This is a genomic window from Coriobacteriia bacterium (assembly GCA_034370385.1).
In the GTDB taxonomy this organism is placed as follows: Bacteria; Actinomycetota; Coriobacteriia; order Anaerosomatales; family PHET01; genus JAXMKZ01.
Window position 1 is genome coordinate 1 of record JAXMKZ010000041.1, and the last position, 56,610, is coordinate 56,610.

55 protein-coding genes, 2 tRNA genes and 1 riboswitch (1 of these 58 only partly in view) are annotated in these 56,610 nt (G+C 66.3%); of the genes, 34 read left to right on the forward strand and 23 right to left on the reverse strand.

Annotated elements, in window-relative coordinates:
• Window positions 1–220: 220 nt before the first annotated feature.
• Window positions 221–310, reverse strand: a tRNA-Ser gene (locus U1E26_08210).
• Between the two features lie 139 nt (window positions 311–449).
• On the opposite strand from U1E26_08210, the gene U1E26_08215 reads away from it, so the two are divergent.
• The 6 genes from U1E26_08215 (at window position 450) to U1E26_08240 (ending at window position 5,090) form a co-directional block, all read left to right on the forward strand.
• The gene (locus U1E26_08215) at window positions 450–902 is read left to right on the forward strand and encodes a MarR family transcriptional regulator (GenBank protein MDZ4169625.1); all 453 of its coding nucleotides are present in this window, start codon (window positions 450–452) and stop codon (window positions 900–902) included.
• Window positions 899–1,780 (forward strand): SDR family oxidoreductase, encoded by an 882-nt coding sequence (locus U1E26_08220; protein ID MDZ4169626.1) that lies wholly within the window; start codon window positions 899–901, stop codon window positions 1,778–1,780. Before U1E26_08215 ends, U1E26_08220 begins: the two co-directional genes overlap by 4 nt.
• A gap of 53 nt (window positions 1,781–1,833) precedes the next feature.
• The gene (gene tadA / locus U1E26_08225) at window positions 1,834–2,316 is read left to right on the forward strand and encodes a tRNA adenosine(34) deaminase TadA (GenBank protein ID MDZ4169627.1); all 483 of its coding nucleotides are present in this window, start codon (window positions 1,834–1,836) and stop codon (window positions 2,314–2,316) included.
• On the forward strand, window positions 2,313–4,181 hold the full coding sequence (locus U1E26_08230; GenBank protein MDZ4169628.1) for a DUF2207 domain-containing protein: 1,869 nt from the start codon (window positions 2,313–2,315) through the stop codon (window positions 4,179–4,181). Before tadA ends, U1E26_08230 begins: the two co-directional genes overlap by 4 nt.
• 191 nt (window positions 4,182–4,372) lie before the next feature.
• Entirely contained in the window at window positions 4,373–4,867 is a 495-nt protein-coding gene (locus tag U1E26_08235; GenBank protein MDZ4169629.1) for a hypothetical protein, read from the forward strand.
• Complete coding sequence (locus U1E26_08240) at window positions 4,860–5,090, forward strand: hypothetical protein (GenBank protein ID MDZ4169630.1); 231 nt, start codon at window positions 4,860–4,862, stop codon at window positions 5,088–5,090. The genes U1E26_08235 and U1E26_08240 overlap by 8 nt, the downstream gene beginning before the upstream one ends.
• A gap of 27 nt (window positions 5,091–5,117) precedes the next feature.
• On the opposite strand, the gene ligD is transcribed toward U1E26_08240, so the two are convergent.
• The 3 genes from ligD to U1E26_08255 are packed head-to-tail and all read right to left on the reverse strand — an operon-like array spanning window position 5,118 to window position 8,920.
• Window positions 5,118–7,634: a DNA ligase D gene (ligD, locus tag U1E26_08245; GenBank protein MDZ4169631.1), complete on the reverse strand. Its 2,517-nt coding sequence runs from the start codon at window positions 7,632–7,634 to the stop codon at window positions 5,118–5,120.
• Window positions 7,635–7,669: 35 nt separating this feature from the next.
• Window positions 7,670–8,482 (reverse strand): Ku protein, encoded by an 813-nt coding sequence (locus tag U1E26_08250; protein MDZ4169632.1) that lies wholly within the window; start codon window positions 8,480–8,482, stop codon window positions 7,670–7,672.
• Between the two features lie 9 nt (window positions 8,483–8,491).
• Window positions 8,492–8,920 (reverse strand): DUF2177 family protein, encoded by a 429-nt coding sequence (locus tag U1E26_08255; GenBank protein MDZ4169633.1) that lies wholly within the window; start codon window positions 8,918–8,920, stop codon window positions 8,492–8,494.
• 117 nt (window positions 8,921–9,037) lie between these two features.
• On the opposite strand from U1E26_08255, the gene U1E26_08260 reads away from it, so the two are divergent.
• The 5 genes from U1E26_08260 to U1E26_08280 all read left to right on the forward strand — a co-directional run bounded on the left by U1E26_08260 (window position 9,038) and on the right by U1E26_08280 (window position 15,420).
• A complete protein-coding gene (locus tag U1E26_08260; protein MDZ4169634.1) occupies window positions 9,038–11,023 on the forward strand; it encodes a methyl-accepting chemotaxis protein in 1,986 nt (661 codons plus the stop codon).
• A gap of 3 nt (window positions 11,024–11,026) precedes the next feature.
• Window positions 11,027–12,451 carry a histidine kinase gene (locus tag U1E26_08265; GenBank protein ID MDZ4169635.1) on the forward strand — a complete coding sequence of 475 codons (1,425 nt, stop codon included), beginning with the start codon at window positions 11,027–11,029 and terminating at the stop codon, window positions 12,449–12,451.
• A 206-nt stretch (window positions 12,452–12,657) separates the two neighbouring features.
• A complete protein-coding gene (locus U1E26_08270; protein MDZ4169636.1) occupies window positions 12,658–13,152 on the forward strand; it encodes a universal stress protein in 495 nt (164 codons plus the stop codon).
• Window positions 13,153–13,174: 22 nt separating this feature from the next.
• Complete coding sequence (locus U1E26_08275; protein MDZ4169637.1) at window positions 13,175–13,561, forward strand: DUF485 domain-containing protein; 387 nt, start codon at window positions 13,175–13,177, stop codon at window positions 13,559–13,561.
• A 2-nt stretch (window positions 13,562–13,563) separates the two neighbouring features.
• Window positions 13,564–15,420: a cation acetate symporter gene (locus U1E26_08280; GenBank protein ID MDZ4169638.1), complete on the forward strand. Its 1,857-nt coding sequence runs from the start codon at window positions 13,564–13,566 to the stop codon at window positions 15,418–15,420.
• Between the two features lie 125 nt (window positions 15,421–15,545).
• On the opposite strand, the gene U1E26_08285 is transcribed toward U1E26_08280, so the two are convergent.
• Entirely contained in the window at window positions 15,546–17,876 is a 2,331-nt protein-coding gene (locus tag U1E26_08285; GenBank protein ID MDZ4169639.1) for a winged helix DNA-binding domain-containing protein, read from the reverse strand.
• 208 nt (window positions 17,877–18,084) lie between these two features.
• On the opposite strand from U1E26_08285, the gene U1E26_08290 reads away from it, so the two are divergent.
• The 3 genes from U1E26_08290 (at window position 18,085) to U1E26_08300 (ending at window position 19,538) form a co-directional block, all read left to right on the forward strand.
• Complete coding sequence (locus U1E26_08290) at window positions 18,085–18,597, forward strand: LemA family protein (protein ID MDZ4169640.1); 513 nt, start codon at window positions 18,085–18,087, stop codon at window positions 18,595–18,597.
• A gap of 9 nt (window positions 18,598–18,606) precedes the next feature.
• Window positions 18,607–19,359, forward strand: a complete 753-nt coding sequence (locus U1E26_08295) for a TPM domain-containing protein (protein MDZ4169641.1) — start codon at window positions 18,607–18,609, stop codon at window positions 19,357–19,359.
• A gap of 86 nt (window positions 19,360–19,445) precedes the next feature.
• Window positions 19,446–19,538: transfer RNA gene (locus tag U1E26_08300), tRNA-Ser, on the forward strand.
• 74 nt (window positions 19,539–19,612) lie between these two features.
• On the opposite strand, the gene U1E26_08305 is transcribed toward U1E26_08300, so the two are convergent.
• From U1E26_08305 to U1E26_08315, 3 genes are read right to left on the reverse strand one after another with little or no spacing between them, the layout of a single operon-like run.
• Complete coding sequence (locus U1E26_08305) at window positions 19,613–20,053, reverse strand: DUF2149 domain-containing protein (protein MDZ4169642.1); 441 nt, start codon at window positions 20,051–20,053, stop codon at window positions 19,613–19,615.
• On the reverse strand, window positions 20,050–20,697 hold the full coding sequence (locus tag U1E26_08310) for a MotA/TolQ/ExbB proton channel family protein (GenBank protein ID MDZ4169643.1): 648 nt from the start codon (window positions 20,695–20,697) through the stop codon (window positions 20,050–20,052). The genes U1E26_08305 and U1E26_08310 overlap by 4 nt, the downstream gene beginning before the upstream one ends.
• Window positions 20,690–22,414 (reverse strand): PQQ-binding-like beta-propeller repeat protein, encoded by a 1,725-nt coding sequence (locus U1E26_08315; GenBank protein ID MDZ4169644.1) that lies wholly within the window; start codon window positions 22,412–22,414, stop codon window positions 20,690–20,692. Before U1E26_08315 ends, U1E26_08310 begins: the two co-directional genes overlap by 8 nt.
• Window positions 22,415–22,543: 129 nt before the next feature.
• Here U1E26_08315 and U1E26_08320 point away from each other — a divergent pair, with 129 nt between their 5' ends.
• The 4 genes from U1E26_08320 to U1E26_08335 all read left to right on the forward strand — a co-directional run bounded on the left by U1E26_08320 (window position 22,544) and on the right by U1E26_08335 (window position 26,396).
• The gene (locus U1E26_08320) at window positions 22,544–23,125 is read left to right on the forward strand and encodes a hypothetical protein (GenBank protein ID MDZ4169645.1); all 582 of its coding nucleotides are present in this window, start codon (window positions 22,544–22,546) and stop codon (window positions 23,123–23,125) included.
• Window positions 23,126–23,156: 31 nt separating this feature from the next.
• A riboswitch (molybdenum cofactor riboswitch) is annotated at window positions 23,157–23,287 on the forward strand.
• Complete coding sequence (locus tag U1E26_08325) at window positions 23,274–24,500, forward strand: substrate-binding domain-containing protein (protein MDZ4169646.1); 1,227 nt, start codon at window positions 23,274–23,276, stop codon at window positions 24,498–24,500. Its footprint overlaps the riboswitch before it by 14 nt.
• An 85-nt stretch (window positions 24,501–24,585) precedes the next feature.
• Window positions 24,586–25,290 (forward strand): ABC transporter permease, encoded by a 705-nt coding sequence (locus tag U1E26_08330; GenBank protein MDZ4169647.1) that lies wholly within the window; start codon window positions 24,586–24,588, stop codon window positions 25,288–25,290.
• A gap of 2 nt (window positions 25,291–25,292) precedes the next feature.
• Window positions 25,293–26,396: an ABC transporter ATP-binding protein gene (locus U1E26_08335; protein MDZ4169648.1), complete on the forward strand. Its 1,104-nt coding sequence runs from the start codon at window positions 25,293–25,295 to the stop codon at window positions 26,394–26,396.
• 68 nt (window positions 26,397–26,464) lie between these two features.
• On the opposite strand, the gene U1E26_08340 is transcribed toward U1E26_08335, so the two are convergent.
• From U1E26_08340 to U1E26_08390, 11 genes are all read right to left on the reverse strand, one after another.
• Window positions 26,465–26,761: a nitrogen fixation protein NifQ gene (locus U1E26_08340; GenBank protein MDZ4169649.1), complete on the reverse strand. Its 297-nt coding sequence runs from the start codon at window positions 26,759–26,761 to the stop codon at window positions 26,465–26,467.
• 67 nt (window positions 26,762–26,828) lie between these two features.
• Window positions 26,829–27,035, reverse strand: a complete 207-nt coding sequence (locus tag U1E26_08345; GenBank protein MDZ4169650.1) for a TOBE domain-containing protein — start codon at window positions 27,033–27,035, stop codon at window positions 26,829–26,831.
• A gap of 71 nt (window positions 27,036–27,106) precedes the next feature.
• Window positions 27,107–27,859, reverse strand: a complete 753-nt coding sequence (locus tag U1E26_08350) for a hypothetical protein (protein MDZ4169651.1) — start codon at window positions 27,857–27,859, stop codon at window positions 27,107–27,109.
• Between the two features lie 11 nt (window positions 27,860–27,870).
• Window positions 27,871–28,149, reverse strand: a complete 279-nt coding sequence (locus tag U1E26_08355; protein MDZ4169652.1) for a DUF2149 domain-containing protein — start codon at window positions 28,147–28,149, stop codon at window positions 27,871–27,873.
• 76 nt (window positions 28,150–28,225) lie between these two features.
• Entirely contained in the window at window positions 28,226–28,870 is a 645-nt protein-coding gene (locus tag U1E26_08360; protein MDZ4169653.1) for a MotA/TolQ/ExbB proton channel family protein, read from the reverse strand.
• Window positions 28,867–30,705, reverse strand: coding sequence for a hypothetical protein (locus tag U1E26_08365; GenBank protein ID MDZ4169654.1), 1,839 nt, complete (start codon window positions 30,703–30,705; stop codon window positions 28,867–28,869). Before U1E26_08365 ends, U1E26_08360 begins: the two co-directional genes overlap by 4 nt.
• 5 nt (window positions 30,706–30,710) lie before the next feature.
• Window positions 30,711–31,292, reverse strand: a complete 582-nt coding sequence (locus U1E26_08370; GenBank protein ID MDZ4169655.1) for a cobalt ABC transporter permease — start codon at window positions 31,290–31,292, stop codon at window positions 30,711–30,713.
• Window positions 31,289–31,735, reverse strand: a complete 447-nt coding sequence (locus U1E26_08375; GenBank protein MDZ4169656.1) for a hypothetical protein — start codon at window positions 31,733–31,735, stop codon at window positions 31,289–31,291. The genes U1E26_08370 and U1E26_08375 overlap by 4 nt, the downstream gene beginning before the upstream one ends.
• A gap of 8 nt (window positions 31,736–31,743) precedes the next feature.
• Window positions 31,744–33,759, reverse strand: a complete 2,016-nt coding sequence (locus U1E26_08380; GenBank protein ID MDZ4169657.1) for a fibronectin type III domain-containing protein — start codon at window positions 33,757–33,759, stop codon at window positions 31,744–31,746.
• Between the two features lie 21 nt (window positions 33,760–33,780).
• Entirely contained in the window at window positions 33,781–36,522 is a 2,742-nt protein-coding gene (locus U1E26_08385; GenBank protein ID MDZ4169658.1) for a hypothetical protein, read from the reverse strand.
• A 34-nt stretch (window positions 36,523–36,556) separates the two neighbouring features.
• A complete protein-coding gene (locus U1E26_08390) occupies window positions 36,557–37,549 on the reverse strand; it encodes a substrate-binding domain-containing protein (GenBank protein MDZ4169659.1) in 993 nt (330 codons plus the stop codon).
• Window positions 37,550–37,830: 281 nt separating this feature from the next.
• Here U1E26_08390 and U1E26_08395 point away from each other — a divergent pair, with 281 nt between their 5' ends.
• From U1E26_08395 to U1E26_08410, 4 genes are all read left to right on the forward strand, one after another.
• Entirely contained in the window at window positions 37,831–39,030 is a 1,200-nt protein-coding gene (locus U1E26_08395; protein MDZ4169660.1) for a 4Fe-4S binding protein, read from the forward strand.
• Window positions 39,031–39,139: 109 nt separating this feature from the next.
• Window positions 39,140–39,733 carry a hypothetical protein gene (locus tag U1E26_08400; protein ID MDZ4169661.1) on the forward strand — a complete coding sequence of 198 codons (594 nt, stop codon included), beginning with the start codon at window positions 39,140–39,142 and terminating at the stop codon, window positions 39,731–39,733.
• Window positions 39,734–39,856: 123 nt separating this feature from the next.
• Window positions 39,857–40,546: a response regulator transcription factor gene (locus tag U1E26_08405; GenBank protein MDZ4169662.1), complete on the forward strand. Its 690-nt coding sequence runs from the start codon at window positions 39,857–39,859 to the stop codon at window positions 40,544–40,546.
• Between the two features lie 5 nt (window positions 40,547–40,551).
• Window positions 40,552–41,670, forward strand: coding sequence for an ATP-binding protein (locus U1E26_08410; protein ID MDZ4169663.1), 1,119 nt, complete (start codon window positions 40,552–40,554; stop codon window positions 41,668–41,670).
• 18 nt (window positions 41,671–41,688) lie between these two features.
• Here the strand turns inward: U1E26_08410 and U1E26_08415 are convergent, their stop codons facing one another.
• Window positions 41,689–42,639, reverse strand: coding sequence for a calcium/sodium antiporter (locus U1E26_08415; protein ID MDZ4169664.1), 951 nt, complete (start codon window positions 42,637–42,639; stop codon window positions 41,689–41,691).
• Between the two features lie 83 nt (window positions 42,640–42,722).
• Here U1E26_08415 and U1E26_08420 point away from each other — a divergent pair, with 83 nt between their 5' ends.
• The 3 genes from U1E26_08420 (at window position 42,723) to U1E26_08430 (ending at window position 44,681) form a co-directional block, all read left to right on the forward strand.
• Window positions 42,723–43,487, forward strand: a complete 765-nt coding sequence (locus U1E26_08420) for a hypothetical protein (protein MDZ4169665.1) — start codon at window positions 42,723–42,725, stop codon at window positions 43,485–43,487.
• Window positions 43,484–43,954 carry a hypothetical protein gene (locus tag U1E26_08425; GenBank protein MDZ4169666.1) on the forward strand — a complete coding sequence of 157 codons (471 nt, stop codon included), beginning with the start codon at window positions 43,484–43,486 and terminating at the stop codon, window positions 43,952–43,954. Before U1E26_08420 ends, U1E26_08425 begins: the two co-directional genes overlap by 4 nt.
• A gap of 64 nt (window positions 43,955–44,018) precedes the next feature.
• On the forward strand, window positions 44,019–44,681 hold the full coding sequence (locus U1E26_08430) for a hypothetical protein (GenBank protein MDZ4169667.1): 663 nt from the start codon (window positions 44,019–44,021) through the stop codon (window positions 44,679–44,681).
• 7 nt (window positions 44,682–44,688) lie between these two features.
• On the opposite strand, the gene U1E26_08435 is transcribed toward U1E26_08430, so the two are convergent.
• A complete protein-coding gene (locus U1E26_08435; GenBank protein MDZ4169668.1) occupies window positions 44,689–45,186 on the reverse strand; it encodes an Lrp/AsnC family transcriptional regulator in 498 nt (165 codons plus the stop codon).
• A gap of 114 nt (window positions 45,187–45,300) precedes the next feature.
• Between U1E26_08435 and U1E26_08440 the strand changes: the two genes are divergently transcribed.
• The 3 genes from U1E26_08440 (at window position 45,301) to rarD (ending at window position 49,437) form a co-directional block, all read left to right on the forward strand.
• Window positions 45,301–46,134, forward strand: a complete 834-nt coding sequence (locus U1E26_08440) for a DUF2817 domain-containing protein (protein MDZ4169669.1) — start codon at window positions 45,301–45,303, stop codon at window positions 46,132–46,134.
• Window positions 46,135–46,230: 96 nt separating this feature from the next.
• Window positions 46,231–48,510, forward strand: coding sequence for a YCF48-related protein (locus tag U1E26_08445; protein ID MDZ4169670.1), 2,280 nt, complete (start codon window positions 46,231–46,233; stop codon window positions 48,508–48,510).
• Window positions 48,511–48,546: 36 nt separating this feature from the next.
• Entirely contained in the window at window positions 48,547–49,437 is an 891-nt protein-coding gene (rarD, locus tag U1E26_08450; protein MDZ4169671.1) for an EamA family transporter RarD, read from the forward strand.
• Between the two features lie 55 nt (window positions 49,438–49,492).
• Here rarD and U1E26_08455 read toward each other — a convergent pair whose 3' ends face one another.
• The gene (locus U1E26_08455) at window positions 49,493–50,446 is read right to left on the reverse strand and encodes a hypothetical protein (protein MDZ4169672.1); all 954 of its coding nucleotides are present in this window, start codon (window positions 50,444–50,446) and stop codon (window positions 49,493–49,495) included.
• A gap of 141 nt (window positions 50,447–50,587) precedes the next feature.
• On the opposite strand from U1E26_08455, the gene U1E26_08460 reads away from it, so the two are divergent.
• The 5 genes from U1E26_08460 to U1E26_08480 all read left to right on the forward strand — a co-directional run bounded on the left by U1E26_08460 (window position 50,588) and on the right by U1E26_08480 (window position 54,672).
• Window positions 50,588–51,100 carry a nitroreductase family protein gene (locus tag U1E26_08460; GenBank protein ID MDZ4169673.1) on the forward strand — a complete coding sequence of 171 codons (513 nt, stop codon included), beginning with the start codon at window positions 50,588–50,590 and terminating at the stop codon, window positions 51,098–51,100.
• A gap of 61 nt (window positions 51,101–51,161) precedes the next feature.
• Window positions 51,162–51,809, forward strand: coding sequence for a hypothetical protein (locus tag U1E26_08465; protein MDZ4169674.1), 648 nt, complete (start codon window positions 51,162–51,164; stop codon window positions 51,807–51,809).
• A 267-nt stretch (window positions 51,810–52,076) separates the two neighbouring features.
• On the forward strand, window positions 52,077–52,901 hold the full coding sequence (locus tag U1E26_08470; GenBank protein MDZ4169675.1) for a phosphocholine cytidylyltransferase family protein: 825 nt from the start codon (window positions 52,077–52,079) through the stop codon (window positions 52,899–52,901).
• A complete protein-coding gene (locus U1E26_08475) occupies window positions 52,898–54,019 on the forward strand; it encodes an aminotransferase class I/II-fold pyridoxal phosphate-dependent enzyme (GenBank protein ID MDZ4169676.1) in 1,122 nt (373 codons plus the stop codon). Before U1E26_08470 ends, U1E26_08475 begins: the two co-directional genes overlap by 4 nt.
• A complete protein-coding gene (locus U1E26_08480) occupies window positions 54,016–54,672 on the forward strand; it encodes a CDP-alcohol phosphatidyltransferase family protein (GenBank protein MDZ4169677.1) in 657 nt (218 codons plus the stop codon). The genes U1E26_08475 and U1E26_08480 overlap by 4 nt, the downstream gene beginning before the upstream one ends.
• 152 nt (window positions 54,673–54,824) lie before the next feature.
• Here the strand turns inward: U1E26_08480 and U1E26_08485 are convergent, their stop codons facing one another.
• Window positions 54,825–55,373, reverse strand: a complete 549-nt coding sequence (locus tag U1E26_08485; GenBank protein MDZ4169678.1) for a fused MFS/spermidine synthase — start codon at window positions 55,371–55,373, stop codon at window positions 54,825–54,827.
• Between the two features lie 56 nt (window positions 55,374–55,429).
• Between U1E26_08485 and U1E26_08490 the strand changes: the two genes are divergently transcribed.
• Window positions 55,430–56,610 carry the 5' portion of a hypothetical protein gene (locus U1E26_08490; GenBank protein MDZ4169679.1) on the forward strand. It continues 670 nt past the right edge of the window, so 1,181 of the gene's 1,851 nt are visible here — the first part of the coding sequence; the start codon lies at window positions 55,430–55,432; its stop codon lies beyond the right edge, outside the window.

The following is a 56,610-nucleotide window of genomic DNA, read 5'->3' on the forward strand; positions in this document are numbered from 1 at the left end:
TCGCGCTCACCTGAGGGCCGAAAGGGGCCTCTCCGCCGAAGCGCTGCGCCCGCGAATTGCCCGCAACCTCCTCGATTCCGCCCCAGAAGACCGCAAACCCCCGTCGACCCGGAGACCGACGGGGGTTTGTCAGCAGTCTGAAGCCCCCGCTGAGGAGCGGGGGCTTCGTCGTGTCATGGCATCGGGAATCGCCCGCGAGTAGGTCGGCAGCTGGCCCGCGTGGCGGAGGGGGTGGGATTCGAACCCACGAGACCCTTGCGGGCCTACTGGTTTTCAAGACCAGGGCATTCAACCACTCTGCCACCCCTCCGTGCTCGCGCGGCGAGGGCAGGATATCACGCGCATCAGGCTTCGGTGCACCAGAGGGTTGCGACCCCCAAGAAAAGTTAGTACACTAACTACATGTCGGGTCCGATGAGGGCCCCGATGGATGACACCGGGAGTTGATCGTGCGACCTGAACCCACCGACGTCGGCTACCTCGCCAACCGCTTCGCTCGACTCATGCGTGCGCGCATGGCCGACAACCTGAGTCCCACCGGACTCACGCCGCAGCAGGCCGCCGTTCTGCTGTCGGTGGTCCATGCGCCAGGAGTGTCCACGCCCAGCGCGGTGGCGGGACGCCTCGGGATGGATCGGCCCACCATGACCGGGCTCGTTCGTCGGCTGGAGCGCGACGCGTGGCTCGAAGTCACGCCGAACCCGGGGGACAGCCGTTCTCACCTGCTCGCCCCGAGTCCACGCGCGACTGCGGCGCTGGCCGATATCGAAGATGCTGCCGCTCGGGTGACGTGCGCGCTGGTTGGCGTGGTCGGCGCCCAGCGCGTGAGCGAGCTGGCCGCACTCCTGGCCGAGGCAGGCGATGCCCTCGAGGCGTCGCCCGAGATGAAGGGTGTCCGATGAACGGAATCGTGCTGGTCACCGGAGCCAGTGGGAACGTGGGTAACGAGGTCGTGAAGCAGCTCGTCGCGCGCGGCCAGCGCGTACGGGCCGCCACGCGGACGGCATCGTCGCTGCCGTTTGCAGCTCACGGCATCGACACGTGCGCATTCGACTTCACTGATCCCGCGACGTTTGGGCCCGCACTTGCGGGTGTCGACCGGGTCTTTCTCGTCCGTCCGCCGCACATGGCCAAGGCTGCGGCGTTCGAGCCGTTCCTGTCAGCGATGCATGAAGCGCGCGTCGGGCACGTCGTGTTCTTGTCGTTGTTGGGAGTGGAGCGCAACCCCATCGTGCCGCACCATGGAATAGAGAAGCGACTCAAAGGAAGCGGGCTCGGCTGGACGATGATCCGACCCGGCTTCTACATGCAGAACCTCTCGACGACCCACTTGGCCGACATCCGCGACCACGGTGTCATCAGCGTGCCTGCCGGCAACGGCAGAACCAGTCTGATCGACGTGCGCGACATCGCCGAGGCCGTGGCCGTTGTGTTGAGCGAGAATGGCCACCTTAACCGGGGCTACGCGGTCACCGGGCGAGAGGCCATCACCTACCAGGACGCCGCGCGCATCTTGAGCCAGGTCACGGGCCGCGAGATCCGCTACACGGCGCCGAGCGGGGCCCAGTTCGCTCGCCACATGGCGGCAGCCGGCCACCCCCGAGACTTCATCACCGTCATGCGCGGCATCTACCTCGTCGCCAAGCTCGGGATGGCCGGGACCGTCACGCAGGAGCTGCCCCGCCTCATCGGTCGTCCGGCCATCACATTCGAGCAGTTCGCCCGGGACAACGCGGCACTGTTCGGTTCGCCGGCAAGCGCGGTCCCGGCAAGCGCATAGCCCCGGAGCTGTGGGCGCGCTAGACTCGAACCCGAGGGCGAGGATCGAGGGCGATGGCACGGGGGCCAAGCGTGGAGAACTCCGACAAGACCTACATGGCCATGGCGCTTGAGCAGGCGCGCGCGGCCGAGGCCATCGGCGAGGTGCCGATCGGCGCGGTCGTCGTGTGCGACGGTGCCGTCGTGGCCGGGGCGTGCAACCGGCGCGAGATCGACCATGACCCCGCCGGGCACGCGGAGCTCCTCGCCATCCGCGAGGCAGCGTCGAAACTCGGCCGCTGGCGCTTGTCGGACTGCACCGTCTACGTGACCCTTGAGCCGTGCCCGATGTGTGCGGGGCTCATGCATCAGGCGCGCATCGCTCGCTGCGTGTACGCGGCACCCGACCCGAAGGCCGGTGCCCTCGGCACGCTGTACGATCTACACGATGATACGCGGCTGAACCATCGGTTCGAGGTGACTACGGGTGTCCTCGAGGCGGAGTCGGCCGAGATGCTGCGCGCGTTCTTCAGGCGGCTGAGGGAGGAGAAGTCGTGATATTGCGAACGAGAATCGCGCTCGTAGGAGTGGTGCTTGGCCTCATCGTGGGCATCGGCGCTCTCGGCCCAGCCGCCGCGCTGGCCAAGGACTACTCGGTCGACACCGTCAACATCGCTGCGCAGGTGCTCGACAACGGCGACCTGCGCGTCGTGGAGCGCCGGGCGATGACGTTCAACGGCGACTACTCGCGCGTGTACTGGATCTTGGGCACCGGGGGCTCGAGCGGCATCGAGGTCGTCTCAGTGGGAGACGCGGCCGGCGCATACTCGCCCACGGGCGATTCCGCGGGCATCGACGACCGCACGCTGCGGGTGCCGGGCACGTACCTGGTGCGTGACACCGGCAGCGCGGTCGAAGTGCACGTCTTCCACGATGCGGCTGACTCGACGCGGGAGTTCGTGCTCGAGTACGTCGCCAAGGGGGCCGCGAAGCGGTGGACCGATACCGGCGAGCTGTACTGGCAGTTCCTAGGCGACGGGTGGGAGGTTCCCGCCGGTAGCTTCGAGGCGGCGATCACGCCGCCCGCGCCGCTGACGAAGGATCAGGTCAAGGCCTGGGCGCACGGCCCGCTCACGGGCGTGGTGGCTATCGGAGACGACGGCACGGTGACGTTGCAGGTTGACGACGTGCCCGCGACCACGTTCGTGGAAGCGCGCGTGCTCTATCCGGTTGAGGCTCTGCCCGCGGCGCCCCTCATCGAGGAGCCGCGACTTCAGCAGGTGCTCGACGAAGAGGGCTCGCGGGCTGATGAGGCCAACAGCGCGCGCGTCGCCGCTCGCGTCCAGACGTGGGGGTGCTCAGGATTTGCAGCGATTTTCGGCATAGGGGTGCTCGCCTTCTTCGTCGTTCAGTTCAACCGGCATGGCCGAGAGCATCCGTCTGACTTCCAGGGTGACTATTTCCGCGAGGACCCGGCGCCGCACCTGCACCCGGCGGTGATCGGGGCGCTGTGGCGGTTTGGCACCGTGAAAGATGAGGACATCGCCGCGACGCTCATGAATCTGGCGGACCGGGGCATCATCCAGATGGCCCCGATCACCGTCGACAAGACCGGGCTCGCGGGCGTGTTCGGGGGCAAGGAGGACACGTTCCTGCTCACGAGGGTGCCCGAGAAGGCGGTCGGGCTCGATGCCATCGACGTGGGGGCGCTGTGGCTGATCTTCGATGTCGTAGGCAGCGGGCGCACACAGGTGGCGCTCACAGAGCTCAAGACCTACGCCAAGGCCAAACCGGAGACCTTCACGAACCAAGTGAAGGAGTGGAAGGCATCAGCCTCGGGAGCGGCCACGGCGGCGGGGTACTTCGACGCCGACGCAGCCGGCTGGCAGATTGGTACCTGGGTGGCGATTGCCATCGTCGGCGCCGTAGCCGTCGCAGCGGCCGTGGTCTCCGGCGCTTGGTGGGCACTGCTCGTGCCCGCGGTATGTGCCATCGCGATGGTTCCGCTCGCCGTGAAGATGAATCGCCGGACCACGGAGGGCAACGACCTCTACCGCCGATACGAGGGTGTCCGCAACTACCTGCGCGACTTCTCCCGGCTCTCCGAGGCTCCGCCACAGTCGGTGGTTCTTTGGAACCGGTTTCTCGTGCTTGCGGTCGTGTTTGGCATCGCCGAGCAGGTCATCGAGCAGCTGCGCGTGAAGCTGCCTGAGGTCGTGCGCGACCCCGGCTTCCAGACGACGTACTGGTGGGCCTACTCGGCCGGTGGCTACGGCCACTCTCCGGTGGGCTCTATCTCGTCGTCGTTTGTGAGTGCTTCGCAGGTGGCCTCCAGTGAGATGTCCTCGTCATCCGGAGGCGGCGGCGGGTTCTCCGGAGGCGGCGGCGGAGGCGGCGGCGGGGGTGGCGGTGGCGCCGACTGAGCGCGCTGTCCCTCGACCCGTGTGTGACCCAGGTCACTCCGGTGCAATCTCGGCCCCACGGCAGCTCGTGCGGGGTATCATGTCATTCGGATTCGAACGAAACACATGCTTGAGCTATGTGCGGGGGCACATCACGAAGCAACGGGCTCGTTGCCCCACGACCACGGCCGTGCGCGAAGGAGGTACTCACGATGAGCCGGGCGCCGAGATGGCTCCTTGTAGCCGCGTTCGCTGCGCTCCTGGCGCCGGCCCCCGCGTACGCCGTGGAGTCCCTGCCGACGTCCGTCGACTCGCTCATTCGCCTTGGCATCAGCCTGGTCGGGCTGCTCATCGCGGCGCTGCTCCTGCTTGAGGCGAGAAAGCTGGGAAAGGCGGCGGCTGGCGGGGCAATCGCCGAGAAACTCAGGTATGTGGTGCTGGCGACGCTGTGTCTGGCCTCATCGGCGTTGGCTGAGTGGGTGCTGAACTTCGTTCCGATGGTGACTATGGCGCAGGTTCAGCTCGCCTCCGAAGTACTCGTCATCGTGGCCATGGCGCTACTGGCGCTCTACTTTGCCAGCGTGCGGCACGGACTCACCAGCTTCATGAAGGCGATGACCGGTTCTCAACTGCTTGACCGAGAAGTGACCGGCACCGCGACCGAGGAGTCACCAGCGGATAGTGACGGGGACGTGGGGCGTGGCTAACCTGCTCGCACAGCGCATAGAGGAAACGCTTCGTCCGGTCATCGGCACCGTTCTGGCCACGGTGTCGGTAGACGTGGAGAGCAAGCGCCTGGGCAAGTCGCCCGATACCATCGAGCGTTCCGATCTCGAACCCATCGCCGACAACCTCATCAACGCGTTGCGTCTGGTGGTCGGTCAGGACATGGCGACGGCCGCCGCACAGAAGGTCCGCCAGCTCGCGTAGTCACGAGGGCCCATCCGGCCGCTGGTGCTACCCGCTCAGCTCGGCCTCAGCAGCTTTGAGCACGCGCGCACCGACCGCCGCATCCCGAAGGCCGCGCCACGGGTCGATGCCCTCCTCCATCCGCGCGAGCACCACCTCCGGCGTGAAGGCCCGGATGTCGAGCGCGGGTTCGTCGAGTTCCTCCCACGCCAACGGCACCGCCACGCTCGGCCCTGCCAGGAACCGCGTCGAGTACGGCGCCACCACACTCGCACCTTCTGAGTTGCGCAGGTAGTCGACGAAGATCCGCCCGTCGCGTCTGTTCTTGGCCATCTTCGGGGTGAGGCGGTCGGGGTCGAGCGCACAGACGCGCTCGGCGAAGGCCCGCGCGAAGGCGCGGATGCGCACGAACTCCCACACCGGCTCAATCGGCAACACGATGTGGAGCCCCTTGCTACCGGTGGACTTCACATGGGGTTCGAAGCCCAGGGCCGCTGCGTGCTCGCGGAACAGCCGGGCGGCATCCGCGATGGCGGGCCAGGTCACCCCGGGGCCCGGGTCGAGGTCCAAGACGATGATGTCGGGCCGGGAAGGGGTGTCGACCGATGACAGCCACGTGTGGACCTCGGCAACGCCCATCTGGGCCAGTGATACGAGGCCCGCGGCATCGCGGACAACGAGCCACTCCTCATCGTCGTCGTGCTCCGCCAGCGCGTGCGTGAAGCGCCCGACTGCTGCGGGCAGCCCCTTGTCCGGATGGCGCTGGTAGAAGCACTTGGAGCCGTCGCCCACCGGGCAGCGGACCAGCGTGAGGGGGCGTTCCGCCGTCTCGGTGAGCATGAGCGGCGCGACGGTCTCGAAGTAGCGCGCGAACTCGACCTTCGAGAAGCCGCTGTCGGGAAACAAGGTCTTGTCCGGGTGCGTGATGCGGATGCCGGCCACCGTGTTTCCGGACGAAGGCGGTGCCGCGGCCGGCGTCGGCTCGGACTCGAGCGCGGGACGCTCGGGTTCCCGCCGACGAACCTCATGGGGATTCGCCTCGGGGAGCATGCCCTTGAACGACGGCTGCCTGAGGCGTCCTTCAGACGTCCACTCCGCAAAGGCGACTTCGACGACCACGCGGGGTTCGACCCAGCGCACCGCGCGCCCATCGGCTGTCGCGGGTGCGTCATCAAGCGGCGGCGTTGCGCGCACGAGCGGCTCGAGCTGCCCCAGCAGCTCGGCTTGCAGCGCCTCGGTGAAGCCGCTCCCCACGCGTCCTGCGAACCGCAGAACACCGTCGTCGCCCTGTACGGCGACGAGCACGGCCCCGAAACCGGTCCGCCCCGCCGCCGGTTCGCTCACGCCCACGACCACGAACTCCTGCTGCTGACGGCACTTCACCTTGAGCCATGTCTTGGTGCGCCCCGCAGGGTAGCCGGAGTCAGCACGCTTGTAGACCGCGCCCTCGAGCCCCTGCGCGCACGCGATCTCATGGAAGGCGGCTGCCCCATCTGACACGTAGGGGGCCACGCGCACGGGTCCCGCTTCGTCGCCCACAAGCGTGGTCAGGAGCGCTTTGCGCTCTGTCGTGGGAAGCCCGGTGATGTCGTGCCCGTTGAGGTGGAGCAGGTCGAAAGCGGCAAAGGAGATGCGCGCCTGGTCGCTGGCGATAGCGCCCTGCAGCGCAGAGAAATCGGTGGCACCGCGCTCGTCGAAGACGACCGCCTCGCCGTCAAGCAGCGCGGTCTCGGCCGGCAGTGCGGCCGCCGCCCGGCCCAGCCCGGCGAACCGCTTCGTGACATCGGCGCCGTTGCGCGAGAAGCAGCGGGCGCGTCCGCCTTCCACGGCGATCGTGAGCCGGTATCCGTCGTACTTGACCTCGGCCAGCCAACCCGGCTCGGTGGGTGGGGCACTCACCAGCGTGCACAGCGCGAGCTCGGGCGGTTCGAGGGCCCCCGCGGGCGCGCGCTCCTCGGTGGCCTCAACCGGTTCCGGCGTGGCGACCGCAGTCGGTGCCGGCGCCGCGCCGACCTCGTCAACCGTCAGGCCGCTCACGATGCTCTCGGGGCGATCGCGCACGACGTCGAACTCGCTTGAGCGCACGACGTGCTCGTCGCGTTCCTTTATCAGCAGCCAGTTCTCGCCACGTTCGTTGCCGCGTGGTTTGAGCCGGACGAGTACCCACCCTCCCACGAGCTTCGTGCCGTTGAGATGGAACTTGAAGTCCCCCTTCGCCATCGTCGCGTGGGGGTCACCGAGCGGCTCCCAGGTGCCGGAGTCCCAGACGATGACGCTCCCGCCTCCGTACTCGCCGGCGGGAATCGTGCCCTCGAAGTCCGCGTAGTCCAAGGGGTGGTCCTCGACGCGCACGGCCAGCCGCTTGTCGGCGGGGTCCAGAGATGGGCCCTTCGGCACCGCCCACGACAGCAAGACCCCGTCCAGCTCAAGGCGGAAGTCCCAGTGCATCCGCGACGCGTGGTGCTGCTGGATGACGAAGCGCAGCGCATCAGCCGACGGAGAACCGCCGACCGGTTCGGGCGTGCGAGCGAAGTCGCGCTTGGCCTGATACTCCTCAAGCGGCAACCGGCTTCAGCTCCCCGTGGGCGGGGATAGGCGGCTCACGACGCCTCACCCGCGGTCTTGGCCCGGCGCGCCTCCTCGACGCTGCGCTTGAGCAGCTCGGCGATGTCTATCACGGGAGCCACTGCTGCGGGTGGCTGCGGAGCCGTCGGGGTGACCGCTTCGCCTGCCGCCTTGCGTTCGATGAGCGCGAGAACCTCCTCGCGGAAGGTGTCGCGGTATGTTTCGGGCGCCCACGGCCCTTGGATCGTGGCTACCAGCTGGTTCGCGAGTTCAAGCTCGGCCTCGGTGATGCCCAGCGCTTCCAAGTCGGAGCCGGGTACGGCAAGGTCGTCGGCGGCACGCAGGTCGCGCGGGTAGCGCAGCAGCTCGAGCACGAGCAGGTCGCCCTGCGGCACCAGCGCGCAGAGGTGCTGGCGGCTGCGAATCACGACCTGGGCGATGGCGATGCGGCCCGATGCGCGCAGGGCCTCACGCAGGAGCGCGTAGGCCTTGATGCCCGGCTTGTCGGGCGTCAGATGGTAGGGGGTGTCGAAGTAGGAGAGCGGCACCTCGTCTGCGCACACCGCGCCGAGCACGTCGATCGTCTGCGTCGCGGCCACGTTGGCCGCTTTGATCTCGTCGTCGGTCACCGTGATCCAGCGCCCGTCGCCGACCTCACGCCCCTTGACGATCAGCTCCCACGCCACCTCCTCGCCGGCCTCGTTCACGCGCTTGGTGTGGATGGGCGACAGATCTCGGCTGTCGAGGAGGTGAAAGGCGATGTCGTTGGTGGCGACGGCAGGCATCACCGAGACGGGAATCGTGACGAGGCCAAATGAGATCGTGCCCCTCCAGATCGAGCGCGGCATGAGCGACCCCTACCCGCCCAAGCCGAGCCAGCGGCCGGCGTAGAAGCCGGCGGCGGCGACCGCCGAGTTCAGAACCGTTCCCCACACCATGTCGATCACGGAGATCTGCCAGGGCCAACCGTCTATCGTCGCTAGGTTCGTGAGATCGTAGGTCGCGTACGCGAGCAACCCGAACAGAGCGCCACGCCACACCGCGCCGAGCACGGCTCCCTCCCGAAGCCCGGGAATGACGGCCAGCGCGAGGATGCCGACGACGTAGAAGAGGTAGAACGCTGCGGCTACCGGCAGGTTCGGTTGCGCCTTGAGCAGCCCGTCGGGTGCGGTGCCCAGCATCGGCTGGTAGATGCGCGGCGTGGCTACCGTGAGCCAGACGAAGTCAATAGCGAAGAAGACAGCTGTGGTGATTCCGTAGAGCGCGATGAGCTTTCCGGTGGGCATGGGCTCCTCCGTGGGTCGGGTGCGGTCGTTCTGTCAGGTAGATTCCCTACGGGAGCCATTGACACGCGCGGTGGTAGAATCCTCAGTGCGGACCGGCACCGGGGGAGGGACCAACAAGTGAAGCGCGATATCACCCTCAGGCAGCGCCTTATGATCAGCTACGTCATTTCGGCGCTCATCCCGCTCTCCGTCGCGATGTTCGTGGCCACTCCGTGGTTCAGGAGCGCCACGGGCGAGCAGGCGCAGAGCACGCTCGAGACCCACGCCACGGTGATGAGGTCCTCGTTTGATGATCGGCTTCAGGATCGAGGCGACCAGGTGGGCTCCATCGCCCGGTTGTTCCGTGACGCGAAGCTTCAGTCCGATGCTGAGATATCAGATGAGCTCGGCCGTCAGTCGGCGACCTTGGGCTTCGACTACCTGATGTTCGTCGACCGGCAGGGCACCGTGCGCGCGTCGACGGAGGGGCTTGAGGCCCGTCGACTGGGGTGGGGTGCGGTAGAGCGTTTGCGCAGCTCCCGCGATCCGCAGGCGTTCGTCGCCATCGTCCCGGCGCGCGAGCTGCAGTCCCTCGGCGCGACAAGCGGGCTCGACATCGAGGCGAAGGAGACCGACGGCGGCACGGTCGTGCCGACCGAGGCAGATGGCGCACTCGCGCTCGTGGCCTTGGCCCCCGTCGCCACAGACACGGGTTCCGTCGGTACCCTCGTGGGCATCGAACTTCTCAAGGGCGACAACGCCCTGGTGGACTCCGTGGTGAACAAGGTCGGCGGTGTGGCCACGGTGTTCCAGAATGGCGTCCGAGTGGCGACCACCGTGCAGAACGATGCTGGCGAGCGAGCTGTCGGCACGGTCATCTCCGACAAGGTCCGAGCCGCCGTGTTGGAGACGGGAAAGCCCTTCCGCGGTGAGGCGTTCGTGGTGAACCGCGACTACTTCGCCGCCTACGAGCCGCTCATCGATCCTGACGATGCGGTGGTCGGCATGCTCTTCGTGGGATTGGACAAGACGCCGTACGACGCGGCGTCGAACGCCTTCTCGTGGGCCATGGGCATGGTAGTGCTCTTCGGCGTGGTTGTGGCAGTGCTCTTCGCCTGGTTCATATCGAACGCGCTCGCGCGACCGGTCGTGGCCGTTGGTACCGCGGCGAATCAGGTGGCGTCAGGCGACCTGACTGTACAGGTCCCCGAGAAGGGCTTCCTCGAGGCCCGTATCACGGGAGCCGCGTTCAACAAGATGACGATCAGCCTGCGAGGGCTCATCGGCAGCGTCAGTTCGTCGGTCACCAGTCTGGATTCGGTCGCCACACAGATCGCACAGTCGTCCAATCTCGAGGCTGAAAGCGCAACGTCGCAGGCATCATCGGTTGCCGAGGCCACGGCGACGATCGAGGAGTTGGATCGATCCTTTGCGGCGGTTGCGGACGGCGCACGGCGGGTGCTCGAGATCGCGGAGGACTCGCTCGAGACGGCCGAGAGCGGCCGTGAGGCGGTCGAGGGTGGACTTGGGCATGTCGAGCGACTCGCAGGCGGCGCGCAGGTCGTGCTCTCCGCGGCGGGCAGCTTGAATGCGGTGGCTGAAGATATCGGGCAGGTCACCTTCGTCATCGGCTCGATCGCCGAACAGACCAAGATTCTCGCGCTGAATGCGGCGATCGAAGCGGCGCGCGCGGGCGAGGCGGGCAAGGGGTTCGGCGTGGTCGCGACAGAGATTCGCACCCTGGCCGATTCGGTATCCACGTCCATCGGTCGCATCGGGGCGCTCGTCCAAAGCATCCAAGACGCGAGCCGCGAACTGGCGGCGAGCGCTGAGGCGCAGGCGGAGCTCGGCTCCAGCACGGTAGCCGAGACAGGACGCACCCGCGACAAGTTCGATGAGATCTACGAGCGCATGCACAAGACCGCCCTTGCCGCCCGCGAGATCGCTACAGCCGCTTCGCAGCAGCAGTCCGCCGCGCGTCAGATCGTGGACGTGATGCAGCAAGTATCTGCGGGCGTGACGAGTAACGCCGCGTCCGCGCAGCAGCTGGCGCAGTCCGCGGCGTCGGTCAAGACCGAGGCAAGCAAGCTTGCAGGTGGGCTTCAGGGCTTCAAGACCGACTGACGGGTGGCGGCCCGTGCCGCCGCGAACGCTTCGAGGGGAATCACGCTGCCGCTGCCCGAGGACATCGAAGACAGGATGCTCGTCCTCGGCGGCGGACTGCCGTCGGTACGTCGGCAGAACTGGGCCGACATTCTTATGCTCGTTCTGGTCATCGCGCTGGGCACCGCGGCCATCTGGGGGACGCTCGCCGGCGTGACGAACCTGGTCGTCGAGGCGGCGGTGCTCGGGTTGGTGGCGGTCTCGTTCTCCGGAGTGTATCGCCGGATGATGTCGCGGCCCGATCACGTGCGGGCGCTCCAGTCCGACCGGATGCTCAAGATCGCGAACGAGTCGCTTCCGTTTCTGAGCCACGGCCTGAACCCGGAATCCGCCGGCGAGGTCTGTCGCATCGTCTTGGCCGAAAGCGCATCGGCTGCCGTGGCCATCACCGATGCTGACACCGTCTTGGGGTTTGCCGGAGTGGGAGAGGAGCACCACCACGTCGGAGGCCCCATCATCACCCGCGCGACGCACGAGGCGCTTAGTGACGACGAGCCGCGGATCCTGCACACCAAGGAAGAGATCGGCTGCCCCGAGCCGACCTGTCGGCTACGCGCGGCGATCGTCGTGCCGCTTGAGCAGCGAGACAGGCCCGTCGGCACGCTGAAGTTCTACTACACCTCCGACAAGTACCTGAACGAGACCCAGCTGGCGATGGCAGAGGGGCTTGCGCGGCTGCTCTCCACGCAGTTGGAGCTGGCCGAGCTTGAGTACCAGACCGATCTGGCGCGCGAGATGGAACTCAAAGCACTACAGGCGCAGATCAACCCGCACTTCCTGTTCAACACCATCAACACCATCGCCGCGTTCATCCGTACCGACCCGATTGAGGCCCGACGTCTGCTGCGGAACTTCGGCTCCTTCTACCGCCGAACGCTCGAGCAGGCCAACAACCTCGTCACCGTCGAGCGGGAGCTTGAGTTCGTGCGCATGTACCTTGAACTGGAGCAGGCGCGCTTCGGTGATCGTCTCGCGATCGAGTACGACGTTGACGACGAAGCGCTGGCTCAGTCGCTGCCGGCATTCATGGTGCAGCCGCTCGTGGAGAACGCGATCGGTCACGGCATGAGACCTGACGGGTCCACCCTCACCGTGCGCATCACCGGGGCGTGCACGGGTGGCGTGCTCCGTCTGGCGGTGGCCGACGACGGCATCGGCATTCCGCCGGAGCGCTTGGCGCACATCTTCGAGACCTCCGCCAGCACCGGTCTGGGTATCGCTTTGCGCAACGTCAGGGACCGTCTCAAGGGGTACTTCGGCGAGGGCGGTGCGTTCACCATCACGAGTGATTCGGGTGTCGGAACGACGGTCACCCTCGAAATCGCGCCGCTCGCCGCTAGCCAGGTGCCCTGCGCGCAGCCGGCCGCCGGCAGTCCGGCGGGTCAGTAGCCCCGAATTCGCCGCTCACCAGCGCTTCTTACGCCGCTGACGGTGAGCGCACGCAGGCCGCGCGCCGCTCACCCGCCTGATGCTGCCGAATGCCGACGCTCTCTCACCGCTGGCAGGTACTTCCTCCCGCTCGCCTCCGCACGCGCCTAGAGTCCACGTGTCGGCCTGTCCGGTCTACGTGCAATGTGCACAAGGAGGTGAACGAGATGAAGGTCTGCATCAAAGGAGCTGCTGAGCAAGTGAAGATGGGTGAGATCGACGAGGTGTGTCTCGACGTCGATAAGATCCTTCTCGCTACCGATGGTTCCGAGCCTGCGGTCATGGCGACCCAGTACGCGGTCACACTCGCCAAGACCTTCAACGCCACCATCAAGGCGATCTTTGTCGATGATGGGGCAGAGAGCCTGCAGCTCCCCGAAGAGAGCGAAGCAGATGACGTGTGGGAAGGTGCCCACCCGTCGGTCAAGGGCCTCGGCATAGCCAAGGTCATGTGTGAGCGCAACGATATCCCCGTGGAGATCAAGATCATCCACGGCGGCGTCGCGAAGCGCATCGTCAAGACCGCCGAGGAGATGGGCGCAGATCTCATCGTCCTTGGTGACACCGGCCGAACCGGTCTCAAGCGCCTGGGCATGGGCAGCATCTCTGAGACCGTCATTCGCGCCTCTTCCATTCCCGTCTTCGTCGTCAAGATCGACTGACGAGAACCCAAGGAGGTGTGAAATGAGCAAGGGCATAACTTCTGAGAAGGGCCGCGTCGAGACTCTCGGCGGCAAAGTGATCATGCGGGTAGGGACCCACGTTGACACGCTCGAGACCGTCGACGAGGTCTTCAAGGTCCAGCGCAGACTGAGTTTCACCTACGGCGCCGTCTTCTTTGCCGTCACGCTGGCCATTCCGGCGGGATCGGTGTGGATTGAGAGCTGGTACGCCACGACCATCTGGGGCGGCTTCACTCCCAACTACCTGTTCGTCTCGCTGCTCTACTTCGTGTTCCTGTGGGGCATGGCGTGGACGTACTCGGTGCAGGCGGACAAGCTCGACGACAAGATCAACGACATGGCCGATGCGGCCGAAGCCAAGCTGATGAGGGGCGGTGATGCATCGTGAATATGGTCGCAGTGGGTCTCGTTATCGCGCTCATCCTCTTCACCATCGGACTGTCCATCTTCTCGAGGCGTTTCACCCGCACCACGGCCGACTTCTATCTCGCGGGACGCAAGGTCGGCACGTTCACGAACGCGTCAGCGATCTCGGGCGACTACCTGTCGGCCGCCTCGTTCCTAGGTGTTGCAGCCGCCGTCTACGCCTCGGGGCTCGACGGTGTGTGGTACGCCGCAGGCTTCGCGGGCGGCTTCATGGTGGTCGTGCTGTTCATCGCCTCGCCGCTCAGGCGTTTCGGTGAGTACACCGTCGCTGACTTCGCGTTCGGGCGCTTCGGCACCAGCCGGATGCGTCTGCTGACGGTGCTTGCGGTACTGCTCGTGTCGCTGTTCTATATGGCTCCGCAGATGTTCGGAGCGGGTTCAACGTGGCAGGTGCTCGTCGGCGCCGGCATGTTCGGTATGGACCCGTACACCACGGGCGTCGTCGTGGTTGCCGCGATCATGATGTTCTACGTCGCGGTCGGCGGCATGAAGGGAACCACCCTGAACCAGGTGTTCCAGTTCTGGTGGCTCATGTTCGCGATGACTCTGGTTACGATCTTCGCCTTCGGCAGTGGCTTCAGCTATCCGGGCGAGCTCGCGAAGCAGAGTGAGTCAAAGCTCACCGGCGCCAAGACGATGACCGTCGCTGAGCTCGTCGCCCCCATCAAGGATCCTGCGACAGGTGAACCGGTCATCAACGAGGAGACCGGCCAGCCCAAGACCGTCTATGACAACGCGAAGGCGACCATGAGCCCCGAGGCGTTCGCCGGGGTCGAGGAGGTCATCGCGGCAGGTGACGAGACCGCCAAGGTCGACGTCCTGCTTGGTCAGGCCAACAAGCTCCACAAGTTGCGCACCATGTTGTTCAACGAGCCAGGCCACCGCTACAACCCGCTCGACCAGTTCTCTATGGTGCTTGCGTTGGTCCTGGGTACGGCTGGCCTGCCGCACATCTTGAACCGGTACTACACCAACCCGTCAGGCAAGGCCGCCCGCCGTTCCACCTTCTGGGTGCTCGTCTTCATCGGCATCTTCTACATCATCTCGCCGATCGTCGGGCTTGCCAGTCGGAGCATCATCGGCGATGCCGCAGCCAACGGCACCTACAACGCGACCGCGCCGCTGGTCGACGGAGTCTTGGTCAAGGCCGATCAGCTGATGCCCACGGTGGGCCTGCTGCTGGGCGGCGACTGGCTGATGGGCATCGTGACCGCAGGCGCGTTCGCCGCGATGTTCTCGACCATCGGTGGGCTGCTGATTGCTGCGGCGTCCGCAGTCGGCCACGATGTATATGAGAAGTACGTGGACAAGAACGCGACTGAGGCCAAGAGGGTTGCTGTGGCCAAGATATCGGTCGTCAGCTTCGCCCTGATCGCGCTTGGTGTCGGTCTGGCCATTCCGGCCTCCGGTCTGGACAAGGCGTACCCGGCCTTGATCGCCATGATGGTGACCTGGGCGTTTGCGGTCGGCGCATCGGCCTTCGTGCCGGTGCTTGTGACCGGCGTCTGGTGGAAGGGCACGACCGAGAAGGGCGCGCTGGCCGGCATGTTCGTCGGCCTGTCCAGCTCGATCCTGATCATCTTCATGAACATCCTCATGCAGCTGAAGGTCATTCCTGCGACCGGTCTGCTCGGCTTTCTCGGGGCGTTGACCTTCCCGGTCATCTTCACCTTCCCGCTTGCGCTGTTCACGATCATCATCGTGAGCAAGATCGACGGCAAGGTGCCCGACAACATCGACGAGATCTGGATGCGCATCCACGGTACTGCCAGCGAGCGTCACGAGCGTGACGTCGAGTCCGGCAAGGTAAGCCCCGTGTAGCACGCGGTTTCGCCCGGGGTGTCCTCGTAAGCACCCCGGGCTTCAGCCGCCTTCTCTCGGCGGCTAAGCCGACCGCAGGTCCCCGACCACCCACCCTGGTCGGGGACCTGCGCGTCACCAGGGCCTCAGCGCAACGGGTGGGTGTAGGCGCCGATGGGACGCTCGGAGAGCGGGACCATCGAGTCGACGAACCTTGTCCGGACCGTGCGCCCGCACCGCATCGATCCGAGATGCGCTGCTTCACTGGCGACGCGGTCGCGAGTGTCGACGCTCGCCTCGGCGAACAGGTGCACCAGCACCTCAGGCTCCGAGCACGTCAGCACGTCCCAGATGCCTGCGATGCGGCCGTTCACGAGCACGACGGACGTGACGTGGCGTGCGGCATCGAACACATAGGGCCGCGCGGCGTCGTCGAGGAAGCGCGAGCGGTCGGTGTAGCTCAGGATCAGCGGGTCGAGTGTCGGCAGGAGCGCTACTGCGGAACCGTCGGTCAAAGAGGCGCGCTCCAGCTCCTCAGCGTCAGCCACGTGCATGAGCCACGTGCCCTCGTGTCCTCGCAGGGTGATCTCGGTCAGCTCGTCTTCGAGCGCATTGAACGCGCGCCGCACGCGCTTGAGGTCCATTCCCGTCCACCACGCGGCATCGCGCGCGCTCACGGGACCGAACCCGCGGACATAGGCGCGCAGCAGTTCAGCTCGCGCGTCGTCCTCACTGATGCGTCCCAGTGCGATGTCGGGAAACACCTGAGCGAAGGGCGCGAACGTCTGCACACGTCCGAAGCGCCCGTCTCGGGGCGCGCATCGAGCAAGTGACGCCTCGGCGCACATGAGTGTGACCACCGCGGCTAGGTCGACGTTGGGCCGCAGCCTCTCGCGCAGCTCTGCCGTTGTGAGGGGCTTCTCGGCCGTGGCGTCCAGCACCTGCGCGGCGATTCGCTCGTAGTCGGAAGAGACGATACCCCGCGATTTCACGAAGTCCCTGGCGAAGCGCGTCACCTGTCGCGTGCTGGCGGCGTGGACGATCGGCACCAGGTCGCGCCGCACCGCGTAGAGGACGCCGCGCATGCACCTGATCCGGACGAGGGATCCGCGCTCGTCGAGTGCACGGTCGAGCGCCGCAGGCTCGAAGTTCGGCAGGCGCGCGGCGAGTGACAGGTACGGCGTCGCGGGATCGGCGGCGGTGAAGCCCACGATGTCGCCCGCGAGCGATTCGATGCTCGCCGGCTCCCACGGCGTGTTGAGGTGCTGTCGGGTCAGCACGCGCGGTAGGACACGGGCGGGGTCGTAGCTGCGTGTCCGCGGCACCGGGCAAGCGGTCGAGCGTGCGGCCTCATCGGGGCGGGCGCCGAGGGGGCGTGAGCTCGGCAGCGCGGCGACATCGACGGCGGCGATACGGCCCGCGAGCGGAGCGAGGCGAGCGAGTACCGCGAGCACGCGAGCGGTCGCATAGGGCGAGGGCTCGCCGCGCCGCCCGAAGCTGAAGCGCCCGAAGCCGCAGTGTGTGCGCACGGGCGAGACGCGGCCGTCCGCGCCGACGTTGTGGCTGACGAGCGCGGCGGCGATCTGGGCAGTGGCGATAGCGTCGGCGTCGTCATCGGCGCCGCCATCCCAGACCTCGGGGAAGCGCGACACAACATCGAGCACGGCAAGGGCGTCGTACCAGAACGACGGCCATTTCACCGTCTTGAACTGGTAGCCGTGCCCGAAGTCGTAGGGCCGTTCTTCGGCGCGCAGACGCCAGAAGGCAAGCAGCGTCCGCGCGGCATCGGAGGCCCAGGCAGGGCGCTGGTCTGCCGGAACGTGCGCCAACGCGCGGGCGGCCTCGAGGGTCACTTGCGGGCAGGCATCGGTGCGCCGGACGGTGAAGTCGATCAGCGGCCGCTTCTCCGGCAGGCAGCGCCACCCGCGACCCTGCGGAGACTCTGACGAGTCGCCGGCCAGCCGCTTGAGCGCTGCGGTGACCCGGGCATCGTTTGACCGGCCCAGCCGCAACGCCACATCGAGAATGGCGTTCGAATCGCAGGTGACAGCGCCGCGCTCGGGCTTGGGCCGGGCGGCCAGTGACTCCGGTATCACGAAGCGGCCGTGCCGGTCCCGGCTCGAAAGCATCGCGTCGAGCAGGGCGTCCAGACTGTCGTCGTCGCCCGCTCGAACTCCGAGGTCGGCGAGCAGCCCTAGCCGGTTGGGTGCGAACAGCGGGTTGTGGTGATCCGAGACTGACCCGGAGGATCCCCATGCCGGAAGCTCGGCGATCAGAGTGCGCACGGCGGGATCCCCGACCACCTGAAGGCGCGCCGCCACTACTGACGGGTCGCCAGCGTCTCGCCCCAGGACTTCCGTGAGGACGAGCCACGTCGCGATCGGTTCGCCGGAGCCCATGATCCATGGCAGCGGATCGGCGGGAAGCACGCCTGCGCTGACGAGGGCTGAGACTGCGGAGTTCGTGGTCGAGCACATGGTCACATGATAGCCCCGCGTGGGGCGGTTTTGCGCGGCGACAGGTGCGCGTATGGAGCAAGAACGCAGTTGGGCACTACGGCCGCCGCGCCGATATACTCTTTGTACGCTGCACTCGAAGGGGAGAGCGGTCATCCGGGGAGGGAGTCGTCACGTGGGCAAGAAAGGCACGCTCATCGCCGTCATCGCTACGGTAGTGGTACTCGCGATGTGGCTCATCGGCATGTACAACGGACTGGTCCAGCAGGATCAAGAAGTGAAGACCCAGTGGGCGCAGATCGAAAACCAGCTCAAGCGCCGTGCGGATCTCATCCCCAACCTCGTCGAGACGGTCAAGGGCTTCGCGGCCCAGGAGAAGGAAATCATCGGCCAGATCACCGCCGCGCGCGCGGCACTCTCCGGCGCCGGCACCCCGGCCGAGGCCGCCGAGGCGGACGCGGCGCTCACGAGCGCATTGGGTCGCCTTCTGGTGGTTGTCGAGGCGTACCCGAATCTCAAGAGCGACCAGACGTTCATCCGGCTCATGGACGAGCTGTCCGGAACTGAGAACCGCATCGCCGTGGCCCGCAAGGACTACAACGACGTGGTGAAGGTCTACAACGTGAAGGTGCGCACCTTCCCGACCAACGTCATCGCCCCGATGTTCGGCTTCGCGCTGGCGGACTACTTCGAGATCACGGATGCCGAAGCGCAGACGCCTCAAGTCGATTTCGGCAAGTAGGCGATAGCGATGGTGCGGCGACTGTTCGCCGTCGCGGCGCTGACCGCGGCGCTGTTCGCGTTGCCTCAGATGGCATTCGCGGAGTACGTGCTGGACGAGGCCAACGTGATCCCGCCTGACATCGAAGCGCGCATCGAGGCACTGTCCGCGCGCATCGAGTCCTCGACGCCCGGTGCCGAGATCGCGGTCGTGACGGTGAAGTCGCTTGACGGCCGCACGATCGAAGAAGTCGCCGAGGCGCGCTTCGACGAGCTCGGTGTCGGCTCGGAGAAGCTCGACAACGGCGTGCTGCTGATGGTCGCGCCGGTGGAGAAGAAGGTGCGCATCGAGGTCGGATACGGGCTCGAGGGCGCCATCCCCGATGGACGCGCGGGCGCGCTCATCGATGAGGACGTGCTGCCGCGCTTCAGTGAGGGAGACCTGGCAGGCGGCATCGAAGCGGGGCACGCTCGGCTGGCGTCCTACGTCGCGGCCGAGTACGAGGCTGGCGCCGTTGACGTTCCTGGTGACTCCGCAAGCGGCGACTGGATGATCGTCTTCATCATCGTGCTTGTGCTCGGAGGGATCGTGGGATTCTTCGTCCTCGCCACGGCGAAAGGATGGATCAAGCCGGGACCACCTGGAGGCGGCTCGTCGGGCGGCTTCGGGGGGCCGAGCAGTTTCGGTGGTTCAGGAGGTTTCGGCGGTGGCTCGAGTGGAGGCTCGGGAGGCGGCTTCGGCGGTGGAGGCTCCGGAGGCGGAGGAGCGAGTCGCGGCTGGTAGGGGCGACCGAGCGCTCCGCGCCGAGGAGCCCGTTGCCCACAGGCCAGCCGCGCAGGTATACTCCCGCTTGCGCTCACGCGCCCAACGGAGAGCTGTCCGAGTGGTTGAAGGAGCACGACTGGAAATCGTGTGTGCGCCTTTGAAGCGTACCCAGGGTTCGAATCCCTGGCTCTCCGCCAGAGATGTGAAACGGACGCCGTGCCCCTACAGGGTGCGGCGTCCGTCGTATTCCGAGCGCACCCCGGGTCGGCGTCTATGGCTCGGTCGGCGCTTCAGGGGTCGCCGGTACCGCATCTGCGGGTGTGCCGCCCTCAGGAATCCAGACCATGCGACCGTCCTCAAGACGGTACACGGTGCCGACGGCCTGACCCTCGCCCTGCGCCTGCTGCTCGGTGCGCTTCAGGGTCTTCACCTCGCCATCGTCCTTGATGATGATCTCCATCTCCGCGGTGCCGGGGTTCTTCACGATGGTGATGTCCTCGTCGGACAGCAGATCCTGAAGGCCGAAGCTTGAGAGCGCGAAGATCATGAAGCCGACGCCGATGAGAATCGCCACGTCGAAGAGGTTGCCAGTGGACTCCATCGGATCGCCCGCATCATCGGCGAAGCCGGACCGCGAACGCATGAACGAAGTCTCCTCGCCTGAGGAGAGGAAGCATGCCGAATCGGGGATGCGCCGCGGGTCCTCGGTCATCGCCGCGCTCCCACGTGCTCGAGGACGTACTCAAGGTCCGCAAGATCCTGCGCGTACATCCGCTCGCGGGCAAGCGCCGTAAGGTACCCGATTGCGCCGATGAGCAGGCCTACGACCGTCGTCGAGAACGCGACGACCAGGTTTGCGGACAGCGTCTCGGTGTCACCCTTGGCGAGGGCCACGAGGGCGGGGCTGATGGGGATGAGTGTTCCCATCAGGCCGAGTATCGGACCCAGACGGATGAATATGCGCGTCTTGTCGAGTCGCCGGATCGCGGTGCGTTCGGCGTCGCCCAGGATCTTCAAGGTTCGAATCCGTGAGAGGCCCTGCGCGATGAGCGAGCGAGCGGCCGGGCCAACGACGGGGCCGTAGTCGAAATGCCGCAGCGCGTCAGCGGCCTTCTTCGGGTCGCTTGTGGCGCCAGCCTCGGCGAGTTCACCGGCGGCTCCCTCCACATCGAGCAGCCTGCGGGCGCGGCGGCGGCTGATCGCCTCTACCGTCAGCACTCCCGTGTGAAACGCCACGTACAGCAGCGCCAGCACCTCGAAGAAGAGCACTGGGTACAACAGCGCGGAGGCCACGGAGTAGATGATGTCTTGTGGTTGCGCGAGGTAGTGCCCGACGCGCCCGAACATGTCACCCATTGAGACTCCCTAGAACGATACGTCGAATCGGACGAGTTGCGGCTTCGAATGCCGTTCGCGTGATCGGCGAAGAGACACCCATGCCGTAGGCGAACGACAGGATGAGTGCGGCGGCAATGAGGCCCGCAGGATCGACGAGCGCCCCGCCACCTCCTCCTGTCGGCTCCTTGCTGAGGGTCTTCTCATCCAGCACGTAGCCTGAGAGCAGGTCGTTCGCCTCAGCCTCGGTGACGTTGACAGCCACCACCTCGGCGCTCTTCGGTGCTCCGTCACCGATCGAGATGCCGCCGATCCCGGTACCTGCGCCGGTTCCGGTCCCCAGTGCCACGCCGCCAGTGCCGCCGGTCGAGGATCCCCCTGGGGTCCCGCTGGTTGTGGCGCTAGGAGTCGTGTCCCCGGAGCCGCTTCCGGGCTTTGGCTTAGGCTTCGGCCGATAGACCGGTGGTTCCGCGAGATAGAACGCCGCATTGAGCTTCTTAATCACAGGTGAGATGCCAAGATCTTCAGTCGAGAGGTCGACGCGCATTCGCATGAAGCCCGCGGGCCTAGAGTCCTCGATGTAGAAGTCGTCTCCGCTGCCGGCTCGCTGCCATTCGCCACCATTGAGCGAGTAGTAGACGCGGGCGGCCGTTCCGTTCGGCAGGTCGATGGAGGGCAGAATCTCGGTGACCCACTTGTTGACGCCGGGGACGCCCAGATCGAGGTCCCCGGTCTCGTAGGTGCCGCTTGGGACGTAGCCCGTCTCCGTGATCTGACCGCTGTTCGCATCGGCCATGAGTACGCCCTCCGCGGTTGGCCAGATGCCGCCGTCGGCTCTCACGGATTCGGGGGAGCCGTTCATGCCGCTGCCGTACACGTCGAGCACGTTGCCATGCGCGGCGACCCGAAGGACGCGTCCGTTGCCGGAGTCTGCGATGAGGGTCGAACCGTCATCCAGTCGTTCCGCCGCTGTCGGCGAGTCCAGATGCGAGGAGCCGGAGCCCTTCTGACCGTCGACCCCGAACTGCCAAGCGACTGCGCCTCCACCGGAGCCGACGGCGAGCACCCGGTGTCGCGCCTCGTCGACGATCAGCGTCTCGCCGTTGGCGAGACGTGCGGCGGAGCGTGGCTGCTGGGCAACCCCCGAGGACCAGACGGGAGTCTTCGCACGCGAGACCTGTACGACGCGGCCGGTGCCCGCGTCCGAAATCAGGATGTCGTTTGTGCCTGGCACCGGGCGTGCGGACTGGGGCGCGCGAAGAGAGGGGTCGTCGGAAGAGCTGTAGCTCCAGACGACCTGCTTGTCACGACCGACTTCGAGCACCTGACGGCCTGCGGAATCCGCGATCACCACGGTGCCGCTGACGCCGGGGAACGCGCTGACGGGACCCTTGAGCGAGGACTCATCTTCATCGCTGAAGCTCCAGGTGATGCGCCCGGATGCGTCCAGCTCGACGACGCGTCGCCCGGCCTCGTCGGCAATCAACGTGGCTCCTGAAGCGAGCCGGACGACGGAACGCGGTGTCGCGCCGCCACCCAAGGTGTGGGACCAGATCTCACGCCGAGTGAGGCTGAGCGTGCGAGCGCCCCCGACCCGGGCCTCAGTGAGGTCGGTCCACGTGCCACTGAAACGTGGGTTCGGGTTGTAGAAGGTGTAGTTGCGAGGCCCTGCGGCCACCGCGGATGCCGACGTCGGTGCTCCAAGCGACGGAGCGACAATCAGCGCGCAGAGAACCACCCACATCGCCGTCGTGCAGAGATGGGCTCGGGAGGGTAGTATGTTGTTACCCTTAGTCATGACTTAGGATGATACCTCGCTCGCGCGCAATGCGGGCGTTCGTGTTCACCGGCAGGGAGTCGAACAGTCGTGCGACCCGCATTTCACAAGTCTCCCCTCCGCACCGCATTCGCGGTGCTGTCCGTCATCGCCCTCGTGTGCGCGCTTGCGCTTGCCGGGTGCCAGGACATCGATCAGCCCAATGTCGTCGAGGTCGACGGCGAGGTCGGTGCGAAGGCGGTCGAAGCGACGCTGAGTGCGCAGTCCGCCCCCGTCGGACCGTGGCCTGAGAAGGTCGGCTCGTTCGCGGTCAACTACGGCAAAGGCGCGTGGTGGCCGAAGGAGTTGCCGGAAGGCTACCGGGTCGAATCCGTCGACGTCGTCGAGTTCGAGCCGAAGTCGGGTCTCGTCTGCGACGCGCTCTTCTCCAATGGCGACGATGACGCCGTCACCTTCACTCAGGGTAGCGCGGTCATGCGTGACTACGAGGTGGTCTCAGTGGGTCGCGTCGCGTGGGGCACAGAGCAGGCCGACGTCGCGCATCAGGATCCCTCAGACACCACCACCCCGAAGATGATCGTGTTTGTTGACGAGGGCACGCTCTGTGAGCTCTCGGGAACGGACTTCGGAGCGCTCGAGGCGATGGCCGCGAGCATGGTGCCGGTGAAGTAGTAGCAGTGGCAACACGACAGGCGCCGCAGCGCCTGTCTGATGACTCCGATCCCGGCGAGCCTACCGCGGCAGGCGCTCGCAACGGCTCCCGGGACGACAGGGTCGGGCAGGGAAACCCTCCGACCTCCCACTATGGAAAGGAGCACGCATGCGCCAGGGAATGGGTACCAGATTCAGCACCAGGGTGGTGGCGGCCTTCGTCTTCGCGATCATGGTCGCCGCGCTCGTGGCGCCGGCAGTCGCAGGGGCGGCTGTGCCGGCACCGACGATCGCGCTGAGCACTTCGCTTCAGGCGACGGCGAAACCTGTGACGATCAGCGGCTCGATGGGCAAGGCCTACAGGGGCAAGACCGTAACCGTCCAGGTCAGGAAGCCGGGACGCGCGTACTGGTCTTCGGCGACGTCCAAGGACACTACGCTCAGCTCATTGGGTCGCTACAGTATCCGCTATACGCCGAAGCTGGCCGGCAAGTTCTATTTCCGCGTTCGTTACAACGCCACGCCGCCCAAGTACTCGCGAACCGTGTCGATGACGGTCAAGAAGGGTCCGAGCACGAAGACCGAGGTCTTCTTGTCCTCGACGACCTCGACGCGGGACTCCGGCCTGTTCGAGGCCTTGAAGCCGATGTTCCTGAACGACTGCCCCGAGTACACGATCAAAGCGCAGTTCGTCGGCACGGGCGCGGCAATCGCTCTGGGTGGCACGGGTGACGCGGACGTTCTGCTCACCCACAGCCCTTCGCAAGAGGTCGCATTCATGAATGGCCTCGTTGACGGCAAGGCGTCGGCATATCGCGGCAAGTCCCGCTATAAGGTCATGTACAACGACTACGTTCTCGTCGGCCCGACGGCGAACCCCGCGGCCTGCGAGACGAGTGAGACCGCCACTTCGGCGTTCGGCAAGATCGCAGGCACCTCCTCGACCTTCTGGTCCCGCAACGACAAGTCGGGCACCAACACAAAGGAGAAGGAAATCTGGGCGCTGATCGACAGCCCGCAGATCGATGCGGCCGCTTCGACGACCGCCACTACGGTGTTCATGCCGTGGTACAAGGCGTCGGGCACCATGGGCATGGCCCAGGCGCTCGCTGCATCCAACGACGGCGCTAGTGGCGGGTACACCCTGTCGGACCGCGGCACGTGGCTCAACGCCAAGGCACTCGGCCTGACCAAAAACCTCAAGATCGTCAACGAGGGTGACGCCAACTACTTCAACCAGTACAGCGTCATCGAGGTCGGCGGCGCTCGCAACTGGGAGGGTGCGCAGGACTTCAGCCAGTGGATCCGCACGCCCAAGGCCCAAGAGATCATCCGGACCTACGGTGTCTCCACGTACGGCCAGGCCCTCTTCATCCCGAATCAGGGTTCCTGGTAGTCGCACGCGTCTTCACGGTACGATTCCCCCGGCCGCTGCGGCAACGGCCGGGGGAATCTGACCCGCCCAAGCGATCGGAAGACGCATGAACGTGTACGCAACGGCGATCGCCGATGCTTTCTCGCTACTGACCAACGGCAACCAGACCGTGTGGGAGGTCATTCGCCTCTCGCTGATCGTTTCGGGCTCCGCTGTGGCGCTCGCGGCGCTGATTGGCATCCCTTTGGGATACGCGCTGGGCATGAGTCGGCATGCGGGTCGGGGAATCATCGTGCTTCTGGTGAACACCGCCATGGGGTTCCCGCCGGTCGTGATCGGCCTGTTCGTCTACATCGCACTCTCGCGATCGGGCCCTCTGGGCCCCTTGAATCTCCTGTTCACCCCGCTGGGCATGATCATCGCCCAGGTCATTCTCGCCACACCCCTGATCCTGGGGGTCACGGCGGCGGCCGTTTCCGGTGTCTCGCGAGACCTGCGTTTGCAGCTGCGGGCGCTCGGAGCGTCCCGCCTCCAGGAGGGTGCCGCCATCCTCCGTGAGGCACGCGGAGGCGTGATGGTCTCGATCGTGGCCGGCTTCGGCGCCATCATCTCGGAGGTCGGCGCCGTCTCGATCGTCGGCGGAGGCATCGAGGGGTACACCGACGTCATGACAACGGCGATCATGGCGAACGTGCGCCGGGGCGAGAACTCTCAGGCGATGGCCTGGGCCATGGTGCTCATGGGTATCGCGCTCATGGTCAACATAGTGCTTACGAGCGTACAGAGCACGAGCACGAAGCACGGAGCATGACGATGGGTGCCGATCACGTTCGTTCCGCGACCGCGGTTTCGGCGCGCGGACTCACCGTCACGTACGCGGGCCGCACCGTCCTCGATGTCGACCACATCGAACTCGCTCCCTCTGAAACCTACGTGCTGCTGGGTTCGTCGGGCGCGGGCAAGTCGACTCTTCTTCGAGTTCTCGGACTGCTCGAGGAGCCAACCAGCGGTCAGGTCCTCTATGGCGGCGAGCAAGTGGCCAGGGCCGATCTGGCCGCACGTCGCCGCATCGCCGCGGTCTTTCAGAAGCCGCACCTGCTCAGGGGCACGGTGGGCGACAACGTTGCGTATGGGCTCAAGCTTCGCGGCGTGCCGCGTACGGAACGCGCGGAGCGCGTGGCGGCGTCGCTTGAGACCGTCGGACTGGGAGGCTGGGAGAAGCGGCCTGCGCTGACGTTGTCCGGCGGGGAAGCACAGCGAGTCGCCCTGGCCCGCGCGATCGTGCTGCGACCCAATCTACTGCTGCTGGACGAGCCGCTGTCGTACCTGGACCCGGTACTCAAGCGCGACCTCACCGACCAGTTCGCGGCAATCCTGTCGTCCGAGGACGTCACGGCGCTGTATGTCACGCACGATCAGGACGAGGCTGCCGTTGTTGCGGACCGGATCGGTGTCATGCGTGACGGCCGCATCGTCGCCGAGGGGGCGCCCGATGAGGTGCTCGCACTTCCCTGCGATGACTGGGTGGCGGCTTTCGTCGGCACGGAGCCGCCGGTGGTCGGTCGGGTCACGACGTACGCCAACGGAGTTGCGACGCTCACGTGTGGAAGCGGTGAAGTCTTTGCGGTCACGGATCTCCTTACCGATACCGAGGTCGTGTTCGGCGTGCGCCCCGAGGACGTCATGCTGTTCGAAGACGGCGTCGAGATCCCGCTCAGCTCAGCCCGCAATCAGCTCGCTTGCACCGTCGTGCGCGTCATCCCTCAGGGGGCGGCGGTTCGCGTCGTGCTCGACGCGGGCTGCTTCCGCCTCGCCTCGAGCATCAGCCACGGGTCTGCGAAGGCCTTGGGCGTAGAGCCCGGCGCCCGACTCACGGCCGTATTCAAGGCGACCGCGGTGCGCGTTGCGACCCGGTAGACCGAGCCTCACTCTTCGCTTCCGAAGCACTCCTCGTAGCCGTCACACCCGGTGCAGCTTGGGTTGCGTCAAGTGCTGAACCCGCTCCAACCGCACAGCCGTTTGTAGAGGAACTTCTTCCAGCGCATGTCCTTGGTGTTGGCCTCGTAGAGGGTCGGGAAGCTCTCGCGCATCATCGCTCGAAGCTCGTCCCGACCGGAGAGGCCCATCGAACGCCACAGGTGCCCGGGCTGCAGCGCCGAGCGCGCTATCCAGTCGGCGCGGTCTCGCGTGTCTGGGTCATCTCCTGCGTCAGCCATGAGCAGCAAGACGAGTTGTTCGTACTCGTCTTGCCTTTGCGGGGGAATGGGGTGTCGGTCAGCCATCGAGGGATGTAACAGCGACCGGCCTCGTTGGCTTGCGTGGCCGGTCGCTGCTTGGGTGCGAGTCGGGTTAGTCGACGCCGAGGATGACGTGGTCGGCCTTGATGATGGCCACGGCCTCGCTGCCGACGGTGAGGCCCAGATCCCTGACCGCATCCATCGTGACCACGGCTGTGATCCGCTGCCCTGTCACGTCTAGAACGACCTGTGCTTCGACGGCGCCTTCCTTGATCTCTGAAACGACACCGCGAATCTGGTTACGAGCTGAAAGCTTCATAGCCAACTCCTTCCGAGGTGAACCTTGCAAGGGGTTTATGCCCATTTCAGGCCTGTCGCCTGCGCGGTGGATCACTCAGGGGCGCTCCCGGGTTTCTCTTGTCCGGGCGCCTCCGAAGGCTGTTTGCCGATAGCGAGCCACCGATTCTCGCTCGCGAACATCACGGGAACGGCAGGGCGCCCGCCCCACAGGCGCGGACGGAGCCAGTCAGCCGTCTCCACGATGTCGCCGAGCTTCGGCGATACGACGTTGCGGTCCACCGGGAGCACGAGCATGCCGGCCGCCTCAAGCTCGCCGACCGTCACCTCGGCTGGATGATCGCGCAGCCGGCCGAACTCCACGAACCGGCCGGACCAGCCCCACGCGGTCAGGCCCACGCCCGCAGCCGCGCCGATGATCCCGTCGTTCGTACCGCCGTGGCCGGAAAGGTGGGCACCGGATGCTGCTGCGATCGCGTCGGCTTGCGTCACGACTGAGACGGCAGCGCGTCGGCCGAACTCCGTGAGCACGGGGATCGCCGGGTTATCCTCGAGCGCGACGCACACGCCCGGGTCGCTTCCTTCGAGGGCGTGAAGCTCCACGTGGGCAATGGCGCGGGTGATGAGCTCTTCGACGATGGCGGCATCAGGCACCTCGACGACGGCGCATGCCGAACTGTTGTGCGAGGTGTACGGGATGTCCGGGTGCACCAACAGCTGCTGGCGGACGACGCCCCACAGCTTGCACCCATCGGGTAGCTCGTCCTCGTACCAGCGCACGAGCTTGCCGGTGCCACGTGGTGCGCCGAGATTGTCAGTGTCATCGAAGCATACGAATGCGCGCATAGCGGACTCCCTTATTGTCCCGGTACCCAGACGGTGCGACCGTCCTCGAGTTGGTAGACCGTGCCTACAGGTGTACCCATGCCCTCCGCCGGCTGGTCGGTGACCTTCAGGCGCTCGATCTCCTTGCCCTCCTTGCGGATGACCTCCATGTCAGGCGTTCCGGGGTTCTTCACGATGGTCATCTCGTCGGCAGAGAGGATCTCTTGCAGCCCGAAGCTCGACAGGGCCACGACCATGAAGCCCACGCCGATCAGGATCGCCACGTCGAACAGGTTTCCCATCGCGTCCATCGGGTCTCCGTGACCGTCCCCTGAGCGTCTGCGTCGGCGGCTGAGGAAACTGGTGTCTGCACCGGTGCTGCGCATGTCACCCTCCCAAGTGGTCGAACACGTACTCGATGTCGGTGAGGTCCTGCTGGTGATGACGATCCCGTACCGCCGTGACGATGTAGCCGATGGATCCGATGAGCAGACCCACGACGGTGGTGGAGAAGGCGATCACGAGGTTGTCCGAAAGCTGCTGAACGTCGCCGCTGGCCAGAGCCACGAGCGCCGGGCTGATCGGGATGAGCGTACCCATGAGGCCGAGTATCGGGCCCACGCGCATGAGCATTCGTGTGCGCTCGAGGACCCTGACCGACTCGAGGTCCGCATCGGCCAGCGCCTTCAGAACGTGCGAGCGCGTGACCGTCGACTGATGCTCCAGCGAACTCGCGACCGTCCGAGCGATCGGGCTTGGCCCCATCGAGCCCAAAAACCCGAGCGCAGCGGTTCGCTTGTCGGTGCCCGTCGCCTGGGCCACGGCCACCGCGGCGGCTTCGACGTCGAGCTTCTTGCGCGCCCTCCGGCGTTTGAACACCTCCACGCAGAATCGACCCGCTTCATACGCGGCGACGAGCAGCGCGAACACTTCAAGGAATAGGACCGGGTAGAGGAGTGCTGTCGCGACCCCGTAGATGATCGCCTCAGGGTGCGTCAGGTAGTAGCCAAGCTTCTCGCCCAAACCCGTCATCTCAACTCCCTCAGTGTCAGCGCTGACAGCGCTATCCGGAAGACCCGTCTGGGCGTCCCCGACGCTGCAGCGGTAGCGCCAATCGTATACGCGAGCGCAACCAACGCCAATGCGACGCTGATGGTCAGCTGCTGATTCGAGGTCGGGCCTCCGCCGGGTGTGCCGTCGCCGGCTTCGTTACCGATTGGGGTCAGCAGGTTGCCAGCGGCGTACTGGGGACCCGTGAGCACGGCCGGACCTTCGGCGGCGAACTGGTCCGACGTGGCGGCAGGCGCGGTCGCAACAGCCGCATCGTACGGAGCGCCGAAGGTCATCGGGCCGCCGCTGAAGCTGCTGCCTGAGCCCGTGCCAGAGCCCGCGCCCGTGCTTGAACCTGAGCCGCTGCCGGAACCAGAGCCCGAACCCGAACCCGAACCGCCGCCGGAACCGGTACCGTCACCCGGGTCAGGGCCGGTGGCCGGAGCGGGGGAGGCGGAGAACTGCACCTGGGTGACCGACGGCGTTGAGCCCTGGTCTGTCGTCGAGAGCCGAACTCGGTACCGGATGAGTCTGCCGATGCTGTTCTTCGACAGGCTGCTGGCCGCCCGCCACGCCCCGCCATCGAGCGAGTACTCGAGCCGCGCTGAGGTTCCGGCCGGCTGGTCCGCGGCCAGCGAGCCCGACGGCACGACCTTGCGCACCCCAGGGAGTCCGAGGTCGAGCGATGGCGAAGTGAACGTGCCGCTCGTCGGGTAGCCGACTTCGATGATTCGCTTGGTGCCCTGATCGGCGAGCAGATACGAGCCGGAGGCGGTGCGCTGCACCGAGCGCACCTTCGAAGTGAGCGAGGCGTCAGCGACACCGGGAATAGGGATCGTGCTGACGATCTCGCCTGCGGCGTCGACCTCGATGATTCGTCCGACGCCGTCTTCTTCGACAATCACCGTGTTGCCGTTTGGCAAGCGAACCGCGTCGGAGGGCTTCGGCTGGCTGTCGCCGGTGCCTTCGAACACGTACTGCCACACAACTGCGCCACTCGGAGTGACTTCGATGACCCGGTTGCCTGCGTACGCCTGATCCGCCGCGTCGACTATCAACGTATTGCCGTTGGCGAGTCTGGATGCCTTACGTGGCGAGGACAGCATGCCCGGCCCCGTGCCCGGATCGTTGTCGCGGCCATACTGCCACACGATGCTCGATCGGGTGAAGCCGTACGCCGGCGCATCGGCGTCGTAATCGGAGGTCCGGACCTCGATGACCCGCGTTGAGAACCGGTTGTCGCAGATCAGCGTGTTGCCATTCGCCAGTCGTGTCGCTGAGTAGGGGTCGACGACCGAGCCAGGTGCGAGTGAGTCGATCTGGGCGCCGTACTGCCAGACGACCCGCTTGTCGGGCGCCACCTCCAGCACGAGGTCCGCTCGTCGATCCAGTATCAGCGTATTGCCGTTCGGCAACCGCTGTGCCGAATACGGGTTCAGCAACCGCGGGTCGTCGGCTTTGGAGTAGGACCAGGCGATGCGCTTCGAACGAGTCACTTCGGTGACCGCCACGTTGTAGCGGTCTGCGATCAGTATGTTGCCGTTGCCGAGCACCTCTGCGGAGAATGGTTCCATCATCAGGACGCCCGGTCGCGTGTACTCCCAGAGCACACGGCGTTGCAGCTGCACACGCGGTACACCGGCAACTGTCGTCACCTCAACGCCGCTCGCGGTCCCCGCGAACGGAGTCGAGCCGGTGGTCGCGCGCCACGTGGTTGCCCCAGCGCTCAGTGGCCGAGTGACGCTGATCCCTGCGACGAGCAGCAGCGCGAGCACGAAGTAGAGGGTCGGTGTCGCCTTGATTCGAGTTGTGGCCATTCGCCTCATGAGGCTACCTCGGTGCTCGGTGTCGCATCGGGCAACATACCGGCGCGGCTTAGGCGCTGCAGGACGAACGCCGCGGCGACTCCGCCGAGGGCACCGAATCCGAGGTGAGTGACTGCCGCGAAGCCGAGTCCGATGGCGAGGTACCCGCCGGGAACGCCCAGTGCGAGGCCGAGAAGGTACGATGCGGTGAGCTTACCCATGTGCGCGGCTGCAGCGACGATGACCGCCGCCGGATAGCGGTCCAGACGCCCGCCCAACAGTGGCGTCAACACGTCGACGATGAGGCCCGGCACGAAGTACTTGACGCCGACGAAGATCCCCTCGCGGCCGGGCAGGATGATGACGGCGAGCAGCCCCGAGATGAGCCCGATCAGGGTCCCGGTACCCGGGCGCCCCACGACGCCGACACCGATAAGCAGAAGCGCCATCCAGAAGACACCTGAATGCCCCGGCACGTGTATCGGCATGCGCAGGTAGAACTTCGCCCCGATGATGAGGGCGGCGACCAGCGCGACGATGACGCGCGCTCGCAGGGGCAGACCCCACGGCTGTCTGGGCCGAGCCGTTTCGTCGGTCACTCGACGATCACCCGCTCGACGTCCCGGACGCGTGCGCTGTATTCGATCTCAGGCCCGCATAGCTTGGTCGTTCCACGAAGCGCGAAGTCGAGCAACACGTCTTCATCGATGTCGCGACGTGCCAGGGTGATGGTGCCGGAATCACGGACTCCCGGACCTGTGACGGTCACCGACGTGAACTCCGCGACACCGGCGTCCGCGAGCACGGCTAGCAGTGGCGGACCCTCCTCGAGCTTGCCGTCCATGACGACCTTGCGCATGCCGAGCGCACGCAGTTCTTCAATCGAGTAGCTCGCCACTTCGCGTCCCGACTTCTCGACTGTGACGTGGTACGGGCCGGCCGCCTTGCGCGCGCGCAGGTCGAGGCCCCACGCTGCGAGCGTGAGGAGAACGAGTGCCCCTGCGACGATTGCGAATGCGAGCGCGGTCCTTGGGCGTGGCATGGACGGAGCTAGCGCTTCACGGCGAGTCCGTCGACGTCAACGCGCCGTCCGGTGCCGGCCAACGTGACGATGCGAATCGTGTGGCGACCCGCGCCAGAGAGTCGGCCGATGCGGACTTCGGCCCGGGGCCGTTCGGTCGCCGCGTAGAGGTCGTAGGTTCCCGCGAGACGCCCGTCGAGATAGATGCGCACCCGTCCGCGATCGGGACCCTTCGAGGTGATGAGGTGAGCCTCGGTCCCGCGGGAGAACGTGAAGGTGGCGGATGCACCCGCGGCCGTCGTGACTCGTGAACGGCCACCGTACGAGGCGGTCGCGATCTCGGAGCGCCATGCGCCGGAGTAGCGTGCGCTCACGTCATCGTAGGGTATGACCGTCGTTCGTGTGGCGGACCATGCGCCAACATTGCCGGCGGTGTCCGTTGAGCGCGCCCGGAACCGATACGTGGCTCCGGTCGGGGCAGTGACGGTCACCGCCTGCGCAGCCGTGCGTGTTCTGAGCCGACGCCACGGCGCGGTTGCGGACGTGCGGTACTCGAGGTCGCGCAGCGTGCCCGACGAGGGAGTCGCGTCCACCGATGTCAAGGAGACGACGAATGCTCGAGCCGTTGACGTGCGCGTCGAGATGGCAGGGGCCGAGAGTGTGGTCGACGGAGTCCGCGTGTCGGTCTTGACCGAGATGCTCGCGATCGCGGATTCGTTGCCGCTGCTGTCTGCGGCGTAGTAGAAGAGCTTTCGGGCACCCTGTGGCGCTCGTAGTGGCGCTGTGTACGTGGCGTAGACGCTGGTGGACGAATCCCACGAGTAGAACAGGCGTCCTCGGTCGGTGAACAGGGAGACATACGGTGCGGTCTTCCTGAACCAGCCGGCTGCGCCGTTCGGCTTGGTTGGCGACGTCGCGGCTCGCACGCGAGGAGGCAGGGCGATGGTCGTAGCGGCCACGGGGTTCGAGCGAGCACTGACATTGGTAGCGGTATCCATGGCGCGTACTTCGTAGTGGTACGTCAGCCCGCCAAGAGGGGTCGCGTCGTCGTAGGTCGTCTGGGATGTCGAGCCGATGAGGGTCTTCGCCACCGAGTACGGCACGCCAAGCGGAGGCTCGATCCACCGGTACACGAGGTACTTAGACACCTTGGTGTTGTCGAGAGCGGGGCTCCAGGAGAGCCTGACTCGGCGGTCGAGTGGCGTGGCCGTGAGATTCGTCGCTGTTGTAGGCGCGCTCATGTCGGTGGCGCCTATCGCGATGTCCTCGTCCGGCCGCGTGAGCGTGATGCCCGCAACGAGTGTGGTCGTTCCCGACACGATGTCGACACTAGTGTTCAGGGGCACGCAAAGTGAGTAGTCCCCGCGCGACCCGGGCGTGCCGTGATCCTCATCGTCGGTGCGACCGTTCGCGTCGCCGTCGACGCCGTCGGTCTCAGTCCGCGAGGCCGCGACGGTGGAACCATCGAGACGTCGCACTGCCTTGACGAGCGTTCCTGCGGGCAGTCCGGTGGCCGCGGCGTTGTGGAGCCTCGCACCCTGGGTCTCGACGTCGAAGACGTCGACAGCGAAAGGTGCGCTGCCGTTGAAGGTCGCCCCCTTCTCCAGGTTCAGGGAGACCAGGATGTAGTAGCGGCCCGACATCGCTTCATCCCCGAAGGCGAAGGCCGCCCAACCCTCGGGAATCGAACCGGTCGGATCGGTGGTCATTAGAGGGAAGCGGTTCCTGTCCTGCTCCCGCTCCTGGACCCATTGTCGCGTGACGGGGTTCCAGGTCCAGCCACGGTTCTGGATGTTCATCGGCTCAGGAGCGGGGCTGAGCCGCACCTTGAGCCGATAGCCGGCGTTCGGATCCAGTCCTGCTGCCGAGAAGCCGATTACAACGGGAGTGTGATCGTTAGGGACCATGATGGTCGAGGTGGGGAGGGCGCCCCCTGTGTACGTGCCTGCCGCATACGCCGATGCCAAGGGCATCGCGAGCACGAGCGTCAGAACTCCGGCGAGTATCGCGAGGAGTGATCTGCTGGTGCACGCGGTCGTTTTCACAGGGGGCGCGCCTCCACTCGGTTAACGGACGCGGAAGTACCGTGAGGCACTCACGCTCGAGATGTGCGTCGCATCGCTATGGCTGGCCTGAATACGGTATAGGCCGGCTGGCAGCGACAACCGTGCACGGAAAGTGAGACCGGACTTCACTCTGACAGTGCGATAGAGGCGGTAGGTCGATCCGATCTTCTTGTAGACGCGGAAGTACACGTAGGACTGGTGCGCAGGAGCCAGTGTTGCGTACGCGTAGAACGGCCTGCTTGCCCGCTGAGTCGCCACTGAGCGCAGGTTGATCTTCGCCTTCACCCTGAGCGAGTACTCCGGCGACGTGGCCTGCGCCAGCGCCCCAGCGCCGAGGAAAGCGATGCGCAGTCTCAGGTTGCGAGTCGGGTTGAAGTACAGGCGGTAGGTGCCGTCAGCGGCGGTGACAGCGGTGGCACCCGTGTACGGGACCCACGTCGCGTCTTTGAGGTACTCGACTCGTACCTGAACCCCCGCCGTCGACAGGGTGGGTGCCGTCAGGGTGCCCACCACTGCGGCACGGGTCCCGATGGTGAGGCTGGACGTAGCGCGTCGCGTGAGCGTCGGCTGCTCTGTGACAACCGCGTTCACCGTCTCCGTCGCGGTGTTGCCGGCCTTGTCCGAGGCGACGAAATCCACGGTCGACGTGCCCGGGGTCGTGACAGACACGGTGGTACCCGTCGTCAATACGCCGCCGTTGACGCGGTAGCGCGTCCAGTCGATACCCGAGGTGGCGTCAGACGGTGATGCGCTGGCGGTAGCGGTACCCGCAGCGCTCTGGCCTACAGCGCCCACAACCGGACTCGTGCGGTCGACGCGAATCGTAGCCGTCTTCGTCGCCTCGGTGTTCGCGGGCCAAGCGGTGTCGACCGACCAGTACTCCAGGGTCGTCGTACCATCAGTCGAGAACGTAAGCGGCGCCGTGTAAGTCAGCGTGGAGCCGCCATTCAAGCGGTAGTGAGTGGATGCTACGGCGGTACCTGTGTCGACCGCGCTGAGCGTGACGGTGACCGGCGTCGTGCTCCAGCCAGCCGGGATCGTCGCTGCGGTCGTCACAGGCGGAACCGTGTCGGAGGAGACGACAGCGAACGTGAGCGTACCGGTCGCCGAGTTGCCGACCACGTCGGACGCGATCCAGCTCGCCGAGTATGTTCCCGGCGCCGAGATGGCGCGGGTCGCGGTGAAGCTGGGGCCGGGCACCGTCACGGTGGTACCGGGCGTCGGATTGAGGCGGTACTGCAGGCCCGACACGCCGCGGCCAGCGTCGGTCGCCGAGATCTGGAACACGGCGTTCGCGGTGTTGGTTCCGGTCAGCGTGGCCACAACGGACGGCCCTGCGGTGTCGGCGACGACGGAGAACGCCTGTGAGCCCTCGCGGACGTTGCCGGCGTTGTCTTCAGTCAGCCAGAAGAGGGTGTGTGCGCCGACCGTGGTCACCGTCGAGGTGATGGTCGTCGCGGCGCTGGCGGTGACCGTCGCGGTGCGCGCGGCACCGGTGAGGATGCTGTACTGGATATTCTTGACGCCCGAGCCCAGCGCGCCATCGGTGGCGACGAGGCTGAAGCTGGTGGCGCTCGTGTTGCCGTTGTTTGTGGCGGTGAGCGCCGGAGCGATGGTATCGATGCGGGAAGCTACGGTCGTGGAGCGCGCGCTGACGTTCGAGGAAGCGTCGACCGCTCGGATCTCGTAGTTGTACACGTCGCCGTCCGAGGTGGCGGCATCCGTGTAGGACGTCCCGGTCTGACTGGTGACAAGCGACTTCACCGGCGTGGACTTCGCGCCCGCGAGGGCATCCTTCCACTTGTAGACCAGGTACCGGACGGCACTGCTCGCGTCGGAGGATGCCGTCCAGTTCACGGTGATGTCGGTCTTGGATGGCGCGGCGGTCGGCGCGCCCGGTCGCGTCGGCGCCACCATGTCAGCCGCGCCCATCGCGATATCGACGTCGGCGACAGCCGCCGTGTAGCTCGAGATGGCGCGCGTCCGGTTGACCAGCACATTCATCGGCAAGCTCATCGGCGCTGCAAGCCGATACTCGGGCAAGGTGCCTGCCGGACCCCACGCCTCACCATCGACGACTCCATCGGAGTCGGAGTCGATGAGGTTGGGCTCGGTCTTTGACAGCGAGTAAACGGTCGCCGTCGCGGCTTCGGCGGTGAGCTCGGCGCGCTTGTCTGCCGCGAAGCCCGTGGTCACGGCGTTGTGCACGAATGCGCCGTTGGTATCCATGTCGAGCACCGTCATCGGCGCAAGCGAACTCGTAGAGATGTCCGACGGAGTCGCGACCTCCTGCAAGAGCACCTGCAGCGAATACGCGCCAGACTCGCGCTCATCGCCGAACTTCGCCCAGACCCAGCCTGCGTCGCCGCCGGAGATCAGGCCCGTCGAGCTAGCGGTGATGGTGGGCAGCTCGCTCCAGTCGGCGTCGATGCCCGCCCAAGCCTTGGTCACGCCGTTCCACGTGAACCCGCGGTTCGTGGCGGCGGCGTCGGTTCCGTTCTTCAAGAAACGCGCACGTGCGCGGTATACACCGTTTGGCGTCAGCGTCGTCGGTGTGGTGCTAGCGACGATGCGAAACGCGATCGGCGTGTGGTCGTTCGCCACGTAGCTCCCGTTGTCGGTCTGGAACGCGACGGGAGCAGTGACTGCGATTGCCGGTTGTGCCGCGAACGCCGGAAGCGCCAATGCCAGCGCCAGCGACGCGCGCACCACTCGCGCAAACGTCCTACTGAGTAACTTCATGTGCGTTGCCCTTTCTGTGCCGTCGGTCATCGAATCAGACGGCGACGAGGGTCTCGTCGCCGGTAGAAGCCGAGTCATATCCGCTGAGTCCCGCCACAATCCGCTTGAACGGTCGGGTGTGCATCCTAGTCAGGAGACGCGAAACCTCCTCGGATTCATACACTTCTTTGGTCATAACAAGGTCGTAGCGCTCACGAAAGAGCGGAACGAAGTCGAGGTCGTGATGCTCGGCGGCGACCGCTACGCATACAGCGGCATCCGCGCGACCGGCGGCGATCAGCGCGGCTGCGGCGTCGTGCGTGTCGACCTGCACGTCGTAGCCCACGAGCGACTGGGGCTTCAGGCCGAGCGTCGTCAGCTCGCGATCCAGCCAGATTCGTGTGCCGGAGCCTCTGTTCCGGTTGACGAATCGCGCGCGCTTCTCGACGACGTCTTCGAGCGTGTGCAGCGACAGCCGGTTGCCCCTCGCGACGATGAGGCCTTGCTCGCGATGCGCGACGGTCACAACCGCGATGTCGCGGTCCGGGAAGAAGTGGCGCACGTACGGCACGTTGTACTCGCCCGTATCGACGTCCAGAAGGTGGCATCCGGCAATATCGGCGAGTCCCTGTCGCAGCCCGACGAGCCCGTCGAGGCTGCCGGTCACCGCCGTTGACAGGTGGACGCGGTCGTCAAGGCCGGCGGCGAGTGCTTCGACCGCGAAATCGTCGCTCACCATCGCGAGGATGCGCGAACGGTCGCCGACCCCGGGCCTGACAAGCAGCGAAACGGTGAACGCGGACGCCGTCGCGCCATAGAACTTCTCCGTGTAGTTGCGTGTGGTGCGCTCCTCGGTCAGCCGAATCAACCCGACCGACTCGAGGGCTTTGACGTGGTGGCGAACCCACGCAGGGTGCTGACCCATGGCGATGCCCAGGGACGATATGGTGCTAGGCGCTTCGAGAATGCGCCGCAGAATCTCGAATCGATGTGGTTCCGCGAGCGTATGGAGGGTTTCGAGTCGGTCGATGCTCGCGAGCCGTTGCATATGCCGTCTCCGTCGAGGATGGGTCGCGTCACGGCGTGCCGGTACGCCCGCGCCCTATCCTAGGGGTTCGTTTAGCGTATTCCCTCCTGACGGAAGGCACAACCCACGGGAATCGGCGTGTGACAGCGATCCCGGACTCCATTGTTCGCCTTGTCAGGTTCCGCGCGCCCGTTCACCACTCCCACCTCGCACGTTCACTACACGTTCACATCCAGCCCATACGGTGGGGGGCATGAGACGAGCCTCGCACGGCGGGGCCAGTGGCGAAAGGGATCGCAGACATGGCAATGGAGAGAACCGACCGCGCTGCCCGTGAGCGCTCGCGCATCGTCCGGTGGGCGATACTCGGCGCGGTACTACTGGGAATGACGGTCATCACCATCGCGCACCAGCGCACCAACGTCGGCAAGCCCCCTGGCGTAGACGCGCTCTGCCCCTTCGGCGGGCTGGAGACCTTGTTCACGTTCATCACGACGGGCAGTTTCATCAAGCGGACCGCCGCGAGCGCGTTGGTGCTGTTCGTCGGTACGATAGGCATGGCACTCGTCTATCGTCGCTCGTTCTGCGGACAGCTGTGTCCGCTGGGTGCACTGCAGGGCATCTTCGGCGCCATCGGCGGGAAGCTGTTCAAGCGTCGACTGGCGATTCCATCAGTGTTGGACAGGCCCGGCCGCTACCTCAAGTACGTAGTGCTCGCTGTTTTCACGGTGTGGACCTGGCAGGCGGCGGAGCTCGTCATGCGCCCCTATGACCCGTGGGCCGCTTACGCGCACCTGACGTCACCGGAGCTCATGCTCGAGTTCGGTATCGGCACTGCCGTACTCGTCGTGTCGTTGGTTGGCTCGCTCGTCTACGAACGCTTCTTCTGCAAGTACCTGTGCCCGACGGGCGCGATGCTGGGGCTGCTGTCGAAAGTCAGCATATTCCGGATCAAGCGCGACGCCGATGCGTGCATCGACTGTGGTGCGTGTGATCAGGCCTGCCCGATGAACATCGCTGTCGCGACCGCTGACGAGGTTCGCTCCTCGGAGTGCATCTCGTGCAACGAATGCGTCAACTCCTGTCCCGCAGCCGGTGCCCTTGAGGTCAAGGCCCCCAGCGGGCGCTCAATGTCTCCCCTCGCCCTGACCGTGATCGTCGTCGCGCTTCTCTTCAGCCTTGTCGGAGTGGCGACAGCAGCGGGCCAGTTCCAGTGGCGCATGCCGACTCTCGGTGAGGCGATAGAGCAGCATGGCGGCGCCAAGGGCTTCGGTGAGTCAACGGACGCAGCGCCCGGCGGCTTCGATACGACCCTCATCAAGGGCTACATGTCCATCGCGGAGATCTCCGAGGCTACGGGGATTCCGGCGGCGGAGTTCACCGCGACGTTCGGCGTTCCCGCTGAGGCCTTGAGCCAGCCCATGAAGGACATCAAGGATACCTACGGTTTCTCGCCCGAGGACGTTCGGGCATGGGTGGACGAGCGGCTCGCGGCGCCGTAGACGGCTGCAAAGGTTCACTGACCGCGCGTCTGACGTTCATAACCCGTTCAAACCCGAAGCGTAGATTCAACTTGTACGCTAGGTCCCGCAGTATTGAGAGGAGAGCACGATGAAGATGAGAAGGGTAGCGGCGCTCATGGCCGCAGCGCTCGTGGTCGGCGTGGTTGCCGGCAACGTGGCAACAGGCGTGGCGGCTCCGACCGCCGACACGACGACCGGCACGGTCACCGGGCTGGGCCTGCACCTCGGCGCGGTCGTCCGTGACGCCGGCGGCCGTATCGCCGACGTGGTCGCAGGCCTCACCGGCCTTTCCGCCGAAGAGGTTCACGACCAGCGTGAAGCCGGCGCCTCGTTCTCGGCTATCGCCAAGAGCAAGGGTGTCGACTCCACGGCGGTCGTCGCCAAGGCACTGAAGATCCGCACCGAGGTTCTGGAGAAGAAGGTCGCCGACGGCACCATCACCCAGGACCAGGCCGATGCGGCCGTCACCCGCATGACGACGCGCGTCACTGAGCGCGTCGAGGCGACCGGTGAGCCGGTACGCGGCGGCATGGGCGGCGGTCAGGGTGCTCGCGACGGCTCGGGCGCCGATGGCGGTCAGGGCAAGCGCGATGGTTCGGGCGCCGGTGGCGGCAAGGGTCAGGGCGCTGGCGGCGGCCGCAACGGCGGCACGTGCACCCAGACGCCGGCGGACACCCAGTAAGGTCCGCGCGGCTGAAGGAAATGAGGGGCGGGACTCTTCGTGGGTCCCGCCCCTTGCATGTACTGAGGTAAGGTCATGGCGGCGCGAATCGCCCGTCGTGGGATACTGCGAGGGAGACGCCCGTTGAGCGGAGAAGCCATGCCCACCGTCCTCGTGGTGGATGACAACGAGAAGATCGTCGAGGTGCTCGCTGAGTACCTAGCGGCTGCGGGCTACTCGACGCTGACCGCGCACGACGGACCGACGGCGCTTGAGCGGTTCGCTGCGAAGCGCCCGGACCTCGCACTGCTCGACATCATGCTGCCCGGTATCGATGGCATCGAGCTCACGAGGCGCTTCCAGGCCGAAGGGGTCCCCGTGATCCTCGTGACGGCAAAGGGCGACGAGGTCGATCGACTGGTCGGACTCGAGATCGGCGCGGACGACTACATCGTGAAGCCTTTCTCGCCGCGCGAGGTGGTTGCGCGCGTGAAAGCGGTTCTGCGCCGCTGCACGCGCAGCGCCGAAGCAGGGTCGCCGGTGACCGTGGGGGATCTGGCCATCGACCCGGAGCGCCGCTCGGTGGGTGTTGCAGGCGAGTCGGTGGAGCTCACGCGCACCGAGTTCGACATCCTGTTGACGCTGGCAGCTCATCCGGGGCGCGTCTACACACGGCTCCAGCTCATGGAGGCCGCGAGCGGCGACGCGTTTGAGGGCTACGAGCGCACGATAGACGCGCACGTGAAGAACATCCGCAAGAAGCTCGGCGACGATCCCAAGAAGCCGCGCTACATTCGCACCGTCTTCGGCGTCGGCTACAAGCTGGAGGCGTGATCTCGATGCGGCGGCTCTCTCTCAGGGCGCAGGTCTTTCTTTCCATCTTGAGCGTCTCGCTCGTGTCGGCGGGCATCGTCGGACTTGCCGCGCGCACATCGCTCATAACAGCTTTTGAGAACTATCTGTCGTCTCTGCCCGCGGCGTCGGGGACCGGTGGCGGGCGCCGCATGGGTCGCTTGATTCTGTCCGGTGCCGAGCAGGCATTCGTCTCCGGAGTCGATCGCAGCGTCTTGATAGCCTCTCTGGTCGCCATCGGAGTCTCGGTGGTCGTCGCCTTGGCGCTTGCCGCATACCTTGCCCGACCGATCGTGCGCTTAGAGGACGCGGCGCACGGCCTGGCCGGGGGAGATCTTGACCGACGTGTCGATGTGGATGGCCCGGCTGAGGTGGCGGCGCTCGGCGAGGCATTCAACGTGATGGCCGATTCGCTCGCGCGTGCCGAAGAACTCCGGCGGCGCATGACCGCCGACGTCGCCCATGAGTTGCGCAACCCGCTCGCCGCTGCGCGGGCTCAGGCCGAGGGCATGGTCGACGGGGTCTTGGCGCGTGACGATGCGCGTCTGGCCTCGCTCGTCGAGGATCTTGCTCACCTGTCAGCGCTGATCGACGATCTGCAGGAACTGGCCGTGGCCGAGGCGGGGCATCTGGGCTACGACATGCGCGGAATCGACCTTGCGGTGCTTGTGGGCCGCGAGTCTGAGCGCGCCGAGGCACTGCTGAGCGAAGGCGTCACGCTAGCCCCGTACCAAGGGCCGAACGCGCCGACCATCGTCTTGGCCGACGAACGCCGAATTGCACAAGTCATGCGCAACCTGCTGTCGAATGCCGCGCGCCACACAGAGGTCGGGACGGTCGGGGTGAGCCTCGCCATCGAAGCGGGGCGAGCGGTCGTGAGCGTCATCGACACGGGGCGCGGTATCGACTCCGAGGATCTGGCCCACGTGTTCGAGCGCTTCTACCGGGCCGATGCGGCGCGGGCCTCCGACACCGGCGGAGCGGGGCTCGGACTGGCCATCTCGCGCACGATCATCATCGACCACGGTGGGGAGGTCTTCGCCCGCAGCACGCCCGGCGAGGGCACGACCGTCGGCTTCTCGCTACCCGTGCACGCAGAAGCCTGAGGCCGACCCGTCGGCCACTCAGCCGTTGAAGAGCACCAGCATGTAGGCGGTGTAGGCTGCGAGAAACGCCACGCCGGTGATGCGCCCGATGCGGCCACGCCAGATGAGGAACGGTACGAGCGCTACAGAGACGGCCACCATCACCCAGACATCGACCGAAGCCATCTGCTCGGCGATCGAGATGGGGCGGATGACGGCGGTCAGTCCGAGGATCCCCAGGATGTTGAAGATGTTGCTGCCGACGACGTTGCCCACCGCGACGTCGGAGTGCTTGCGAACCGCCGCCACCACGCTCGTGGCCAGCTCCGGAAGCGAGGTGCCCACGGCGACGAGCGACAGGCCGATGACCGCCTCAGACACACCGAAGGTGCGCGCGATCTCGGTAGAGCCGATGATCAGGAACCGGGAGCCGATGATGAGCGCGCCCAGCCCGCCCAGCAGGTAGCCGACCCCCACCCACATGGAGCGCGGTCCCTCGATCTCGGCGGCTTCGTGCTCGTGGAGTTCGGCTGCGGGCGACTCCGGGTTCTTGAGCTCAGTTCGGTACGAGAGGACCACGTACAGCGCGACGCCCATCAGCAGCACGACGCCGGTCGTGCGTCCAAGCTCGCCCGACTGGGCCACCAACGCCAGACCGATTGCGGATGCGAGCATCACGGTCGTATCGCGCCTCAGGCTGGACGGACGAATCACGATGGGCGTGATCAGCGCGGCAACGCCCAGCACCCCCAGGATGTTGAAGATGTTGCTGCCGACGACGTTACCGACCGCGATGTCAGAGGAGCCTTGGAGTGCCGCACTCATGCTGACGACCAATTCGGGAGCGGACGTGCACCCGGCAACCACCGTCATGCCTATGAGGAGCGGTGACAGGCCGAACCGCTTCGAGACCGCTACGGCACCCCGGACAAGGAACTCGCCGCCGCCGAAGAGGAGGACGAAACCGCTGAGCGCGTAGACGTAGGTCATGTCGGTCCTTTTCGTGAGGAGAGCCGGGCGCAGAGGGGTATTGTACCTGTGTTGGGTCGTTTCGCAGCAGGGGGGAGATCGCGATGCGAACAGTACTGTCGCGCGGCCTGCTTGTCGGGCTCGTCGTGGCAGTGGCGCTGGGTGCTGCTGCCACGTTGCAGGCGCAGGAGCCAAGCTATGAGGGTACCTACGCGGGGGTGGTGACCACCAACACCGGGCGGAAGGTGCCCATCGTCGTGTACGCGCGCGGCGAAGGGGATCAAGCGGTGTTGACCCTGGGCGCCGAAGGCTACACGGTCCGGGTCGCTGACGCTGAGACCTGGGAGGGGGAGCAGATGCTCCTCTCGCCTTCGGTTCCGGCGATCTACGCTGCCATCTTGAGTGGCGACGGGAACATCTCGTTCGTCGGTGACGGTGAGAGGTGGACGGCGACCGGTTCGGGAACAGGCACGGCGCTCGACAGGTATGCGGGCAGCGCCGAAGGATCCGCCGAGCGGGTCTCGGCGGACATGGACCCGGAGGCCGCGGTCGCCTGGCACCTGGCGAACCCGGTCGAGGGAAGCCCGCCCCCGTTCGAGCAGCGCGCGCAGCTGATCAAGACGGTGGAGGGGGTTGCAGCTCTCGCGGCGCCAGCCAAACAGGCCCCGCTCGCTGACGTCGAGCAGACTCAGGCGCTGGCGCTGATCGGGCTGTATGCGGCGATCATGCTGATCCTCATGTTCATCTTCTTCGGCCCGAAGCTCGACGTCGACGAGCTGGCTCGCTGGTTCGAGTTCCGAGTGCAGGGCCCGAGTGGGAACGCAGCGCCTGCTACGGTGTCTCCCAAGGATGGAGGGGAGCAGTCATGAGCGCGCTCGAGATCTCACGCTACGTGATGTGGGTACAAGTCGGTCTGGCCGCGCTCGCGTCGCTGCTGCTGGTGTTCTACGGGCTGCGGGCGGCGCGACCTCGCTACGTGCGAGGAGCCGTTATCGTGGCACCGATCCTGTCTGTGGTCTTCGCCACCGTGGTGTCACGGGTCGCGGGTTTCGGCATCTCGGTGCTGGCGGCCTCGTTTGTGATCGTGGCCGGCGCGGTGATCGGCGTCTTTGTCGGCCGCTCGGCCAAGATGGGAGTGCGCGAAGACAAGCCGATCGTCAGGCCGTCCGCCGCTGCCGTTTGGGTCACGGTGGTGGCCTGGTCACTGGCGGCTTTCGCGATGGCGCTGATCGGGCCGAACGCGGCTTCGACGATGATGGCGGTCGTGCTGGGTACGGCGGCGATGGGTTTTGCCGAGTCGGTCATGCACCTGTCCCGTGCGCGTAAGGTAAGCTAGCCGGACCGCGTCATAGCGGGTGTCCGCACGTACCTGTCACGGTGTTCCGAGGGGGCTTGTGATCGTGAAGAAGACCACCCTGGGCGCGGCGGTGTTGATTGCCGCGCTCGCCAGTTCGCTGTCGGTTGCGGTTGCGCTCGCGCCGCCCGTTCTGACCACTGATGTGGCGAAGGTCACCTACCCCGGGGTGGTGACACTGACCGCCTCTCTCACCGCGGAGTCGCCGGCGGCGACGTTCAAGATGCTCACGCCGGGGGCCACCTCATACTCGGTGTTGGGCACCGTTCCGGCGTCCTACGCCGACCCGGGCGTGCACCACTTCATCGTGCGCCCACGCCGCAACGCGACCTACACCGTCGAGGTCGATGGCATGATCTCGGAGCCCGTGTTCGTGCCGGTCTACGTTCCGCTTTCGCTGCCCACGTCCAAGGCGTTCGTGCGCGTGAACACCACAGCCGCGTTCACGGGTACGATCCGACCGGTTCATCCCGGCCCCAACATCGACGTGCAGTTCGAACGGTGGAACGTGCGGACGCGTCGATGGGAGCGCAAGCTGACCACCGCCGTCGCCGGAGTCGCCCAGATCGGGGCCACGGATACCACGCGGTGGACCTTCAGTCGCAGCTTCAGGCGCGTGGATGTGGGTTCGTGGCGGGTCCGAGCATCGCATGCCTGCGTGAATCACGCGCAGTCGTACTCGTCATGGAAGCGCTTCGCGGTGCTCTAGGGGCGACCTACGCGTTGGCGTCGGCGGGAGCGCCCCACTCACGCAGCAGGCCCGGCGGCAGTGAGGACCACTTGCCGGTGGCCTTCATGACGACGAACATCTCGCTTGAGGCGATGCCGCCCACCGAGTCGAGCCCCGTGTTGACGAAGTCGTACAGCCCGTCCATGCCGCCCTCGGTCACGATCTGGGCGATGATGTCGTAGCGCCCCGTGACGACCGCCGCCCAGCTCACGTCGTCGAGATCGGCGATCCGGGTGACGGTCTCCTCGAGCCGGTGACCATCGAGCTTCACGCCCACCAGCCCGACGGTGAGTCCGCCTGCCCGCGATGCGTCGACAAGGGCGGCGAACCGCAGCACCCCCCCGTCCACGAGCGCTTTGACACGCGAAGTCACGGTCGGTCGGGAGACGCCCGCCATGCTCGCGGCCTCAGCCAGCGGAAGGCGGCCGTCGGCGGCAAAGAGGCCGATGAGCTTCTTATCCAGCGCCGTGATCGGTTTGCGCATAGTCACACCTCGCAATAGAGAACTTGACGGTATGGGCATCTCGGCATCGTGCGAGTACGCTTCGGGTCAAGTATCACACACGAGAGAGCCACCATGCCTCTGCGAACAAGGCACGTGACACCACTGATTGCATCGGTCGCGCTCGCGTGGGCATGCGCGCCTCAGGCCTTTGCCTCGTCAGCGTTCGAGACGACGCCTTCCGCTGCTTTGTCAGAAGCTGCGCCGCCCACGACGACGGTTCCGGCTACGATCACTCCGTCTCCCGGCGAGACCACGCCCACGGTGACGCCCTGGAGCGCGCGGAGTATCGGGCGCTCCGTGCGTGGACGGCCGATCCGGGCGTATCGCTTCGGTGCGGGCAAGCGACGTCTCCTTGTCATAGGCGGCGTGCACGGCAACGAGTGGGGCGACAACGTCGCGCTCGCCCTCGTGCGGGCCTTGAAGGCTCGGCCGTCTCTGGTGCCCAGCGGGACCGAGGTCCACGTCATCGCCGTGCTGAATCCCGATGGCGTCGCCCGAAACACCCGCGGCAACGCCCGGCGCGTCGACCTGAACCGAAACCTGCCCACGGGCAACTGGCGCACGCAGCTCAGCCGCCGCGATCCCTCCCGGCGAGCAGGGCTCACCGGCGGCACGCGGTCGGGCTCGGAGCCGGAGACCGCAGCACTCCTGCGCTACGCGAGCCCGAAGCGGTTCGCCGCAGTGGTGGCGCTGCACTCGCGGGGCGGATTCATCTCCCCGTCGGGTCCCGGGTCACGCACGTTGGCCGCGCGTATCGGGAAGCCTTCGGGCCTGCCCCTGGGGCATGTGGGCTACGACTCCGTGATCACCGGGTCCATGGGCCGGTACTTCTCGGTCAATCAGCGCATCCCGATCGTGACGATCGAGCTCAAGTCGCCAACGATGAGTTCGGGGCTGCGCGACGGGATCGCCCGCTGTCTTCGGTAGTGGGTTGGACACCCGGTGAGCGCTCGGCGCAAGATACGGGGGAGCGGGGCGTCATTCTTCAGGCCCAGGGGTGTGGACGCACGAAGGGGGAGCGCTATGCGATTCCGGACGGTACTGCTTCTGGCCCTGGCGCTGCTCGTGCCGACCGTTGCGAGTGGGGCGAGTGCGCTGGCGGTCCGGCAGGCTCCCGCGCCGGCGATGCTATCCGACTGGGCATGGAAGAACCCGCTGCCCACCGGCAACGCCGGACACGCCCTGTCGTTCTCGAGCCTGTCGACCGGCTGGGTGGCCGGCGTACGCGGAGTGATCGTGCGCACGACCGACGCCGGCGCCAACTGGACGGTCGTGTCGTCCGGTCAGACGGGAGGCGATGATCTCGATGCGATCGACGTCGTGCAGACCAGCTCTCTGCGCGGAATCGCCGCGGGTGAGGGGGGTGCGCTCCTGCGGACCACGGACGGATCCACGTGGCGGCGACCCTCGTCCACGGCCCACGGTGTCGAAGTCGACTACCGCGGCGTCTTCGTCGCGCCCGACGACCCCAATCGTGCTTGGGTCATCGGAATGACCACCAGCGGATTCGGACCGGTGACCCCCGTGATGGCGAAGACCACTGATGGAGGGGTGACGTGGCGCGCGCAGGCGCTGCCGGCCGAACTCGCGTATGCGACGCGCATCGGCGGCACGTCTTCGACGAACCTGTGGGTGCTCTCGGCGAGCAACGTCTGGCTTTCCGGGAATGGCTCGAGCTGGACCGTACGCCGTGGACTTCAGCCCGACTTGCCTGAGATCTCGATCTCGCGTCTGGAGATGGCTGACTCTCAGGTGGGCTACGCGCTGGGAGATGCGTCAGGCGGCGGGCTCGTGTATCGCACGGGCGACGGCGGCTCGTCGTGGGCCACTGAGACCGTTGACGGTCCCGTTGACTTGCTTGATCTCGAGGTCATCCCGGGGATGGCCTGGGCCCGCTCCGGGGACGGCAAGCTGTTCCGTGTGACGGGCAGTCAGCCAGACACGTGGACCGCGGTAGGGACGGACCGCACCGCGGTCTACCGTGATTTCGAGATGCTCTCAAGCTCAAGCGGGTTTCTACTGGGCGACCCGGGCGAATGGGCGCGGGCGACCAACGACTCCGGGGCGACCTTCTCGCCCACGCGCATCGGGGCCGTGACGCGCGAGAGGTTGTGGGCCGTCGACTTCGCCGATCCGCTGCATGGGTGGGCGGCTGGGCCGCGCGGCACGATGCTGCACACGAGTGATGGAGGCGTGAGCTGGGCGCATCAGGCGCTTCCGGTCGACCGCTCGTTTGAGGACGTGTGCTTTGTGGACGCCTCGCGCGGGTGGGCGGTGTGCGACTCCACTGAAGGCGACTACGTGGTCGGCACGACCGACGGCGGCTCCACGTGGAACGAACTCGCGAGCGACCGCGGTGGTACCGCCGTCAGCTTCTGGGATGCTCAGAACGGCTGGATGGCTGGACAGAACGGACGCGTATACGCGACAAGCGACGGCGGCAGCAGCTGGACGACGCAGACGACGGGCACATTCGAAGCGCTCTGGGACATCGACTTCACCAGTGCCACGCGCGGATGGGCGTGTGGCAGTGGCGACACGCTGCTCAAGACCGTCGACGCGGGGGTCACGTGGAGCCGGGTCGTCGTGCCGTTGAGCGGCGGTTCGCTGGAGTCCGTTGACTTCATCGATGCCAACCGCGGCTGGATCGTCGATTCCTTCGGCGGCGTGTATCGGACCACCAACGGCGGTGTGAGCTGGGAGCGCTTCTCGAGCGGTGCCCGCGGGCTGATGGGCGTTCGCTTTCTCGCGGACGGGCGTACCGGCTGGGCCGCCGGCTACGTCTTCCGTGACCGGACGACGAGCTGCATGACGGTGCTCTCGACGGTGGATGGCGGCGCTACGTGGTCCATTCCGACGCTCGCAGGCTACTACGATCCATCGCTTGCCGGTCAGCTGTGGGGTATCGATGCGGTTGCCGGCGGATCGGTCATCGCCGTGGGCGACGGGGGCGCGATTCTCGCTTCGAAACGAGTCGCCAAGCCCCGTGCGGTGCTCTCGGTGCCCTACGTCGCCAGCCCACAACGCGTGAACCGCACGTTCCGTGTCTCTGGTACGCTCACTCCCGGTCATGCGGGGGGGTCTGGCACCAAGCTGGAGTTCTCGCGTCGCTTGGCCAACGGCACCTATCGGGTGGTCTATCCGCTGAGAACAGCGGTGCAGAAGCCCGGGGTCGGCGAGCGAGGCAGCTACTACCTCGACGGGCGGCTGCCGTACCGCACCAGGTGGCGGGTGCGGGCGATTCACGAGGACGCCTATCACGCCAAGACCGTGACCGGATACCGATACTTCGACGTGCGCTGAGTTGGTGCTCGCGCGCGTCCGGGCGAAAGCGAGCGCATGAGAAGAGGGGTGTGGCAGGCCGCCGGGGCCTACGCGATCTGGGGTCTGCTGCCGCTGTACTGGAGGGCGCTGCACGAGGTGCCCGCGCTCCAGCTCATAAGTCACCGCATCGTGTGGTCGAGCGTGCTGCTGACCATCGTGCTCTTGGTGCTGGGCCAGGTGCGCTCGTTTCGCTCCGTCGCCTTCAAGCCGCGTACCCTGGGCATCTACGCGGTCGCCGCGCTGCTGCTGGGCGTCAACTGGCTCACCTACGTGTGGGGCGTGAATGCGGGCTTCGTCGTCGAGACGAGCCTCGGGTACTTCATCAACCCGCTGCTCTCCGTAGTGCTCGGGGTTGTCTTCTTCGGCGAGCGGCTGAGGCCCGCCCAGTGGGGGGCGGTCGGTCTGGCTGCTGCGGGCGTCGCCTACCTCACGTTCGATTACGGGCGTCTTCCCTGGATTGCGCTGGTGCTGGCCTTCACCTTTGCCACCTACGGGCTCGTGAAGAAGACTGCGCCGCTCGGTTCGGTGGATGGGCTCGCGCTTGAGACGGGAATCCTGTTCGTGCCGGCCGCGGCCGTGCTGCTGCTGGCCGAGCGTGCGGGCACCGGGCATCTGGGTGGTTCTGACTGGCGCACTCTGGCGCTGCTGGTAGGGGCCGGAGTGGTCACGACGGTGCCGCTGCTGCTGTTCGCCACGGCCGCGCGCGCCATTCCTCTCGTGTGGATCGGCATCCTCCAGTACATCGCGCCCACGATTCAGTTTCTCCTAGGCGTGTTCGTATTTCGCGAGACCGTTTCGGCGCATACGCTCGTGGGCTTCGGCATGGTGTGGGCGGCCCTGGCCATCTTCGCCGGCGAGGGTCTGGTGCGCAGGGCCACAGCACCGATCCCGGTCACGGCGGAGTAGACTCCCCGGCACCCATGACGCGGGGTGGAGCGCCGATTGAATCGTGCGAGGCGTCCTAGCGGACGGTCACGTATTTGTAACCGGTCTTCTGCAGGCCGTGCTCCGCGTCCTTGAACTCCGCCCATGCTCGCCACGTGCCGCGCGACACCTTCATGCGGGCCCGGTACAGCGTGTAGCTGCTGTAGTCAGTACCGCTCAGGCGAACGCTCATCGTGCTCACCCAGCGCGAGCCCGACTTGCGCTGCGCACGTATCGTCACCGGGGTTGAGCTCAGGCGTAGGTATTTGGGTGTGATCCGCGCGGACAGATTGAACCAGCTGTTGGCGCGCGCGGTGCGTGGTACGGACATGCTGGAAAGCCGGTAGGGGATACGGTGCGCCGCGATCGAGGCGTTCCACGTCCCGTCAGCGTCTACCGTCAGCACGTAGACGCCGGACTTGCGGAGCACGAAGACTTTGCTCGTCGGGTCGTCCCCGATCACGTTGGCAAGGAATGCGGTTGTCGCGCCGTCCAGGTCTACGAGGTGCACGATGAAGTTGCTCCGCCCGTCTTGGACGCCGTCGAACTGGTAGGTCCCGGCCTTGAGGTAGAACAGCTCGGTCACGGACTCGCCTGTGCCGTTCCAACTGCGGGTGGACGGTGCCGTGGTGGCTCGAGGTTGACGCGCGGTGATGCTCCAGCTCGAATTGGAGTGAGTGACGTCGAGCCTATACTCGCCGGAGCTGGGCGCGCGCAGCGCGATGGTGCCAGCGGCATCACCGATGACGTTGGCGACCAAACCGATCGTCGCGTTGTTTGAGCCCCGGAACCAGACGATGAAGTTGCTCGAGGTGCCGGTCACTGAGTAGTCGAAGACGGTCAGGCCCTTGTCGAGCGTGACGGTATGCACACCTGTGCCGGTACCGGTCAGCGTCCGGTCCGCCGTCGCCGCTCCCGTCGTCGGGACGGCGACCACGGCACACGCCAGTAGTGCCACGAGAACTGAGGAGATAACTCGGTGTCTGATCATGGTGACGCACCCCCTGACATCCCTTGTCCGGCCCCCGCCGGACGACCCCGACACAGAGTGTTCCACCATTCAGCGACGCCTAGTCGCATCGGGGGTAGGAATACCGAGTACGCCTGAGTCATGCCCCCGAGAGGAGACGTTGTGGATAGCATCGAGGCGATCATGGGCCGCAGGTCCATTCGAAACTACACCGCCGAACCCGTCACAGACGCCGAACTCGACGTGCTGCTTCGAGCCGCGATGGCGGCGCCGAGCGCAGGCAACCAGCAGCCGTGGCGCTTCATCGTGGTTCGGGATGCCGATCGACGAGTGGAGCTGTCCACGGCCACCCCGTACGCCGGCATGATCGCGCGCGCCCCCCTGGCCCTGGTGATCTGCGGCGATACGCGCGAGGAGAAGCACCCCGGCTACTGGGTTCAGGACTGCTCCGCAGCCATCCAGAATCTCCTTGTGGCGGCGCATGCCACCGGGCTGGGTGCCGTGTGGATCGGCGTGTATCCGGTCGAGGAGCGCTCTGAGAACGTGCGCCGCATCTGCGATGTCGAGGCGGGCGTCGTACCGATGTCGATGATCGCGCTCGGACACCCCGCCGAGGAGAAGCCGCCCGCGGAACGCTTCGAGCCCGCGTACGTCCACAGCGAGCGCTGGGAGTAGGGTGGCGTCCTCGTCAGCCGGCTCCCCGAGGCAACCTTCTGGGGCCCCGTCACCCGGTACGATGCGCGTCTTCAAGATCGTGACGGCTCTGGTCGTGCTCGCCCTGGTCGTCCTGGTGGGCTGGGCCCTCTGGGTCGGGACTCGGCAGGATGCCGCGCCGCCCGCGCCCTCGTTCGACCGCTTTCGGTCTCCGTGGGAGTCGGCCATGGCCAAGGCTGGCGTCGAGGCGACGTTCCCGGCCGGGCCTGCGAAGCTCACTGAGTTGATCCCCAGCGGCCGTCGGGCATTCGAGGCCACCTTCACCGCACAGGAGATATCCGCGTTGCTCAACGTCTATCGGCACTCCGAGGATGTCGCCGGCGCGGACGTGCAGGTGGACGCCGTCGGTGTGACGTTCTCGTCACCCGCTCAGGTCGAGCTTGCCGGGTCCATCCTCACGGGTGGCTCGCGGTACACGGCCGTGGCGAAGGGGCCTGCCCGCTACGCGGGGCGTCGGATCACGAGTACCGGGCTGTCGGCGCTCACGGTCGAGGGGTTTGCGGTGGGGGGTCAACGCCGGGACCAGGCGGGCGCAGCGTTGGTCGAGTACTTCAACGCCTATCTGGATGCGGCTCCGGGGTTGAGCGTCGGGTCTGCCGAGATAGTGGACGGCGGGGTCGTCGTCACGGGCTTTGCGCCGGCGTCTATTCAGAACCCGTCATCGCCCTGAAACCACCGGGGCGAGCCCTCGGGAGCCCCTGTGGATTCGCTCTTTGGCTCTCCAGCGCCTATACTCGAACACACGTGCGCTGCTTGTTTGGTGCACGCGCATCACCTCGTTGTCCCTCGCTCACGCCTCCTGTGCCCGATGGATCGGCAGTCATCTGCCACCGCGCCGACCTCGTCGAAGGCGTGCCGCACAGGAGAAGACGACCGCCTCTCGGCAGGGCGGAAGCGACTTCGGGACACGCTAGTGCCTGTGCATGAGTCCCGGGTCATGATGATTGGGGACCACATGCGCAAACTCGCCGTCACGACCGACGAACGACCCAGGACCGCACTCCTTCTGGCGGCCGGGATGGGCAGCAGACTCGCCCCGCTCACCGACGACACCGCCAAGTGCCTCGTGGCGCTCAGCGGAATCTCGATTCTCGAGCGACTGCTTCGCACGCTCGGCAGCTACGGATTCACGAGGCTGGTCGTGGTCCTCGGGCACGAATCGGACGCCATCCAGGATTACCTGGGCGATCACTCGGGCGAGATTCAGATCGACTACGTCACCAGCACGCGCTACCGGACCACGAACAACATCTACAGCCTGTGGCTCGCCCGGCAGATCATCGACGAGCCGTTCCTGCTCATCGAGAGCGACCTTGTGTTCGACGAGGCGCTGCTTGAGAAGATGCTGCGGCCCGACATGATCGCCGTGTCACGCCAGTTGCCCTGGATGAACGGCACCACCGTGACCTTGGGCGGGAAAGCGGGGATCACCGCCTTCTGTCTGGGTGAGATGAGCCGCCCGGATGCGACCCACTACAAGACCGTGAACATCTACAGCTTCTCCCGAAGCACGTGGAGGGTGGTCTGCGAACGCCTGGACCGCTACATCGCGGCCCAGCGCACCGGTGACTACTACGAGTCCGTCTTCGCCGAGATGGTGGCCGATGGCAGCCTCTCGCTCACGCCGGTGCTGTTCGATCCCGACAGCTGGTACGAGATCGACACGCTCGATGACCTTGCCGCGGCCGAGCTCCTCTTTCCGCGCCACTCTGAGACGATGAGACGCGAGCAGAGCATCAAAGTCGTTGTGGCGGCCGGATGACCGACATGAGCGAGCAGCAGCCTCGCGCGGTTCGGCAAGCCGAGTACGAGGCGCTTCAGTTCGAGCACGGGGGCTACTGGCGCCACGGCTTCGTCGATCACGCCTACCTCTACAACCTGCACTTCCCGCCAGAGTCGTTCTTCCAGCACCTGAGCTCCGAGATCCATGAGATCGTGCTCAACTACCCGGTCGGGCAGGGCGTCGTGGCCGGCCTTGTGGGGAGGCTCATCGGACAGCCGGCAGAGCGCGTGGTGGTGGGGAACGGGGCAGCGGAGCTCATCAAGATCATCTCGGCGCACCTCGCTCACAAGCTGATCGTGCCGGTTCCGTCGTTCAACGAGTACACGAATGCGGCGCCGGCAGGGCACGTGGTCGAGTTTGCGCTCGATGGCCCGTCGTTTCAGCTGGACGTGGACGAGTTCGCCCGGCAGGCCATCGCCTGCGGTGCGGACTTCGCCGTCGTCGTGTCGCCCAACAACCCCACCTCGCTGCTCGTGCCGCGAGACGACCTGCTCCGGTTGCTCGGCCTGCTTGAAGGCAGCGGCTGCAATCTGATCGTCGATGAGTCGTTCATCGACTTCGCCGAGGGCGGCGCCGGGCAGTCCCTCGAGCGCGACGTGAGCGACCACCCGCATCTGGCCATCATCAAGAGCATGAGCAAGGCATACGGCATCTGTGGCCTGCGCATCGGCTATCTGCTCACCGCCAACGAGGAGTTGGCGCGCGACGTTCGCGGTCAGCTCCATATCTGGAATCTCAACGGCTTCGCGGAGGCGTTCTTGCGCATGGCGCCGGATTACCGACAGGACTTTGTCGAGAGCTGCGAGGCGGTGCGCGCGGATCGAGCGGTGCTCTTGGAGGCCCTTGGTACGGTGTCCGGTCTCACGGTCTACCCGGCCGACGCCAACTTCGTCATGTGCCGCCTGCCCGCTTGGTCCGAAACCGGTCCTGAGGTCGAGCGCCGGCTGTTTGTGGAGCACCACATCTACATCAAGCACTGTGCGGGAAAGGCGATGCCGGAGTCGGACCGCTACGTCCGCCTGGCGAGCAGGACCGCCGAGGAGAACCTCCGTCTTGTGGCTGCGCTCAGACTCGTCGTGGGCACGCAGGCCGCATGATGGCCGACGAGAATCGCGTCGCGCCTCCCCGGCCGATGCTGTGGTTTGCGAAGGACCGGCCCAATCTGGTGTCTCTCGCCGGACTCGCATCCGCGCTGGTCGGCATCTACTACGCGATTCTCGGCGTCTACCCGGCGGCGATGATCGGACTCGTGTGGGCGGTGGTGCTTGACTGGCTCGACGGACGCATCGCGCGCACGATGTCGGGCCGAAGCGAGGAGCAACGGGAGTTCGGCGGTCACGTGGACTCGCTCATAGACGTGGTCAGCTTCGGGGTGGCGCCCGCGGTGCTGCTGCTGTCAGTGGGCGGGTTCAGCCCGTGGTTTCTGCCGGGTGCGTTCGTGGCCCTGGCCGCCGGGGTGATCCGGCTGGCGTACTTCAACACGTTCGGGCTCTCGGAGGGCTCGACGTACCGGGGTCTCGCGCTCGACAACAACGTGATCTTCCTGGTGCTGCTGTTCGCCTTCCGGCCCTTCATCGGCGAGGCGGCGTTCGCCGTGGTTCTCTACGTTGCGCTACTGGTTCTCGCGGGATTCAACATCGCGCCCATTCGGACTCCGAAACTAGGCGGCAGGTGGTACTTCGCGGTGCTTGCGTACGCCGTGGTGATGACCGCCGTGTACTCGTGGCAACTGGTGGTGCTCTACGGCTAGATCGCTCGGCCTCTTGTGTAGCGATGCGTTCGGGGGCGCGCTTTGGTGGCGGGTTTCGATTGCCCCGCCCGCACGCCCTCGCTATGTCACGATGGGTGACTCCCACAGGTCTGCCCCGAATCCCTCGAACCCATCCACCGTCACGGTGCTGTTCACACGGTTCGCGATGCGCCCGAGGAGCTGCTCGCGGTCGACCCGGCTGTTCGTGGCCAGAAGGAGCGCCGGCACGAAGAAGACGACGGCTGAGGCCACCAGCGACCCGGTTCGGGCTCCCGGGTCCGCCACGAGCGGCAACACAACCGATGTGAGCCGCGGCACGACGACGGTGAAGAGCCCTGCGGCAGCGATGATGGGGCGAGCGTTCGCGTCGAACCGAACCGGTCTGCGATCTGTCCGCCCGACCAGTAGCCCAGCGACAGCGCCACCATCACGATCGAGATGACGGCGCCCCACACGAAGAGAGAACTGCCCAAGGCGGGCGCAAGCAGGCGAGCGGCGATGAACTCGAGCCCATGAGTGAGGCCCCGCACGCGAACACGATGATCTCGAGCATGTGACCCCCTGTCACGAGAGCGGAGCGCCGTCGATGCGGCCCCCGTCGTGTCATCGCAGACGGTACCCGTCCGGGGAGTGCGTTGCCCGCAGCGTGGCGACGCGCCGGGGAGCGGGAGTGTGATAACGTGTCGTTTCATCGGTAGCATCGCTGCACACGCCTACAAGACACTGACACAGCGCAGCCACCGCGGAGGGAGTGCCGATGGGTCGGCCCGCGCCTCGCGCCCGGGTTTCGCACGCTTCCGGTATCCGTCGGGAGCTCGCCATCGCGCTCCTGCTGATCCTCGCAGTAGCGATGGCGGTACTCGTCTCGCCGTCTCCGGCCCACGCGATGACCCCGCCGGCGGACTGCTCCAGCTGCCACTCCTACCTCGGCTACTCCCACTACCATCTTGCACCGGGGCAGCAGGACATGCCCTGCTACAGCCTGTGCCACTGGGAGGGTTCGGGGCCGTACTTCGATTACCTCACGACCTTCCATGAATACGACGAGAACTGGGGCAACAACTACACCGGATCGGACCACCGCGCGGATTCGTGCGGCTTCTGTCACTCGCCCGATCACCCACTGATCCCGCAGCACACCGACGCCGGAACCGCTGCGGCGCACGTCAACGACACGTCGGACTGCATGAACTGCCACGGGCCGACGCTGTACGCGGCCCACGATGCCTACCCGACGTGCGGCGTGTGCCATGACAGCGCCGATTCCCGGGTGCGCGCAGCGATCAGCTCCGAGGATCATTCCTGCGGCGCGTGTCACGACATCAATCCGATCAACAATCACCCCGGTAGCGCCGTGAAGACCTGGAGTCCCGAGGACTACTACGCGTGGGACACGCGTGTGAACCCGATGCTGATGGAGATCGGTGACAATCCGTACCTGCCAGGCGTGCACGGCAACTACACCGCCAACACCGCCAAGTGCGGCGTGTGCCACTCGGTGCACCGCGCGAAGGCGGGCGGCACCAAGCTCCTGAACACCGCGGTGGCCACCTGCGCTGGTTGTCACCAGACCGGATCCACCGTCACAGACGTGGTCGTGAGCTGGGAGGCTGGCGGTCCGCATGGCTCGGGTGATCCGGCCAGCTGCCTTTCGGTCTCCTGCCACTTGGGCAACCCACACGGCGCGGGCGGCTCGCAGTACACGATCGTTGCCGCCAAGCTACTCAACCCGGCGGCCGACGCGGCGCTCGCCGCGGCCGTCTCGAGCGAGGCATCCTCCGGGATCAGCACGGCCGACCTCAACGCCGAGGTGCTCGCCATCGACGGCGGCTGGGACGAGTCCACACGCTCGGCGGTGCGCACCGGTTACACCTGCAACCAGGCCGGCTGTCACGTCCAGACGATGCTCGCCGTGCTCGAACGCGGATGGGCCGAGGA

Coding starts and splice junctions, on each gene's coding strand:
- U1E26_08220 (MDZ4169626.1), top strand. CDS start 899: ATGAACGGAATCGTGCTGGTCACCGGAGCCAGTGGGAACGTGGGTAAC.
- tadA (MDZ4169627.1), top strand. CDS start 1,834: ATGGCACGGGGGCCAAGCGTGGAGAACTCCGACAAGACCTACATGGCC.
- U1E26_08235 (MDZ4169629.1), top strand. CDS start 4,373: ATGAGCCGGGCGCCGAGATGGCTCCTTGTAGCCGCGTTCGCTGCGCTC.
- U1E26_08250 (MDZ4169632.1), bottom strand. CDS start 8,482: ATGCCGCGCTCGATCTGGAGGGGCACGATCTCATTTGGCCTCGTCACG.
- U1E26_08255 (MDZ4169633.1), bottom strand. CDS start 8,920: ATGCCCACCGGAAAGCTCATCGCGCTCTACGGAATCACCACAGCTGTC.
- U1E26_08270 (MDZ4169636.1), top strand. CDS start 12,658: ATGAAGGTCTGCATCAAAGGAGCTGCTGAGCAAGTGAAGATGGGTGAG.
- U1E26_08275 (MDZ4169637.1), top strand. CDS start 13,175: ATGAGCAAGGGCATAACTTCTGAGAAGGGCCGCGTCGAGACTCTCGGC.
- U1E26_08280 (MDZ4169638.1), top strand. CDS start 13,564: ATGGTCGCAGTGGGTCTCGTTATCGCGCTCATCCTCTTCACCATCGGA.
- U1E26_08285 (MDZ4169639.1), bottom strand. CDS start 17,876: ATGTGCTCGACCACGAACTCCGCAGTCTCAGCCCTCGTCAGCGCAGGC.
- U1E26_08290 (MDZ4169640.1), top strand. CDS start 18,085: ATGTGGCTCATCGGCATGTACAACGGACTGGTCCAGCAGGATCAAGAA.
- U1E26_08295 (MDZ4169641.1), top strand. CDS start 18,607: ATGGTGCGGCGACTGTTCGCCGTCGCGGCGCTGACCGCGGCGCTGTTC.
- U1E26_08305 (MDZ4169642.1), bottom strand. CDS start 20,053: ATGACCGAGGACCCGCGGCGCATCCCCGATTCGGCATGCTTCCTCTCC.
- U1E26_08310 (MDZ4169643.1), bottom strand. CDS start 20,697: ATGGGTGACATGTTCGGGCGCGTCGGGCACTACCTCGCGCAACCACAA.
- U1E26_08325 (MDZ4169646.1), top strand. CDS start 23,274: ATGCGCCAGGGAATGGGTACCAGATTCAGCACCAGGGTGGTGGCGGCC.
- U1E26_08330 (MDZ4169647.1), top strand. CDS start 24,586: ATGAACGTGTACGCAACGGCGATCGCCGATGCTTTCTCGCTACTGACC.
- U1E26_08335 (MDZ4169648.1), top strand. CDS start 25,293: ATGGGTGCCGATCACGTTCGTTCCGCGACCGCGGTTTCGGCGCGCGGA.
- U1E26_08340 (MDZ4169649.1), bottom strand. CDS start 26,761: ATGGCTGACCGACACCCCATTCCCCCGCAAAGGCAAGACGAGTACGAA.
- U1E26_08345 (MDZ4169650.1), bottom strand. CDS start 27,035: ATGAAGCTTTCAGCTCGTAACCAGATTCGCGGTGTCGTTTCAGAGATC.
- U1E26_08350 (MDZ4169651.1), bottom strand. CDS start 27,859: ATGCGCGCATTCGTATGCTTCGATGACACTGACAATCTCGGCGCACCA.
- U1E26_08355 (MDZ4169652.1), bottom strand. CDS start 28,149: ATGGACGCGATGGGAAACCTGTTCGACGTGGCGATCCTGATCGGCGTG.
- U1E26_08360 (MDZ4169653.1), bottom strand. CDS start 28,870: ATGACGGGTTTGGGCGAGAAGCTTGGCTACTACCTGACGCACCCTGAG.
- U1E26_08365 (MDZ4169654.1), bottom strand. CDS start 30,705: ATGGCCACAACTCGAATCAAGGCGACACCGACCCTCTACTTCGTGCTC.
- U1E26_08375 (MDZ4169656.1), bottom strand. CDS start 31,735: ATGCCACGCCCAAGGACCGCGCTCGCATTCGCAATCGTCGCAGGGGCA.
- U1E26_08385 (MDZ4169658.1), bottom strand. CDS start 36,522: ATGAAGTTACTCAGTAGGACGTTTGCGCGAGTGGTGCGCGCGTCGCTG.
- U1E26_08390 (MDZ4169659.1), bottom strand. CDS start 37,549: ATGCAACGGCTCGCGAGCATCGACCGACTCGAAACCCTCCATACGCTC.
- U1E26_08395 (MDZ4169660.1), top strand. CDS start 37,831: ATGGCAATGGAGAGAACCGACCGCGCTGCCCGTGAGCGCTCGCGCATC.
- U1E26_08400 (MDZ4169661.1), top strand. CDS start 39,140: ATGAAGATGAGAAGGGTAGCGGCGCTCATGGCCGCAGCGCTCGTGGTC.
- U1E26_08410 (MDZ4169663.1), top strand. CDS start 40,552: ATGCGGCGGCTCTCTCTCAGGGCGCAGGTCTTTCTTTCCATCTTGAGC.
- U1E26_08415 (MDZ4169664.1), bottom strand. CDS start 42,639: ATGACCTACGTCTACGCGCTCAGCGGTTTCGTCCTCCTCTTCGGCGGC.
- U1E26_08420 (MDZ4169665.1), top strand. CDS start 42,723: ATGCGAACAGTACTGTCGCGCGGCCTGCTTGTCGGGCTCGTCGTGGCA.
- U1E26_08425 (MDZ4169666.1), top strand. CDS start 43,484: ATGAGCGCGCTCGAGATCTCACGCTACGTGATGTGGGTACAAGTCGGT.
- U1E26_08435 (MDZ4169668.1), bottom strand. CDS start 45,186: ATGCGCAAACCGATCACGGCGCTGGATAAGAAGCTCATCGGCCTCTTT.
- U1E26_08445 (MDZ4169670.1), top strand. CDS start 46,231: ATGCGATTCCGGACGGTACTGCTTCTGGCCCTGGCGCTGCTCGTGCCG.
- rarD (MDZ4169671.1), top strand. CDS start 48,547: ATGAGAAGAGGGGTGTGGCAGGCCGCCGGGGCCTACGCGATCTGGGGT.
- U1E26_08455 (MDZ4169672.1), bottom strand. CDS start 50,446: ATGATCAGACACCGAGTTATCTCCTCAGTTCTCGTGGCACTACTGGCG.
- U1E26_08465 (MDZ4169674.1), top strand. CDS start 51,162: ATGCGCGTCTTCAAGATCGTGACGGCTCTGGTCGTGCTCGCCCTGGTC.
- U1E26_08470 (MDZ4169675.1), top strand. CDS start 52,077: ATGATGATTGGGGACCACATGCGCAAACTCGCCGTCACGACCGACGAA.
- U1E26_08475 (MDZ4169676.1), top strand. CDS start 52,898: ATGACCGACATGAGCGAGCAGCAGCCTCGCGCGGTTCGGCAAGCCGAG.
- U1E26_08480 (MDZ4169677.1), top strand. CDS start 54,016: ATGATGGCCGACGAGAATCGCGTCGCGCCTCCCCGGCCGATGCTGTGG.
- U1E26_08485 (MDZ4169678.1), bottom strand. CDS start 55,373: ATGCTACCGATGAAACGACACGTTATCACACTCCCGCTCCCCGGCGCG.